This is a genomic window from Streptomyces sp. NPDC049813, from assembly GCF_044465085.1.
Taxonomy (GTDB): Bacteria; Actinomycetota; Actinomycetes; order Streptomycetales; family Streptomycetaceae; genus Streptomyces.
This window is the reverse complement of record NZ_JBITLI010000025.1, coordinates 1-57,671: the sequence shown is the minus strand read 5'-3', so window position 1 is coordinate 57,671 and position 57,671 is coordinate 1. Positions and strand designations below refer to the sequence as shown.

The following is a 57,671-nucleotide window of genomic DNA, read 5'->3' as shown; positions in this document are numbered from 1 at the left end:
CTCCGCGAAGTTCGACCTCACGCTGCAACTGGCCGAGGAGCACGGCCCGGACGGCGGCGCGGACGGGCTGACGGGCGCGCTCGAGTACGCGGCCGACGTCTTCGACGAGGAGACGGCGCAGACCTTGGCCGGGCGGTTCGCGCAGGTGCTGGCGACCGTCGCCGCGGACGCGTCCGTGCGGGTGGAGGCGGTCGACGTGCTGCTGCCGGGCGAGCGCGCCGAACTGGCCGCGTGGAACGACAGCGGCTCCACGGACCAGGCCCGCTCCCTGCCCGAGCTGTTCGGGCGCTGGGTGACCGGCACGCCCGACGCGACGGCCCTGATCAGCGGGGCACGGCACTGGTCGTTCGCCGAGCTGGACCGGCGGGCGGGCCGGCTGGCCGGCCGGCTCGCGGACCGGGGGGTGCGCACCGGCGACGTGGTGGGTCTGCGGCTCGCCCGGTCGGTGGAGCTGGTGGTGGCGGTGCTCGCGGTGTCGCGCCTCGGTGCGGCGTGGCTGCCGATCGACCCGGCCTATCCCGAGCAGCGGGTGCGGCACATGGTGGAGCAGGCGGCGCCGTGCCTGGTTCTCGACGCCGAGCTGGTGGCGCAGGCAGAGGCGGAGGCGGAGGCGCAGGCAGAGGCAGAGGCGGAGGCGCAGGTATCCGCCACGCGGCCGCTCCCCGCCGTCGTCCCGCTGCCGGAGCAGTTGGCGTACGTGATCTTCACGTCGGGTTCGACGGGGGTGCCGAAGGGCGTCGCGGTCACGCACGCCGGCGTGGGAGCCCTGGCTGCCTCCATGACGCGCCGTTTCCACCTGACGCCGGACAGCCGGGTGCTGCAGCTCGCGTCACCCAGCTTCGACGCCTCGGTGATGGAGCTGCTGATGGCGTGGGGGGCGGGCGCCGCGCTGGTCGTCGCTCCGGCGGGGGTGCTGGTCGGCGAGGAGCTGGCGCAGGTGCTGACCGCGGGCCGGGTCACCCATGCCCTGGTGCCGCCGGCGGTGCTGGCCACCGTGCCGCAGCTGCCCACGGACGTCCTGTCGGTGCCGGTGGTGGGCGCGGAGGCGTGTCCGCCGGAGCTGGTGGCGAAGTGGGCGCCGGGACGGCGCATGGTGAACGCCTACGGCCCGACCGAGATCACCATCGCGGCCACCCTGAGCGACCCGCTCGCGGTGACGGGGCAGGCGCCGCCGATCGGGCGGCCCGTCCTGGACGGCGCGGTCCACGTCCTGGACGCCCGACTGCGCCCCGTCCCGCCCGGCGTGACAGGAGAGGTGTACGTGGCGGGCTCCGGCCTCGCCCGCGGCTACCTGGGCCGGCCCGCACTGACCGCGTCCCGCTTCGTGCCGGACCCCAGCGCGACCGGACAGCGGCTGTACCGCACGGGCGACCTCGCCCGCTGGGGCCGCGACGGCCAACTGGTGTACGCGGGCCGGGCCGACGACCAGGTCAAGGTGCGCGGCTTCCGGATCGAGCCGGGTGAGATCGAGGCCGCGCTGGCGGCCCACCCGCAGGTCGGCGGGAGCGTGGTCACCGTCCGCGCGTCCGCCACCGGCAATCAGCGGCTCGTCGGCTACGTCGTTCCCGCCGACTCCGAGGCGGCCCCCGAACCGTCGGTGCTCCGCGCGTACGTGGCGGAGCGGCTGCCGGAGTACATGGTCCCGGCCGCCGTCATGGTCCTGGACGCCTTCCCGCTGAACACCAGCGGCAAGCTCGACCGCAAGGCCCTGCCGGAACCCGACTTCGGCGCCGGCGTCCCGACCCGGGCGCGCACCACCGCCGAAGAGGCGCTGTGCGCGGTCTTCGCCGAGGTGCTGGGCCTGGAGTCGGTGGGCGTGGACGAGTCGTTCTTCGACCTCGGCGGCGACTCGATCGTGGCGATCCAGCTCGTGGCGCGGGCGCGTGCCGCGGGCGTGACGTTCTCGGCGCGGGACGTGTTCCGCTGGCGCACCGTCGAAGCCCTCGCGGCGATGACACAGGCCACCGCGGTGAAGGAGCCCGCCGCTGTCACGGACGAACCCGTCGGCGACGTCCCCGCGACACCGGTCGTCGCCCTGTTCGCCGAACGGAACGGCGTACTGGACGGCTTCTACCAGTCGATGGGTGTGGCGGTGCCTGTGGGTGCCGGGTTGGTGGAGGTGGAGGCCGCGGTTCAGGCGGTTCTGGCGCGTCACGATGTGCTGCGGATGCGGGCGGAGCTGACAGCTGAGGGGGGCTGGGTACTGGACGTCCCGGAGGTGTCCGAGGCGCCGGCTCGCGCGGTGGTGTGCCGGGTCGATGCCCGGGGTCTGTCGCGAGAGGCGTTCGACGAGCTGGTTGTGGTGGAGCGTCGTGGTGCGCAGGGGCGGTTGTCGCCTGGTGCGGGTGTGATGGTGCAGGGCGTGTGGTTCGACCGCGGCGCGGAGGCCGAGGGTGTGTTGTTGCTGGTGGCGCACCATCTGGTGGTGGACGGGGTGTCGTGGCGGATCATCGTCCCGGACGTTCAGGCGGCACTGTCCGAGCCGTCGGTGGAGTTGGCGGGGGTGGCGACGTCGTTCCGTCGGTGGGCGCGGCTGCTGGTGGACGAGGCGCAGGCGCGGGTCACTGAGCTGGAGTTCTGGCGTGGCGTGCGCAGTACCCCGGATCCGTTGCTGGGTGCGCGTCCGCTGGATGCGGTGGTGGATGTGGCGTCCTCGGCCGGCCAGCTGGAGCTGCGCCTTCCTACTGCGGTGTCGCGGCGTCTGCTGGGTGCGGTGCCGACCGCCTTCCACGGTGAGATCAACGATGTGCTGCTGGCTGCTCTGGCGCGGGCGGTGCGGCGCTGGCGGGGTAGCGGATCGCATCCCGTTCTAGTGGATGTGGAGGGGCACGGTCGTGAGGAGCTGCCCGGGGTTGATCTTTCGCGGACGGTGGGCTGGTTCACCTCGGTGTATCCGGTGGCGCTGGACGCAGGCCCGGGGGACGCGGCTGCCTCGGTGCGGCAGGTGAAGGAACAGCTGCGCCGGGTCCCGGACAAGGGTCTGGGTTACGGCCTGCTGCGCTACCTGAACGAGCAGACGGCCCCCGAGCTGGCGGGCGCGGAGCCGCAGATCGGCTTCAACTACCTGGGCCGCTTCACCACGGCCACCGAGACAACCGGTCTGGGCCTGCATGGCGGGATGGACCCGCGGATGCCGCTGGCGCACACCGTCGAGGTGAATTCCCTCATCGAAGAAGCCGGTGAGGGTCCGGTGCTGCGGGCGGTGTGGTCCTGGGCCGGCGAGATCCTCTCCCAGGAACGCGTGCAGGAGTTGGCGCAGGCCTGGTTCGAGGAGCTGACCGCGATCGCGGAAGCCGTCGAGCAGGGCGCAGGCGGCTACACGCCGTCCGACTTCCCCCTCGTAGAGATCGACCAGGCGGACATCGACACCCTGCAAGCCGAACTCGCCGCAGACGGCGCCGTACTGGACGACCTCCTCTCCCTCTCCCCGCTCCAGCAGGGTCTGGCCTTCCACGCCGGATACGACGAGCAGGCCACGGACGTCTACACCTCCCAGCTGGCCCTCGACCTGACCGGCCCCCTGGACGTCGAGCGGCTGCGGGCCGCCGCGCAGGCCGTCCTCGACCGGCACGCGAACCTGCGGGCCGCCTTCCGGCAGGCCGCCGACGGCCGGTGGATGCAGGTCGTGACCGGTTCGGTGCCGGGTTCGGTGCCGGCGCCCTTCCGCACCCTGGACGTGTCGTCGTACGACGCACCGGAGGACGAGGCCGCCGCCGTCGCCGACCGGGAGCGCGCCACCCCCTTCGACCTGCGACGCGCACCGCTGCTGCGGTGGGTGCTGGTGCGCCTGGGCGTGGACCGGCACCGGCTGGTCCTGACCAACCACCACATCCTGCTCGACGGCTGGTCCATGCCGATCCTGTTCACCCAGATGTTCGCCCACTACCGGCAGACGGCCGCGCCCGGTCTGTCCGTCACTCCCGGGCCTGAGGTCGCCGCGCCCTACCGCACCTACCTGACCTGGCTCGCGGACGCGGACCGGCCCGCCGCGGAGGCGGCGTGGCGCGAGGCGCTGGCCGGGGTGGAGGAGCCGACGCTGGTGGCGCCCGGCTTCGTGCCGGCGGAGACCCGCGTCCCGGCCCGGCTGCGCGCGCACCTGGACAGCGCTCTCGTCACGGAACTCACCGAGATCGCCCGCTCCTGGGGCGTCACGCTCAACACCCTCGTACAGACCGTGTGGGGCGTCCTCGTCGGGGGGCTGACCGGACGCGAGGACGTGGTCTTCGGTTCCGTCGTCTCGGGCCGCCCCGCCGAACTCCCGGGCGTGGAGCGGATGGTGGGCCTGTTCATCAACACCCTGCCCGTCCGCATCCGTCTGGACGCCGCCGAGACGCTCGCCGGTCTCGTCCAGCGCGTCCAGCAGGAACAGGCGGCCCTGCTCGCCCACCATCACCTGGGCCTCACCGAGATCCAGCAACTCGCGGGCGCGGGCCAGCTGTTCGACACCCTCACCGTCTACGAGAACTACCCCGTCGTGCGGAACTCCGCCGACCGGGACGACAACCGGCACCTGGACGTGCGGATCGTCGAAGGGCTGGACGCCACGCACTATCCGCTGGCCCTCGCCGTGATCCCCGACGGCGACGCGATGCGGCTGCGCCTCGACTACCAGCCCGCCGCCTTCGACCAGGAACAGGCCAGCCGCGTCCTGGACCGCTACCAGCACCTCCTGCGCACCGTCGCCGCCGCGCCCCGCACCAGCCTCGCCCGGCTCGACGCGCTGCTGCCCGGCGAGCGCGAGACGCTGGCCGGCTGGAACGACACCGCCACGGACGTGCCGCTCACCACGGTCCCCGAGCTCTTCGCCGCCCAGCTCGCCCGCACCCCGCACGCCCTCGCCGTGGAGTACGGGGACGTCCGGCTCACCTACTCCGAGCTGGACGCGCGGGCCAACCAGCTCGCCCACCACCTGATCGCCGCGGGCGTGCGCGCCGAGTCGCTGGTCGCCGTGTGGATGGAGCGGTGCGTCGAACTCGTCGTCGCGGAACTGGGCATCGTCAAGGCCGGCGGCGCCTACGTGCCGCTGTTCCCCGACTGGTCCGCCGGACACCGGGAGCGGGTGTGCGCCAAGGCGGGCGTGTCCGTCGTCCTCACCGCCGCCGACGTCGCCGCCACCGCCGGCGGGCCCGTCACGGACCCGGCCGTACCGGTCCACCCCGACCAGCTGGCGTACGTGATGTTCACGTCGGGCTCCACGGGCGAGCCGAAGGGCGTACCGTCCTCGCACCGCGACGCCACCGAACTCGCCCTCGACCAGGGCTTCTCCGACCGCGCGGCGCAGCGGGTCCTGATGCACTCCCCGCACTCCTTCGACTCGTCGACGTACGAGGTGTGGGTGCCGCTGTTCAAGGGCGGCCACCTCGTCATCGCGCCGCCCGGCCGCGTCGACACGAGGGAGCTGGCCGAGCTGATCCGCTCCAGCGGGGTCACCGGCATGTTCCTGACGGCCGGACTGTTCGCCGTGATGGCGCAGGAGCACCCGGAGTGCTTCGCGTCGGTCGTCGAGGTGCGGCCCGGCGGCGACGTCGTGTCGCCCGCCGCGGTCCGCCGGGTGCAGCAGGCCTGCCCCGGCACGCAGGTCGTGGTGATGTACGGGCCCACCGAGGTCACCGTCTTCGCCACCTACAACCGGATCGGGCCGGTCGCCGAGGACGCCACCGAGGTGCCCATCGGCCGGCCGCTCGACAACATGCGCCTGTACGTGCTCGACGCGGGCCTGCGGCTCGTCGCCCCGGGCCTCGTCGGAGAGCTGTACGTCGCCGGATCCGGTGTCGTGCGCGGGTACCTGCACCAGGCGGCCCTGACCGCCGGCTCCTTCGTGGCCAGCCCCTTCGGCACCGGGGAGCGGCTGTACCGCACCGGCGACCTCGTGCGGTGGAACGAGCACGGGCAGATCATGTTCGTCGGCCGCGTCGACGAGCAGGTGAAGGTGCGCGGGTTCCGCGTCGAGCTCGGCGAGATCGGGGCGACGCTGACCGCCCACCCCGATGTCGCACAGGCCATCGTGGTGGCCCGCGAGATCCCCGGGATCGGCAGCGGCAAGCAGCTCGTCGGCTACGCGGCACCGTCGCCCGCCGCCGCGGCGGCGCCGCCCGGCGCGACCGAGCTGCGCCGGTTCCTCGCCGAGCGGCTGCCCGAGTACATGGTCCCCGCCGCGGTCATGGTGCTCGACGCCCTGCCGCTCACGCCCATCGGCAAGGTGGACCGCAAGGCACTGCCGCAGCCGGAGTTCACCGCCGGGGAGTCCAGGGCGCCGGGGACCCCGCAGGAGGAGGTCCTGTGCGGTCTGTTCGCCGAGGTGCTCGGCCTCGACCGGACCGGCATCGACGAGTCGTTCTTCGACCTCGGCGGGCACTCCCTGCTCGCGACCCGGCTCGTCTCGCGGCTGCGTACCGTGCTGAACGCCGAGGTCAGCGTCCGTACCGTGTTCGAGGCGCCCACGGTGGCCGCCCTCGCGGCCCGGCTCGGCGCCGCCGACACGGATCGCCCCGCCCTCGCGGCGCAGGAACGCCCCGAGCGGCTGCCGCTGTCGTACGCGCAGCGCCGCCTGTGGTTCCTGGACCAGTTCGAAGGCCCGAGCGCCACCTACAACATCACGGTCGCGCTCCGGCTGACCGGGCCGCTGGACGTGGCCGCGCTGCGGGCCGCGGTGGCGGACGTGGTGGCCCGGCACGAGAGCCTGCGCACGACCGTGTCGGCGGACGACGCGGGCATCCCCGTCCAGGAGGTCCTGGCGGACGGCCGGTTCACGGTGGAGATGCCGGTGACGCCGGTCGCTCCGGCCGACGTGCCCGCGCAGGTCGCCCAGGCGGCGTCCCACGCCTTCGACCTGGCCGCGGAGATCCCGCTGCGGGCCTCACTGTTCGAGGTCGCCGAGGACGAGCACGTACTGGTGCTCGTGATGCATCACATCGCCGGTGACGGCGAGTCGATGGCGCCGCTCTCGCGTGACCTGGTCACCGCCTACCGGGCCCGCCGCGCCGGCCTTGAGCCGCAGCCGGCCGCCCTGCCGGTGCAGTACGTGGACTACGCGCTGTGGCAGCAGAAGCTGCTCGGCGACGAGGACGACCCGGACAGCCGCCTCTCCACGCAACTCGCCTACTGGACAAACGAGTTGACCGGTATCCCGCAGCCGCTGCAGCTGCCCGCCGACCGGCCGCGGCCGGTCACCGCGAGCCACCGCGGCGACCGGGTGCCCTTCGTCATCGAGCCGGAGCTCTTCACCCAGGTGCGAGAGGTGGCCCGGCGCGAGGGCGCGACGGTCTCGATGGTGCTCCAGGCCGCCCTCGCGGTCCTGCTGGGCCGGCTCGGTGCCGGCGACGACGTCACGATCGGCTCGCCGATCGCCGCGCGCACCGACGAGGCCCTCGCCGGACTCGTCGGGTTCTTCGCCAACACCTGGGTGCTGCGCGCCGACCTCTCCGGCGAGCCCACCTTCCGCGACGTGCTCGCCCGGGTCCGCGAGAAGGCCCTGACCGCCTACGACAACCAGGACGTGCCCTTCGAGCGGCTGGTGGAACTGCTCAACCCCGAGCGCTCCACTGCCTATCACCCGCTGTTCCAGACCATGTTCATCTGGCAGAACGTCAGCCGGCCCGACTTCGACCTCGACGGTCTGCGCGTGGGCTACGAGCCGGTGGCCGTCGACTCCGCCAAGTTCGACCTGACCTTCGGCATGGGCGAGACAAGCGGCCCGGACGGGCGCCGCGTCGAGGGCACCGTCGAGTTCGCCGTCGACCTCTTCGACCGTGCCACGGCCGAAGCGCTCACCACCTGGTTCGAGCGGACGGTCCGCAAGGTGGTGACCCACCCGCTCACCCCGATCGCGGACATCAGCCTGCTCACGGCGGCCGAACGCCGCCGGCTCACCGCGGTCCCCGCCGGGCACCCGGTCACCGACACCGTCGTCGCCCGCTTCGAACGGCAGGCCGCGGCCACCCCCGACGCGCCCGCGGTGTCGTACGGCACCACCACGCTGACCTACCGGCAGCTCGACGAGCGGGCGAACCAGCTGGCCCGGCTCCTGGTGGAGCAGGGCGCGGGCGCCGAACGGTTCGTGGCGCTGAGCGTGCCGCGCACCCACGAACTGCCCGTCGCGATCCTCGGCATCCTGAAGTCCGGAGCGGCCTACGTGCCGGTCGACCCGGCCTACCCGGCCGACCGCATCGCGTACATGCTCCAGGACGCGCGGCCGGTCGCCACCGTCACCCCCGAGACCATCGCCGCGTCCCGGACCCACCCCACCGACCGCGTGGACACCGTCGTCACGCCCGGGCAGCCGGCGTACGTCATCTACACCTCCGGCTCCACCGGCCGGCCCAAGGGCGTCGTCGTCGGACACGACAACGTGATGCGGCTGATGGACGCGACCAACGACTGGTTCGGCTTCGGCCCCGACGACGTGTGGACGCTGTTCCACTCCTACGCCTTCGACTTCTCCGTCTGGGAACTGTGGGGCGCCCTGCTCTACGGCGGCCGGGTCGTCGTCGTGTCGTACGAGACCAGCCGCGACCCGCACGACTTCCTCGCCCTGCTCGCCGACGAGCGGGTCACCGTGCTCAGCCAGACCCCCTCGGCGTTCTACCAGCTCATGTCCGCCGACGAACAGGCGCCGCACCTCGGTGACCGGCTCGCCCTGCGGCACGTGGTGTTCGGCGGTGAGGCCCTCGACCCGGGGCGCCTCGCCTCCTGGTACGCGCGGCACGCCGACGACGCGCCGGTCCTGGTCAACATGTACGGCACCACCGAGACCACGGTGCACATCACCTACGTGGCGTTCGACGCGGCCAGTGCCGCCTCGGCCCCCGGCTCCGTCGTCGGCGTCCCCATCCCCGACCTCGCGGTCCACGTCCTCGACGAGCGGCTGCGGCCGCAGCCGCCCGGCGTCCCGGGCGACCTGTACGTGGCGGGCGCCGGACTCTCCCGCGGCTACCTCGGCAGGCCCGCCCTGACCGGCAGCCGCTTCGTCGCCGACCCGCACGGCGCCCCCGGCACCCGCATGTACCGCACCGGCGACGTCGGGCGGCGGCTCGCCGACGGGCGCCTGGAACACCTCGGCCGCAGCGACGACCAGGTGCAGCTGCGGGGCTTTCGCATCGAGCCCGGCGAGATCGAGACCGCGCTGCTCGCCGACCCGGCGGTCGCGCAGGCCGCCGTCGTCGTGCGCGACGGGCACGGCGGCGGACAGCAGCTGATCGGATACGTCGTCGCCGCGGACGGCGCCCTCGACCTGGACGCCCTGCGGACCTCGCTCGGCGGCCGCCTCCCGGCGTACATGGTGCCGTCCGCGTTCATGGTCATGGACCGGCTGCCGCTCACCGCGAACGGCAAGCTCGACCGGGCCGCGCTGCCCGAACCCGAGCTCAGCTCGGGCCGCACGTTCCGCGCCCCGCGCACCGCGCCCGAGGAACTGCTGTGCTCCGTCTACGCGGACGTGCTCGGCCTGGACCGCGTCGGCGTCGACGACGACTTCTTCGCCGTCGGCGGCGACAGCATCCGCTCCATCCAGGTCGTCGCCCGGGCCCGCGCGGCAGGCCTGGAGATCAGCCCCCGCGAGGTGTTCGAGCAGCGCACCGTCGCCGCCCTGGCCGCGCTCGCCGCGGGCCGCGAGGGCACGGCCGCGGCGCCGGCCCTCGCCGAGCTGGAGGGCGGCGGCGTGGGCCGCTCCCCCCTGCCGCCCATCGGCCGCCACCTGCTCGCGCTCGGCGGCGGCTACGGGCGGTTCCAGCAGTCGATGGTCCTCACCCTGCCCGACGGCGTGGACGCGGCGTCCCTCACCGCGACCGTGCAGGCCGTGCTCGACACGCACGACGTGCTGCGCGCCCGCCTCGTCACCGACGGCGCCGGCGCCCTGGAGACCGGTGCGCCGGGCACCGTGGCGGCCGCGTCCGTGCTGCGCCGCGTCGCCTGCGACGGCGCCTGGCACAGCGACGGCTGGCGGCACCTGCTCACCCGCGAACTCGACGCGGCCGCCGGCCGCCTCGACCCGGCCGCGGGCACCATGGCGCAACTCGTGTGGTTCGCCCCCCGCGACGGCGGCGCGGGACGGCTCCTGGTCGTCCTGCACCACCTCGTCGTCGACGGCGTGTCCTGGCGGATCCTGCTGCCCGACCTGGCCGCCGCCTGGGAGCAGGTCCGTGCGGGCCGCACCCCGGCGCTCCCGGCGGTCGGCACCTCGGCCCGCCGCTGGGCGCACGCCCTGGCGGCCCAGGCGAACCGGCCCGAGCGGGTAGCCGAACTGCCTTACTGGCAAGGGGTGCTGGCCGGACCCGACCCGCTGCTCGGGGCCCGGCCCGTGGACCCCGCGCGCGACACGATGGACACACTCGCGCGGGTGCACGTCGCCGTCCCCGCCGAGGTCACCCGGACGCTGCTGACCGCGCTGCCCGCCGCGTTCCACGGCGGTGTCGACGACGGCCTGCTCACCGCTCTGGCCCTCGCGCTCGTCCAGTGGCGCGCGCGGCGCGGCGTCAGCGAGACCTCCGCGCTGATCCGCCTCGAAGGCCACGGCCGCGAGGAGGAGTGGGTGCCGGGCGCCGACCTCTCCCGTACGGTCGGCTGGTTCACCAGCATGTACCCGGTCCGCCTCGACGTCGCGGGCTGCGACCTCACCGAGGCGATGGCCGGCGGAGCCGCCGCGGGCCACGCGATCAAGGCCGTGAAGGAACAGTTGCGGTCCGTCCCCGGCAAGGGCATGGGCTTCGGCCTGCTGCGCCACCTCAACCAGGAGACCGCGGCGCGGCTGGCCGGCGTGGAACCGCAGATCGGCTTCAACTACCTGGGCCGCTTCTCCGCCGCCGACCTGCCCGAGGAGCTGCGCGGGCTCGGCTGGGCCCAGGCCCCCGAAGGCGGCGCGCTCGCCGCCCTGGACGCCGACATGCCGGCGTCCTGCGCCCTCGACGTCAACGCGGTCGTCACCGACGGCGCGGACGGTCCCCGGCTCGGCGCCGTGTTCGCCTTCCCCGCCGCCCTCCTGGACACCGCCGACGTCGACGAACTGGCCGTCCTGTGGCAGGAGGCGCTCACCGCGCTCGCCCGCCACGTCCGCACCGACCCGACGGCCGGCGGGCTCACCCCCTCCGACCTGCCCCTGGTCGACGTGGCCCAGGCGGAGCTCGACGACTGGCAGCGCCGCTACGGCGCCCTGGCCGACGTCTGGCCGCTGACGCCGCTCCAGTCCGGGCTGCTCTTCCACGCCAAGCTCGCCGCCACCGGATTCGACGACTACACCATGCAGTTCGCCTTCCGGCTCAGCGGCCCCGTCGACGCGGCCCGGCTGCGCGCGGCCGGCCAGGCCCTCCTGGACCGCCACCCCAATCTGCGCGTCGCCTGCGTCGACACCACCGACGGACAGGTCCAACTCGTCCCCGAGAACGTCGTGTTGCCGTGGCGCGAGACCGACCTGCGCGGCCTGCCCGACGAGGCCGCACGCGTGCAGGCGTACGAGGAGCTGCTCGCCCGGGACCTGCGCACCCCGTTCGACCCGGCGCGGCCGCCCCTGCTGCGGATGGCCCTGGTCAGGACCGGCGCGACGGAGAGCGAACTCGTCCTCACCGCGCACCACGTGCTGTTCGACGGCTGGTCGCTGCCGGTCCTCGTCCAGGACCTGCTGCGCCTGTACGCCGCCCACGCCGAACCGGAGCCCCTGCCCAGGGCCCGCGGCTTCCGGACCTTCCTGACCTGGCTGAACGAGCAGGACCAGGAACGCTCCGCGCAAGCCTGGGCGCACGAGCTCGACGGGGTGCGCGAGCCGACCCTGCTGGCCGCCGCCCTGCCCAGGGACGCCGGCACGGACGGGACCGGGCAGGGCGGTGTCGGCCAGGTGGAGGTGGCGCTGGCACCCGCCGACGCCGAGGCGCTGACCCGCCGCGCCGCCGAACTCGGCGTCACCCTCAACACCCTGGTCCAGGGCGCCTGGGGGCTGCTGCTCGGCGCGCTCACCGACCGCCAGGACGTCGTCTTCGGCGCGACGGTCTCCGGCCGCCCGCCCGCCCTGGACGGCATCGACACCATGGTCGGCCTGTTCATCAACACCCTCCCCGTGCGGCTGCGGCACACCCAGGGCGAGACCCTCGCCGAGGTCCTGACCGCGCTGCAGGAACGCCAGGCGGCGCTGCTCGACCACCATCACCACGGGCTCACCGAGATCCACCGGTACACCGGGCTGAGCGTCCTGTTCGACACGATGATCGCCTTCGAGTCGTTCCCGGTGGACCAGGCCGGCCTCAGCCGGGCCAACCACGACACGGAGATGACGATCACCGGGACCCGGCCCTACGCCGGTACGCACTACCCGCTGACCGTCATCGCCGCCGCCGACCCCCTGCTGCGGCTGACCCTGCACCACCAGCGCGACACCCTCGGCGAGAACGTGGTGCGCACCCTCGCCGGCCGGTTCGCCCGGATCCTGCGGCAGATCGCCGCCGACCCCCGGCAGCGGGTGGCACAACTGGACCTGCTCACCCCGGACGAGCGGCGGCGGACGCTGTCCGCCGTGCACCGGCCCGCCGGGAGCGACGCCGAGACGACCGTGACCGCGGCCGTCGCGCGGCAGGCGGCCCGCACCCCCGACGCGGACGCGCTGATCTGCGGCGAGGACCGCCTCACCTACGCCGAACTCGACACCCGGGCCGATCGCGTGGCCGCGGACCTCGGCCGCCGCGGCGTCGGACCGGAGACGGTCGTCGCCGTCGCGCTGCCCAGGACCCCGGAGCTGGTGGTGGCCCTGCTGGCGGTCCTGAAGGCGGGCGCCGCCTATCTGCCCGTCGACCCGGCCTACCCCAGCGGCCGGCTGGCCCACGTCCTCGACCACGCAAAACCCCGGTTCCTGATCACCGACCCGGCCACCGGCCCGACGCTGCCCGACACCCCGGTCGAGCGGATCCACCTCGCCGACCTGGGCGGCGCCACCGGCGCGCGGCAGGCACCGACGGCGCCCCTGCCCGGCCACGCCGCGTACGTGATGTACACCTCCGGCTCGACCGGCAGGCCCAAGGGCGTCACCATCACCCACGGCAACATCACCCACGGCATCGCGCACCTGGCCGAGACCATCGGCGCGGCGCCGGGCCGGCGCATGCTGGCCGGCACCTCGGTCAACTTCGACGTCTCGGTCTTCGAGATCTTCACCGCCCTGTGCACGGGCGGCACCCTCGACCTGGTCCGCGACGCCCTGGTCCTCGGCGAGCGGTCCGTCCGGCCCGTCGACGTCATCAGCACCGTCCCCTCGGTCCTGACCGAACTCCTCGAACAGGGCGCGGACCGGATCCCGGCCGACACCCTCGTCCTCGCGGGGGAGGCGTTCCCCGGCGACCTCGTGCGCCGCATCCGTGCAGCGCGGCCCGGTGCGCGGATCGTCAACGGCTACGGCCAGAGCGAGACGTTCTACGCGACCGCCTTCGCCCTGGAGCCGCGGACCCCGTGGACGGCGACCGGCGGCGTCCCCCTCGGCACCCCGCTGCGCGGCGTGCGCACCTACGTGCTCGGCTCCGGCCTGGCACCCGTCCCCCCGGGGACCGTCGGCGAGCTGTACGTCGCCGGCGCGTGCATGGGCCGCGGCTACCACCGGCAGAGCGCACTGACCGCCGGCCGGTTCGTCGCCGACCCGTACGGGGCGCCCGGAGCCCGGATGTACCGCACCGGCGACCTGGCACGCTGGCGGCCCGACGGGCAACTGGAGTACGCCGGCCGCACCGACCACCAGGTCAAGGTGCGCGGCTTCCGCGTCGAACCCGCCGAGATCGAGGCCGTGCTGAGCACCGCCCCCGACGTCGGCCGCGCCACGGTCGCCACGGCCACCGCGCCGGACGGCGGCACCCGGCTGGTCGGCTACGTGACGCCGGGCCCGGGCGGCGGCGCACCGGCCGCCGACAAACTGCGGTCCTACGTCGCCGACCAACTGCCGGACTACATGGTGCCGAGCGCCGTCGTCGTCCTCGACCGGTTCCCGCTCACCCCCAACGGAAAGCTGGACCGCGCGGCCCTGCCCGCGCCCCAGTTCGCGACCACCGCAGCCCGCCCTCCGCGCACCGCGCAGGAGGAGACGCTGTGTGAACTGTTCGCCGAAGTCCTCGGTCTGGACCGGGTCGGCATCGACGACTCCTTCTTCGACCTCGGCGGCCACTCCCTGCTGGCCACCCGGCTCGCCCGCAAGATCCTTCTCCGGCTCGACGTCGAGATCCCGATCCGGTCCCTCTTCGAATTCCCCACGGTCGCCGATCTGTCAGCGCACTGGCAGAGCATGAACAGGTCGAGCAGGCCTCGGCTGCGCCGCATGACTCAAGGAGCAGATGCCAAGTGATTCCCCTGTCCTTCGCGCAGCGCCGCCTCTGGTTCCTCGACCAGATGGAAGGCCCCAGCAGCACCTACAACATCTCGATGGCCCTGCGCCTGGCCGGAGACCTCGACACCGAGGCCCTGCACGCGGCCCTGCTCGACGTGGTGGGCCGCCACGACAGCCTGCGCACCCTCTTCAGAACCGACCCGTCGGCGACGCCGTACCAGCACGTACTGCCCATGGCGGAGGCCGCGTTCGACTTCACCGTGACCCCCGTCGCCCCCGGCGACGCACTGGAGGAGGCCGCACGCTTCACCGACCGCGCCTTCGACCTGGCAGCGGCCATCCCGATCCGCGCGACCCTGCTGCGCAGCGCCCCGCGCGACCACCTCCTCGTCGTCGTCGTGCACCACATCGCCGCCGACGGCGAATCGATGGCACCCCTGGTCAAGGACCTCGTCACGGCGTACACGGCCCGCAGCGCGGGCCACGCCCCGCACTGGGACGAGCTTCCGGTGCAGTACGGCGACTACACGCTGTGGCAGCAGGAACTCCTGGGCTCCGAGGACGATCCGCACAGCCGTCTCTCCACGCAGCTGCGCTACTGGCAGAGCGAGTTGACGGGCATCCCGCAGCCGCTCGCGCTCCCGCTCGACCGGCCCCGCGGCACCGCGACGCGGCACGAGGGCGACCGGATCGCGTTCACCGTCGAACCCGACCTCGTCACCCGGCTCGGCGCCCTCGCCCGGGCCCGGCGCGCGACGCTCTCCATGGTCGTCCAGGCGGCCGTCGCCGTGCTCCTGGGCCGGCTCGGCGGCGGCGACGACATCGCCCTCGGGTCCCCGATCGCCGGCCGTACCGACGAAGCGCTGGCCGACCTCGTCGGATACTTCGCCAACACCTGGGTGCTGCGCACCGACCTGTCCGGCGACCCCACGTTCGACGAACTCGTCGACCGCGTCCGCGACAAGGCGCTGGCCGCCTACGACCACCAGGACATCCCCTTCGAACGGCTGGTGGAACTGCTCAACCCCGAGCGCTCCACCGCCTACCACCCCGTCTTCCAGACCATGTTCGTCTGGCAGAACGTGGCCCGGCCCGACTTCACGCTCCCCGGACTCGACGTGACCCCCCAGCCGGTGGGCACCCAGAGCGCCAAGTTCGACCTGACGTTCACCATGGGGGAGGCCCCCACCCCCACCGGCACCGCCGTGCACGGCAGCATCGAGTACGCGGCCGGTCTCTTCGAGCGGGCCACGGTGCGCTCCCTCGCCGACCGGCTGCTGCTCCTGCTGCGCCGGCTCGCGCAGAACCCCGGCGCCGCCCTCTCCACCGCCGACGTCCTCACCCCCGACGAGCGCGAACGCACCCTCGTCCGGTGGAACGACACCGCGGCCCCCGCCCCCGCCGACGACCTCCCCGAACTCTTCGCACGCCAGGCGGCCCGCACCCCCGACGCGCTCGCCGTCACCGACGACACGACCCCGCTGACCTACCGCGAACTCCACACCCGGGCCAACCGCCTGGCGCACTGGCTCGTCGAACGCGGCGCACAGCCCGACAGCGTCATCGCCGTGGCGCTGCCGCGCGGCACCGACATGGTCGTCGCCCTCCTCGCCGTACTGAAGGCGGGCGCCGCCTACCTGCCGATCGACCTGGACTTCCCCGCCTCGCGCAACGAGACCGTCCTGCGCGACGCGGACCCGCTGCTCGTGCTCGACGCCGCCGCCCTCGCCGCGGACCTCGACGCCTACCCGGCGACGGCGCCCACGGCGCGCTGCGGCCCGCACCACGCGGCCTACACCATCTACACGTCCGGCTCCACCGGGAAGCCGAAGGGCGTCGTCGTCCCGCGCGGCGCCCTCGGCAACTTCCTGGCCTCGATGCAGGCGACGTTCGCCCTGCGCCCGGCCGACCGGCTGCTCACCGTCACCACGATCGCCTTCGACATCGCCGCGCTCGAACTGTTCCTGCCGCTCCTGCACGGCGCGGCCGTCGTCATCGCCGACCGCGACACGGTGCTGCGGCCCGCCGCCGTCCGCGACCTCGTCGCACGGCACGCGGTGACGGTGGCCCAGGCCACCCCCTCGTTCTGGCAGATGCTCCTCACCCACGCCCCCGAGGCCCTGGACTCCCTGCGCGTCCTGGTCGGCGGCGAGGCCCTCCCCGCCGACCTGGCCCGCACCCTCACCGAGCGGGCCGCCGGCGTCACCAACCTGTACGGGCCGACCGAGACGACCATCTGGTCCACCCTCGCCGACGTCGCGGAGCACCCCGACGCCCCGCCCATCGGCCGCCCGATCGCCAACACCCAGGTCTACGTCCTGGACGCCACGCTGCGCCCGGTGGCGACCGGCGTCCTCGGCGACCTGTACATCGCCGGTGACGGCGTCGCCCGCGGCTACCTGCACCGGCACGGCCTGACCGCCGAGCGGTTCGTCGCCAGCCCCTTCGCCCCCGGCCGCCGCATGTACCGCACCGGCGACCTCGCCCGCTGGCGCGCGGACGGACAGCTGGAGTACGCCGGCCGCACCGACAACCAGGTCAAGATCCGCGGCTTTCGCATCGAACTGGGCGAGATCGAGGCGGCCCTCACCGCGCACCCCGGCGTCGCCCAGGCCGTCGTCGTCGCCCGCCCCGACCACACGGGCGGCAGCCGCCTCGCCGCGTACGTCACCGCGCAGGCCGGCGCCGACGCCCCAGGTCCGGCCGCGCTGCGGGCCTTCGTGGGCGAGCGGGTACCCGAGTACATGGTGCCCGCGACCGTCGTCGCGCTCGACGCGATGCCGCTGACCCCCAACAACAAGATCGACCGCAAGGCCCTGCCCGAGCCCGAGTTCACCGCGGGCGCCTACCGTGCGCCGCGCACCCAGGCCGAGGAAGTCCTGTGCGCGCTCTTCGCGGACACCCTCGGCCTGGAGCGGGTCGGCGCCGACGACTCCTTCTTCGACCTGGGCGGCCATTCCCTGCTGGCCACCCGTCTCGTGGCACGCATCCGCGCCGCCCTCGGCACCGACCCCGGCGTCCGCGCCGTCTTCGACACCCCCACCCCGGCCGGCCTCGCCACCCGCCTGCACACGGGCGCCGCACCGCGCCCGGCGCTCGCCCCCGCGCCGCGCACCGGGACGCTGCCGCTCTCCCATGCCCAGCAGCGGCTCTGGTTCCTCGACCAGTTCGACGGAGCGAGCGCCGCGTACAACATGCCGGTGGCGCTGCGGCTTTCGGGCCTGCTGGACGTGGCGGCGCTGCGCGCGGCGCTCGGCGACGTGACGGCCCGGCACGAGACGCTGCGCACCGTCATCGACGTGGTGGAGGGCGAGCCGGTCCAGCGGATCCTGCCCGCCACCGCCATCGAGCTGACGTGTGAGACGGCGACCGCGAAGACGCTGGCCGACGTGCTCGCCGCCGCCGCGCGGGAACCGTTCGACCTGGCCGGCGAAGCCCCGCTGCGGGCACGCCTGTTCGCGACCGGACCCGACGAGTGGGTCCTGCTGCTGGTCGCCCACCACATCGCCGCGGACGGCTGGTCGATGGCCCCGCTCCTGGCGGATCTGTCGCAGGCCTACGAGGCGCGCCGCGCCGGCGCCGCCCCGGCCTGGGCCGCGCTGCCGGTGCAGTACGCGGACTACGCCGTGTGGCAGCGCCGCCTGCTGGGCGAGGAGGACGACCCGGGCAGCCTCATCGCGCGGCAACTCGCCTACTGGCGCGAGGCGCTCGACGGGGTCCCCACGGAGATCGCGCTGCCCTACGACCGGCCACGGCCCCTGACTGCCTCGCACGCGGGGCGCACCGTGCCGTTCGCGGTGGACGCGCAGGTGCACGCGCGCCTGACACGTCTGGCGCGTGAGCACGGGGTGTCGCTGTTCATGGTGTTGCACGCGGCGCTGGCGGTGACGCTGTCGCGGGTGGGTGCGGGTGAGGACATACCGGTGGGTGCGGCGCTGGCGGGTCGTTCGGATGAGGGTCTGGACGAGCTGGTCGGGTTCTTCGTGAACACGGTGGTGCTGCGGACGGATCTGTCGGGTGATCCGACGTTCGTGGAGCTGTTGGAGCGGGTGCGGGAGGTGCATCTGGGTGCGCATGCGCATGGGGATGTGCCGTTCGACCGGTTGGTGGACGCGTTGGGTGTGGAGCGTTCGGCGGCACGTCAGCCGTTGTTCCAGGTGATGCTCGTCCTGCAGAACAACGCGCGCGGACGCCTCGACCTGCCCGGCCTGACCGCGACCGTCGAGCCGATCGGCCTGACCTCCGCGAAGTTCGACCTGACCCTGCAACTGGCCGAGGAGGCCGCCGCCCAGGGAGCCCCCCAGGGCATCTCGGGCGTCCTGGAGTACGCGGCCGACCTGTTCGACGAGGCGTCGGTCACGACCCTGGCCGACCGGTTCGCGCAGGTGCTCCATGCGGTGGCCGCGGACCCGGCGGCCCCGGTCGGCGGCGCCGACGTGTGGCTGCCGGGTGAGCGCGCGCGGCTGACCGACTGGAGCGCGGGCCCGGCCGCCGGGCCGTCGGCCTCCCTGCCGGAGCTGTTCGGGCGCTGGGTGGCGCGGACCCCGCACGCCGTGGCTCTGGAGTGCGGCGAGGTCCGGCTGTCGTTCGCGGAGCTGGACGCGCGGGCGGGCCGCCTGGGCAGCTGGCTGGCGGGCCAGGGGGTGCGGGCCGGGGACCTGGTGGGTCTGCGGCTCGCCCGGTCGGTGGAGCTGGTGGTGGCGGTCCTCGCGGTGTCGCGCCTCGGTGCGGCGTGGCTGCCGATCGACCCGGCCCATCCCGAGCAGCGGGTGCGGCACATGGTGGAGCAGGCGGCGCCGACTCTGGTCCTGGACGCCGGGCTCGTGGCGCGGGCCGAGGCGCAGGCGGCGGACGCGGGCCCGGTCCCCGCCGTCGCCTGCGAGCCCGAGCAGCTGGCGTACGTGATCTTCACGTCGGGTTCCACCGGCGCGCCGAAGGGCGTCGCGGTCACGCACGCGGGAGTGGGCGCGCTGGCGGCGTCGATGACGCGGCGCTTCGCGCTCACCCCCGACAGCCGGGTGCTGCAGCTTGCCTCGCCGAGTTTCGACGCGTCGGTGATGGAGCTGCTGATGGCGTGGGGAGCGGGAGCGGCACTGGTGGTCGCCCCGGCCGGGGTGCTGGTGGGTGAGGAGCTGGCCCAGGTCCTGACGGCAGGGCGGGTCAGCCACGCGCTGGTGCCGCCCGCGGTGCTGGCGACGGTGCCCGAACTGCCGCGCGAGGTCCTGTCCGTGCCCGTGGTGGGCGCGGAGGCGTGCCCGCCGGAGCTGGTGGCGCGGTGGGCGCCGGGACGACGGATGGTGAACGCGTACGGTCCGACGGAGGTGACGATCGCGGCGACGCTGAGCGACCCGCTGACGGTGACGGGACAGGCGCCGCCGATCGGCCGGCCGGTCCTGGACGGCACGGTGCGGGTCCTGGACGCGCGCCTGCACCCGGTACCCCCCGGCAGCGTCGGCGAACTGTACGTCGCAGGACCCGGTCTGGCCCGCGGCTACGTCCACGCGCCGGCCCTGACCGCCACCCGCTTCGTCGCCGACCCCGGCGGCACCGGCCGGCGCCTGTACCGCACCGGCGACCTGGTGCGCTGGAACGCCCGGGGCGAACTGGACTACGTCGGCCGCGCCGACGACCAGGTCAAGGTGCGCGGCTTCCGCATCGAACCCGGCGAGATCGAGGCGGCCCTCACCGCCCACCCGGAGGTCCTGCGGGCCCTCGTCGTCGCCCGCGAGACACCCGCCGCGAGCACACAGCTCGTCGGCTACGTCGTCCCCGCGGACCCCGCGAGCGCCCCGGACCCCCGGGCCGTGCGGGACTTCGCGGCCGAGCGGCTGCCCGAGTACATGGTCCCGGCCGCCGTCGTGGCCTTGGACGCGTTCCCGCTGAACACCAGCGGCAAGGTGGACCGCAAGGCGCTGCCGGAACCGGAGTTCACCGCGCACGGCGCCTTCCGCGAGCCGCAGACCGTGCTGGAGGAGAACCTGCGCGCGGCCTTCGCCGACGTGCTGGGCCTGGCGGCCGACACGATCGGCGTCGACGCCTCCTTCTTCGACCTGGGCGGCCACTCGCTGCTCGCCACCAAGCTCGTCGCGAGGATCCGTACCGGTTTCGGCGCCGAGCTCGGCGTGCGCACCGTGTTCGAGGCGCCGTCGGTGGCCGCCCTCGCGGCCCGGCTCGTCGTCGCGGACCGGGCCCGCCCGGCGCTTGTGGCGCAGGAACGCCCCGAGCGGCTGCCGCTGTCGTACGCGCAGCGACGCCTGTGGTTCCTGGACCAGTTCGAAGGGCCGAGCGCCACCTACAACATCCCGGTCGTCCTGCGGCTGACCGGGTCGCTGGACGTGGCCGCGCTGCGGGCCGCGGTGGCGGACGTGGTGGCCCGGCACGAGAGCCTGCGCACGACCGTGGCGACGGACGAGGCGGGCATCCCCTTCCAGCGGGTGAGGGCGCAGGAGGAGGCCGCGCCGCGGATGCCGGTGGTGTCCGTCGCGCCGGACGAGGTGGCCGCGCGGGTCGCCGAAGCGGCGGCGCACGCCTTCGACCTGGCCGCGGAGATCCCGCTGCGGGTCTCGCTGTTCGAGGTCGCCGAGGACGAGCACGTGCTGGTGCTCGTGGTGCACCACATCGCCGGTGACGGCGAGTCGATGGCGCCCCTCTCACGCGACCTGGTCGCCGCCTACCGGGACCGGCTGACCGGCCGGGCACCGCGGTGGGAGCCCCTCCCCGTGCAGTACGTGGACTACGCCCTGTGGCAGGAGAAGCTGCTCGGCGAGGAGAGCGACCCGCACAGCCGCCTGTCCGCTCAGCTCGCCCACTGGACCACCGAGCTGGCGGGCGTGCCGCAGCCGCTGCAACTGCCCACCGACCGCCCGCGGCCCCCCGTGGCCAGCCACCGCGGCGACCGGGTCCCCTTCACCATCGAGCCCGACCTCTTCGCGCACGTGCGGGAACTCGCGGTCCGCGAGGGCGCGACCGTCTCCATGGTGCTCCAGTCGGCGCTCGCCGTCCTGCTCAGCCGGCTCGGCGCCGGCGACGACGTCACGATCGGCTCGCCGATCGCCGGACGCACCGACGAGGCCCTCACCGGACTCGTCGGGTTCTTCGCCAACACCTGGGTGCTGCGCGCCGACCTCTCCGGCGGCCCCTCGTTCACCGACGTCCTCGCCCGGGTGCGGGAGAAGGCCCTGACGGCCTACGACAACCAGGACGTGTCCTTCGAGCGGCTGGTGGAACTGCTCAACCCCGAACGCTCCACCGCCTACCACCCGCTGTTCCAGGTGATGCTCGCCTGGCAGAACGTCAGCCGTCCCGACTTCGAACTCGAAGGGCTGCGCCTCGGCTACGAGCCGGTCGCCGCCGACTCCGCCAAGTTCGACCTGTTCTTCGGCCTGACCGAGTACGACACCGGCGCCGGGCGCGGCGTCCACGGCAGCCTCGAATACGCGGCGGACCTCTTCGACCGCGGCACGGCCGCCACCCTCGCCGGGCGTTTCGTGCGGGTGCTCCGGCAGGTGACCGCCGCCCCCGACCGCCGCGTGGACGGCGTCGACCTGCTCTCGAAGGCCGAACGCGACCAGGTCGTGACCGGCTGGAACGACACCCGCGCGCCGCTGCCGGCCCAGACGATCCCCGGCCTGTTCGAGGCGCAGGCGGCCCGCACCCCGGACGCCGTCGCCGTGCTCAGCGACGGCGTGGCCTGGACCTACCGGGAACTGGACGAGCGGGCCAACCGGCTCGCACGGGAACTGGTCGCGGCGGGCCAGGGACCGGAATCGATCGTCGGCCTCGCCCTGCCCCGCGACGCCGACCTCGTCGTCGGCATGCTGGGCATCCTCAAGTCGGGCGCCGCCTACCTGCCGATCGACCCGCGCTACCCCAGCTCCCGCCTGGACTTCGTCCTGGCCGACGCCCGCCCCGACGTGATCGTCACGGACACCGCGACCGTCGGCGTCCTGCCGGACACCGACGCCACCTGCCTCCACCTCGACCGGCTCGACCTGTCGCGCGGGGACGGACGCGCCCTCGACACCACGCAACGGCCCGCTTCCTGGGGGCCGGACAGTCTCGCGTACGTGATGTACACGTCCGGCTCGACGGGGAACCCGAAGGGCGTCGCCATCCACCACGCCAACCTCGTCAACGGCGTGCTCCGCCTCGCCGACGTGGTCGACGTCCGGGCGGGCTCGCGCATGCTGGGCGCCACCTCCGTCAACTTCGACGTGTCGGCCTTCGAGGTGTTCACCGCGCTCAGCCGCGGCGCGAGCGTCGAGATCGTCCGGGACGTCCTGGAACTGGCCGAACGCGGCGGCTGGCAGGGCGGCTCGCTGCAGGCCGTGCCCTCCGTCTTCTCCGAGATCCTCGACACGGTGACGGGGAAGATGGACGTGGACACGGTGGTCCTGGGCGGCGACAGCCTGCCCGCCACCCTCCTGGACAAGGTGCGCGCCGCGATCCCCCGGGCGCGCCTCGTCCAGGCGTACGGCCAGACCGAGGACTTCTACGCCACCACCTTCGAGATCCCCGAGGACTGGAGCGGCACCGGCAACGTGCCCATCGGCGCGCCGCTCGGCAACATGCGCACCTACGTCCTCGGCCCGGGCCTCGTACCGGTCCCGGTCGGGGTCACCGGCGAGTTGTACGTCGCCGGAGCGGTGGGCCGCGGCTACCACAACCGGCCCGGGATCACCGCGGAACGCTTCGTCGCCGACCCCTTCGGGCCGGCGGGGGAGCGCATGTACCGCACCGGAGACCTGGTGCGGTGGAGCGCGGACGGACAGCTGGAGTACCTGGGCCGCGGCGACACCCAGATGAAGCTCCGCGGCTTCCGCATCGAGCCCGGCGAGGTCGAGGCCGCGCTCGTCGCGCACCCCGGGGTGCGCCAGGCCGTGGTCCAGCTGCGGCGGGCCGCCGAGGGCGGCGAACAACTCGTCGGCTATGTCGTGCCGTTCGCCGAGGGGCCCGCGGCGGCCCCGGACACCGAGGAGCTGCGCAGGTTCGTCTCGGGCCGGCTCCCGGAGTTCATGGTCCCGTCCGCCTTCGTGGTCCTCGACCGGTTCCCGCTCGACCCCAACGGCAAGATCGACCGGCGCGCGCTGCCCGCCCCCGCCCCGCGCGGCACGGACTTCCGGCTCCCCGCGACCCCGCGTGAACAGGCGCTGTGCGAGGTCTTCGGCGAGGTGCTCGGCGCCGCCCGGATCGGTGTCGACGACGACTTCTTCACCGTCGGCGGCGACAGCATCCGCTCCATCCAGGTCGTCGCCCGGGCCCGCGCCCGGGGCATCGAGGTCAGCCCCCGCGACGTGTTCGAACACCGGACGGTGGCCCGGCTCGCCGAAGTGGCGCGCGACCTGGGAGCACAGGAGGAGACCGCCGTCCTGGCGGAGCTGGAGGGCGGCGGCACCGGCTGGTCCCCGCTGCCCCCCGCCGGCCGGTACCTGCTCGAACTCGGCGGCGGCTACCACCGGTTCCAGCAGTCGATGGTGCTGACACTGCCGCAGGAGGTGACGGCCGCCGGACTCGCCGCCACCGTCCAGGCGGTCCTCGACACCCACGACATGCTGCGCGCCCGCCTGGTCACCGGCGCGGCCGCCGAGGACGGCGAACCCGGCCTCGTCGTCGACGCCCCGGGCTCGGCCGTGGCGGCCGACCTGATCCACCGGGTGCCGTGCACCGGACAGTGGACGTCACAGCAGTGGCGCACCCAGCTGGCCGCGGAGCTGGACGCGGCCACGGGCCGGCTCGACCCGGCGGCCGGCCGGATGGCACAGCTCGTCCGGTTCGACCCCCGAGGCGGCGGCCCGGGCCGCCTCCTCGTGGTCCTGCACCACCTGGTCGTCGACGGGGTGTCGTGGCGCATCCTGCTGCCCGACCTGGCCGCCGCCTGGGAGCAGGTGCACGCGGGCAGCACGCCCGTCCTCGCACCGGTGGCGACCTCCGCACGACGCTGGACGCACGCCCTGGCCGAGGAGGCGGTCCGCCCCGGCCGCACGGCCGAACTCCCGCTGTGGCGCGCCATGCTGGAGGGCCCCGACCCGCTGCTCGGCGAGCGGCGGATCGATCCGGCCGTCGACACCATGGCCACCGTGGAACGGATCCAGGTCTCCGTCCCCGCCGACATCACCGACACGCTCCTGACCGCGCTGCCCGCCGCCTTCCGCGCAGGCGCGAACGACGGCCTGCTCACGGCGCTCGCCCTGGCTCTCGCGACCTGGCGCGCCCGCCGCGGCGTCAGCGAGGCGTCGACGCTGATCCGGATGGAGGGACACGGTCGCGAGGAGGACGTCGTGCCCGGCGCGGACCTGTCGCGCACCGTGGGCTGGTTCACCAGCATGTTCCCGATGCGCCTGGACGTGACCGGCTGCGACCTCGCCGAGGCGCTGGCGGGAGGGGACGCCGCCGGCCGCGCGGTCAAGGCCGTCAAGGAGCAACTGCGGGCGGTCCCCGACAAGGGCATGGGCTTCGGCCTGCTGCGCCACCTCAACCCGCGGACCGCACGCGAACTGTCCGCCTTCCCCGAAGGCCAGATCGGGTTCAACTACCTCGGCCGCTTCTCCGCGGCCGACATGCCCGAGGAGCTGCGCGGGCTCGGCTGGATCCAGGCACCCGAGGGCGGCGTGATCGCCGACCTCGACGCCGACATGCCCGCGATGTCGGTCCTGGACGTCACCGCCGTCGCGTCCGACACCGACGAGGGCCCCCTGCTGGGCGCCGTCTTCAGCTTCCCCGCCACGATCCTGGCGGCCGCCGACGTCCGGGAACTGGCCGACCTGTGGGTCGAGGCGCTGACCGCGCTCGCCCACCACGTGCGCAGCGACCCCCGGGCAGGCGGCCTCACCCCGTCCGACCTGCCGCTGGTGGAGGTCGGGCAACCGGAGCTCGACGTGTGGCAGAAGGGGTACCCGGGCCTGTCCGACGTCTGGCCGCTGACGCCGCTGCAGTCCGGACTCCTCTTCCACGCGCAGCTCGCCGACACGGCCTTCGACGCGTACAACATGCAGCTGGCCTTCGAGCTCACCGGCCCCGTCGACCCCGGCCGGCTGCGCGCGGCCGGGCAGGCACTCCTGGACCGCCACCCCAACCTGAGGGCCGCCTTCGTCCCCGACACCGGCGGCGGACACGTCCAGCTCGTCGTCGACGGCGTCGAACTGCCGTGGCGGGAAGCCGACCTGCGCGCCGTCGCGGACCGCTCCGCGCGCGAGGCCGCCTACGACGACCTCCTCGCCGGCGACCTGCGCACCAACTTCGACCCGGCCCGGCCGCCGCTGCTGCGCATGACCCTGGTGCGGACCGGGGACACCGTCTGCCACCTCGTCCTGACCGCCCACCACACGCTGTTCGACGGCTGGTCGCTGCCCGTCCTGCTGCAGGACCTGCTGCGGCTGTACGCCGGGCACGGCGACGCGACCGGGCTGCCGCAGACCCGCGGCTTCCGGGACTTCCTGGTCTGGCTCGCCGCACAGGAGCCGACCGCCGCCGCCCAGGCCTGGGCCCGTGAACTGGCCGGGGTCGAGGAGCCCACCCTGCTCGCCGCGGACCGCGAGGAACGCGACGAGGACGGCATCGGCATCCTCGACGTCCCCCTGTCGGCGCAGGACGCCCGGACGCTGGCCCGCCGGGCGGCCGAACTCGGCGTCACCGTCAACACGCTGGTGCAGGGCGGCTGGGCGCTGCTCCTCGCCGGCCTGACCGGCCGCGACGACGTGGTCTTCGGCGCCACCGTCTCGGGACGGCCGGCCACCCTGCCCGGAGCCGACTCCATGGTCGGCCTGTTCATCAACACCCTGCCGGTGCGCGTCACCTGCACACCCGGGCAGAGCCTCGCCGAGCTGTTCACCGAGCTGCAGCGCCGCCAGGCCGCACTCCTGGACCACCACCACTACGCACTGAGCGCCCTGCACCGCGACACCGGTCTCAACGTCCTGTTCGACACCATGATCGCGTTCGAGTCGTACCCGGTGGACCAGGCGGGCCTCGGCGCCGCGGGGACGGCCAGCGAACTGGCGGTCACCGGCATCCGCCCGTTCTCCGGCACCCACTACCCGCTCACGGTCATCGCGGTGACCGAGCCCCACCTGCGCCTGACCCTCCACTACCAGCAGGGCCTCTTCGAGGAGTCCGCGGCCGAGGACATCGCCGAACGCTTCGCGCGGATCCTCGCGCAGACGGCCGCCGAGCCCGGCACGCGCACCGGCCGCCTGGAACTCCTCGCACCCGCCGAGCGGCACGTGGTGCTCGACCGGTGGAACTCCACCGGCACCGAACCGGCCCTGACCACGATCCCGGCCGCCTTCGCCCGACAGGTGGCCGAGCGCCCGGACGCCGTCGCCCTGGTCCACCAGGACACGGCCCTGACCTACCGGGAACTCGACACGATGGCGGACCGGGTGGCCGGCGCCCTCGTGCGCAGGGGCGTGCGACCCGAGACGATCGTGGCGGTCGCCCTGCCCCGCACACCGCACCTGGTGGCCGCGCTGCTCGGCGTGCTCAAGGCGGGCGGCGCGTACCTGCCCATCGACCCGGCCTACCCCAGCGACAGACTGGCCCACGTCCTGTCCCAGGCCCGGCCCCGGTGGGTCCTGACCGACGCCGCGACCGAGACGGTGCTCCCGCACAGCGACGTCCCGCGCATCCACCTCGACACCGTCCTCGACGAGGACACCGAGCCCACACCGGCGGCCGCCGCGGTGCCGCGCCCGGACAACACCGCGTACGTGATGTACACCTCCGGCTCGACCGGCACCCCGAAGGGTGTCGCGATCACCCACGGCAACGTGACCAACGGCGTCGCGCAACTCGCCGCGGCGCTGGCGGTCGGGCCCGGACAGCGCATGCTGGCCGGGACCTCCGTCAACTTCGACGTCTCCGTGTTCGAGATGTTCACGGCGCTGACCACCGGCGCCGCCATCGAGCTGGTACGTGACGCCCTGGTCCTCGCCGAGGGCGCGGGCCGCGGCGCCGACGTCGTCAGCACCGTTCCCTCCGTCTTCGCGGAACTCCTGGAACAGCGGACCGACATCGACGCCCGCACGCTCGTCTTCGCCGGCGAGGCGCTCCCGGACACCCTCGTGCGCCGGATCGCGCAGCGGCTGCCGAACGCCCGGATCGTCAACGCCTACGGGCAGAGCGAGTCGTTCTACGCGACGCTGTGGTCCGGGGCCGGGGCGAGCACCGGCACCGGACCGGGCGCCCCCATCGGAGCCCCGCTCGGCGGCGTGCGGACCTACGTCCTCAACGCGGGCCTCGCACCCGTCCCGGTGGGCGTCGTCGGCGAGCTGTACGTGGCAGGGGCGTGCCTGGGCCGCGGCTACCACGGCCGGGGCGCGCTCACCGCCGAGCGGTTCGTCGCGGACCCCCACGGGGCGCCGGGCACCCGCATGTACCGCACCGGCGACCTGGCCCGCTGGACCGCCGACGGACAGCTGGAGTACGCCGGACGCAGCGACCACCAGGTCAAGATCCGCGGCTTCCGCATCGAGCCCGGAGAGGTCGAGGCCGCCCTGACGGCCTGCGCCGCGGTCTCCCAGGCCGTCGTCGTCGCCCGCGACGGCCACGGCACCGGACGGCACCTGGTCGCCTACGTCACCGCGCACGGCCCGCGCGAGGAGGTGACCGCGGAGCTGCTGCGCGAGGAACTGACCGGCCGGCTGCCCGACTACATGGTGCCGAGCGCGTTCGTCGTCCTGGACCGCCTGCCGCTCGCCCCCAACGGCAAGCTCGACCGCGCGGCGCTGCCGGAGCCGGCCCTGGCCACCGCCGTCCACCGGGCCCCGCGCACCCCCCAGGAGAGCGTGCTGTGCGGCCTGTTCGCCGAGACGCTCGGCGTCGAGCGGGTGGGCCTCGACGACTCCTTCTTCGACCTCGGCGGAGACTCGCTGCTGGTCACGAGGGTCACCAACCGGATCCTGATGCTGCTCGGGGTGCGGCTGCCGCTGCGCGCGGTCTTCGAGACCCCGACCGTCGCCGGCCTGGCGCGACGGCTCGACTCCGGCGTCGACGCCGGGCAGTCCGTCGACCCGTACGCGGTGGTGCTGCCGCTCAGGACCGGCGGCGCGCAGCCGCCGGTGTGGTGGTTCCACCCGGGCGGCGGCCTGAGCTGGTGCTACATGGGCTTCGCCCCGCACCTGCCGGCCGACCGGCCGAGCTACGGCATCCAGGCCCGGGGCCTGGACGGAGCCACCCCGCTGCCCGGGTCCGTCGAGGAGATGGTCGCGGACTACACGGACCAGCTGCTCGCCGTGCAGCCCCAGGGCCCCTTTAACCTGGCCGGCTGGTCGTTCGGCGGCACCCTGGCCCACGCGGTCGCCGGCGAACTGCAGCGGCGCGGACACGAGGTGGGCCTGCTGGCCCTGCTGGACTGCGCGCCGAGCACGTTCTTCGCGGCCAGCAAGGACGCCCCTGAGGCCGAGGTCCGCAGCATGTTCGAGGCGTACGTCGCGATGGCCGACCACGAGGCGCTCGTGGACCGCATGACCGGGATCCAGATCGAGCACCTCGCGCTGATGCGCCGGTTCACCTCGCCCGTCTTCCGCGGCGAGGCGCTGTTCTTCAGCGCCACGGTGGACTCGCCCGAGGCCATCGCCGAGCACTGGAAGCCGTACGTCCTCGGCGGGATCCAGGAGTACGAGATCGAGTGCAGCCACCACGCGATGCACCTGCCGGAACCGGCCGCGAGGATCGCCGCGGTCATCGGGGAGGCGCTCCAGGGACACTGACCGTCCGCACGGGCGAAGGCCCTCACCCCCACGAGCGGGGGTGAGGGCCTTCGCCCGTGCGGTGCGCGGCTCACGTCCCCGGGGCGTGCGGTACTTCCCAGACCACGGCGACGACGCAGTCCGGCACGGCCTGCGCCTCGACGTAGCGCACCACGTACTCCACCGAGCCGTCCCGGGGCCGCACGCACCGGCCGCGGGCGACCGCCCCCTGCTGGGCGGCGAGCCGGGCCGACTTGCGGGCCGGGCGCGCAGGCTCCGTCCCGCGCACGGCGAGCGCCAGACCGACCGGGAACGGGCACACGGCGTACAGGACGCGATCCGCGTGCCGGACGGTGGCGAAGTACCTTTCCGCCCCCGCCGGGGACGTCGCGGCCGCGGCGTGGAGCCGGCCGCAGTGCGCGCACGGCCCGTCGTCGACGACGAGGTCGGCGGGCCGGGCGCCGAGCGCCCGCGCGAGGAGCGAGAGCAGGCCCGCACGGGGCACGGCCGCCGCCGCCCGCGATCCGCCGGGCAGCACAAGTGAGCGCAGTGTGACGGGAACTGAGTCCTCGTCACACTGCGCTGTGGCGGCGTCGAGCGGTGGGGCGGGCAGCGGGGGGCGCAGCGCCCCCCAGCCGCCGTCGGGATGGGTCGCCGGCCGGCTGTGCGGCCACGGATCCGCAGGGGTCATGGGCTGCCGCTCCGCCTCCCGCCCTCGCCCCGGGCCCGGTCAGGGCCGGGCGTCGCCGATCTGTTCCATCAGAGCGTAGAACGCCTGCATGTCGGAGTCGAAGCGGGGCGAGGCCATGAAGTCACCGGTGTCATTGATGCTGTTCAGACCGCCGATGTAGCCGGTGCCGGTGTCGTAGTCGTAGTCCAGGAGCCACGGCCCGCCGCTGGAACCCGGCGTCATGTTCGGGCACTCCACCTGCCACATGTTCAGCGGCGGCACGGTGGGCTCCACCAGGTCCTGGCAGAACTCCTGATGATTGCCGTCGAAGGGCGGGCCGGAGTAACCGATGAGCGACACCTGCTCGCCGGCGCGCATGTCGGAGGCCATCTGGTAGCCGCCGGCCGCCTCCAGCGCGGTCTCACCGCTCGCGTTGTCGTTCACCACGAGCATGCCGTAGTCGTGCTCGTAGTCGGCCTTGGTGCCGATGTCCCACTGGGAGGAGGTGGCGATGTTCCATGCGGTGAAACCGCCATAGGGCGCGCTGCCGTCGTGGAAGCCCGGGTAGAAGACCTGGTTCTTGGTCCAGTCGCCGCCGGGTCCGTCGTGCAGACAGTGCGCCGCCGTCAGCACCAGCACCTCGGAGTCGCTGTCGACGACGGTGCCGGTACAGGCGTCGGCCTTGCCGTTGGCGTGCTCGAAGACGAGCTTGCCGACCGCGGTGGAGTGCGGCCCCTCCACCGCCGCCCCCTGCTGCCGGGGCAGCGAACGGGCCTCCGCTCCCGCCTCGTTGGCCAGCGCCTCGGAGATGCGCTCGGGGGTCCAGTGGGCGAGCAGGGCCTCCTGCCGGCCCGCCGCGGACAGGGTGGCGGCGCCGGGCACGTCCACGATCGCACGGTGGTCGCTCGCCGCGCCGGTGACGGCGTCGGCCGGGCCGGAGGCGCCGAGGACGGTGACGGCGGCGAGGCACATCGCGAGCAGCCCGGCTCGCAGGTGCCGCAGCCGGGACCTGGGACCGCTCCGTGCGGCAGATGGGGCAGGGGACATGACGAAGAACTCCGTTCGGTGAATGCCGGGGGACATCAGCCGGCCCGCACGAGAGGCGCGGTGAACTCGCGTTCGCGTTCGAGCTCGGCCGGGGTGGTGGCGATGCGGTTCGTGGTGCGCCGCAGGACGGGTGGTGCCATGACCGAGGTCACGACGGCCACCAGCACGATCACGGTGTACGAGGCGGTGTTCAGGACGCCGAGGCGCAGCCCCACCGAGGCCAGCACGATCTCCACCAGGCCGCGCGCGTTGAGCCCGGCGCCGATGGCGAGGGACTCGGTGTGGCTCAGCCGCCCGGCCCGGGCCCCCAGGTAGCCGCCGGCGAACTTGGCTCCGATGGCCACGGCGAGCGTCAGCACCGCGGCGAGCAGCACGGAGGGGCGGGCCAGGGTCGTCAGATCCACCTGGAGCCCGGCCGCGGCGAGGAAGAGCGGCGCCAGTGTCGCCATGACGAAGGACCGCACGGAGTCCAGGGACCGGCGGCTCGACGCGCCGAGGGAGCTCACCACGATGCCGCACAGGAACGCGCCGAGGATCGGCTCCATGCCCAGCGCGTGGGTGCCCGCGGCGGCCAGCAGGATCATGACGACGATGGCGGACAGGCCGAGCCCGGGCTGCGCGTCCTGCAGCGGCGGCAGCACCCGGGCGGCCAGCGGGCGCAGGACCCAGACGGTGGCGGCGAGGACGATGAGGAGGTAGCCGACCGACTCGACGATCACCCCCGTGCGCAGGCCGTGCGTCGCCATCGCGGAGACGACCGACAGCAGCAGCCAGCCGACGATGTCGCTGACCGCCGCCGAGCCGACGATCATCTGGCCCACGTTGCGGTGCAGCAGACCCATGTCGAGCAGCGTCTTGGCGATCACCGGCAGGGCGCTCACCGCCACGGCCACCCCGATGAACAGGGCGAAGGTCATGTCACCGCCCGCGCCGCCGGACAGCGAGGCCGGCAGCAGCAGGCCCAGCGCGAAACCGAGGGCCAGCGGCAGCAGGACGCTCCCGACGCTGACCAGGCCGATGGTGTGGCGCTTGCGGCGCAGCAGCCCCAGGTCGATGTGGGCACCGGTGATGGCCACCAGCAACAGGACCCCCAGCTGGGAGACCGCGTTCAGCAGATGCATCTGTTCCGCGTCGCGGGGCAGCAGCCACCCGGACAGTCCCGGGGCCACGGCGCCGAACAGGGAGGGGCCCAGGAGCACACCGCTGGCCAGCTCGCCCACCACCGGCGGCATGTGCAGGCGCACGGCCACCCTGCCCAGCAGGGTGGCGACCGCGATGAGCAGGCTCAGCTGCAACAGGAAAACCAGCATCTGATGGTCGGACAGGCCGGGTACGGGCCCGGCGGCAAGTGTCACGGTGTCTGAACTCCAAGGTGTCGGCCGGCCGGTGCGGACCCGCCGGCTCAGCGCCCCGACAGGACGGACAGCAGGACACCGGCGACAGCGGTGGGATTGCTCTGGGACAGCAGGTGGCCGCCGGGCAGCAGCTCGAACGAGCAACGCCCCGTCGTGTGCCGGGCCCACCCGGCCAGTCCGGACAGGGCGCGGTCGTCCTCACCGGCCACCACCGTCAGATCCCCCGCCACCGCCGTCGCGGCGACAGCGGCGACGAGGGAGCGCGACAGCAGCAGATCGGCCCGGATCACCGGGAAGACCTGCGCGAGCAGCGCCGGGTCGCCGAGGACCTCGTCGGGCAGCACACCACCCATGGCGGCCAGGGTCGCCGCCGCCGCCGACGGCGTCGCGACGTCCTGTGCGGTCACGGCGCGCTGCCGGGCAGGCGGCACGTTCGAAGCGGCGACCAGAGAGGTCCCCGGCCCGTCGCCCAGAGCAGCCACCAGGCCGAGGGCGACGTAGGCGCCGAGGCTCTCGCCGTAGACGACGTCGACCCGGCCGCCGAGTTGCGCCAGCGCGTCCGCCACGACCGCGGGGGCGCTCGTCACGAAGTCCTGCGCGTGCCGGCGCCCGTGCCCGGGAAGTTCCAGGGCCCTGACGCCGACGTCGTCCGGCAGGGCGCGCCGCAGCCTGCGGAAGTAGCCGGCGCCGCAGCACGACGGCGGAACGAGCGCGATCACGGGTCTGTCCGGTTCGGCCCCCATCGAGCCCGCACCACCAGTCCTTGCTCGGCGAGAGGCCGTCAGCGTGCCGCGACGGTACGGATCGGGGCCCCGCGGAGGGTCTCGGTGACGATCTTGTTGTGACCGTGGCCGTCGGCTCCGCGGGCGAGCACGGCACCCCACTTGTCCAGCGAGATGCTGCCGCCGTACTCCTCGATCCGGTCCGTGTCCGGGTACACCCGCACCTTGGTGGGCACGTAGCGGGTGGCGAAACCCATGCGGTAGTCCTTGCCCGTGCTGATGTTGGGCAGGGAGGCGTGCATGAGCGTCGACCAGAAGATGACGCACTGGCCGCGCTCCATGACCAGCGAGTAGGCGTCCTCCTCGTTGGGCTTCCAGCCGGGGTCGACCTGCAGCTGGCGGTAGTCGTAGCCGAAGAAGCCGCGCGGGACGCCGTCCTTGACCTCCGCGTTGATACGCCCCTCGTCGAACTCCATCTGCTTGGTCTCGTCGTAGTTCATCTTGTTCTGGGTGCCCGGGATGATCTGCAGGCAGCCGTTCTCGCGGGTGGAGTCGGTGAACGCGGTCCACACCGTGATGGTGCCGGCGCCGAAGTCCTCCGGCGACTCACCGGGCCACAGCAGCTGGGGCTTGCCGCTGGCGTTGGCGAACGTGTCCGCCTGGTGCCAGTCGGTGCCCTCGTCGCCGGGGTACTTGGGGAAGAACTCCGAGCGCCAGCAGAGCAGATCGGGGCCGAGGATCGACGCCACGCGGTCCACGATCTTCTGGTTGCAGACGTGCTCCGCCAGCAGGTCGATGTCCAGGTGCCGGTCGTAGTTGAAGATGTTCGGCGCGCCGACGCTCGCGTCGACCTCCGGATACGCGGCGTGGCTGCGGTCCAGGGTCTCCCGGTGGACCTGCTTCCACAGCTGGTCCATCTCCTCGGGGGTGTAGACGGTGATCGGCCCGATATAGCCGTTCTTGTGGAAGAACGCGAGCTCGTCCTCGGACAGAGACAGGGTGCTCTGCTCGATGCTGGTTGCCATGCTGTGCCTTCCTTGCTTCGACTATGCGTGTGACTGGACCGGTTGCGCCTTGGCCACGGCGGTGGACAGGGGCTCGTCGTAGGCGACCTTCATGTCCAGGTTCACCGCGAACGAATCAGCGAGGAATTTGTTGAGCCGGGCGAACGCGAGCGAATGACCGCCGACATCGAGGAAGTTGTCCGATGCGGAGATATCGGCGTCCTCGAGCTCCGTGCGGAGCCAATCGACCGTGGCGCGTTCCAGTTCGGCCACGGAGAGCGGCCGGGCTGCGTCGTCATTCGTGGAAGACGGCATGGGACCATCCTTCTGCGATTTCTGGTGGGTACCGCCTATTGCCTGGCGAAGAACCGAGCCGAACATACCCGCCTCACAACGGATTTGGGCAACGGTGTCCTGTCGCCGGGACACCGGACGGCCGGAGCAGGCTGCGGCCTACCCCTTGCCGTCGCTCCCTCCTATAGTTCGGTGCAGCACCCAACCCCCCTTTCACGAGAAGGGTCGGGGTATTCCGATTGTTTCCGAGGCGGCGGCCGAAAAATCTGGCGCGCAGGGTGCTGCGATGAAGTGGGAACCGCCCGCTCCGGCAAGCGATCCGAGACGGAGCACCGGGCAATCGGAATACCCCGGAATGCTGGAGCCTTCCGCTCCCCGGAGTATCAGATCTTTTCTACGAGTGTGGATGTTGCGAGGGAGATTCATATGACCGAGGTACTCCCAGAGGCGATCTGGCTGCCCAGCGAACGCGCCAGTGGCTGCCCCTACGACCCTCCCGTACAGCTGGCCGAGATACGCGAGAAGACGCCCCTGAGCCGCATCCACTACTCGGGCGACGTGGACGGCTGGCTGGTGACCAGCCACGCCCTCACCCGGCAGGTCCTCGCCGACCCCCGCTTCAGCAGCGGCAGCAACCACCACCGCGCGCCCATCCCCGGCGCCCCCGCGATGGAGAACCCGCCGCCGGCGCCGCCCGGCTTCCTCGCCCTCATGGACCCCCCGGACCACACCCGCTACCGGCGTCAGCTCACCGGCCAGTTCACCGTGCGCCGGATGCGGCAGCTGACCGACCGCATCGAGGAGATCACCACCGAGTGCCTCGACGCCATGGAGCAGCAGGAGGGCACGGTCGAGCTGGTCGACGCCTTCACCCGCCGCATCCCCGGTGTCGTCATCGCCGAACTGCTCGGCATCAGCTACGACGACCGGCAGGCGTTCACCGACCTCGTCGACCACATGCACGCGCTGGGCCGCGAGAAGGCGTCCGTCGAGGAGCAGACCAAGGCGTTCCTGGCGGTCCGCGGGTTCATGAGCGAGCTGATGCTCGCCAAGCGCGAGAACCCCACCGACGACCTGTTCAGCGGACTCGCCACCAGCGACTTCAACGACGACGAGATCATCAACCTCGGCCTCACCCTGCTCGGCGCGGGCCTGGACACGGTCGCCGGCACCCTCGCCCTCGGCGTCTTCGCGCTGCTCAACAACCCCGAGCAGTACGCCCTGCTCGGCAAGGCCGAGGACGACGAGGCGGTCGCCCGCGCCGTCGAGGAACTGCTCCGCTACACCACGGTGCTCCCGTTCCTGCAGCGCACCGCGCTGGAGGACGTGGAGATCGACGGTCACGTCATCAAGGCGGGGGAGATGGTCACCCTGTCCACCGCCGCCGCCAACCGCGACGCCGACAAGTTCGGCGCGCCCGACGACCTCGACCTCACCCGCTCCGCGCGCGGCCACGTCTCGTTCGGCCACGGCATCCACCAGTGCGTCGCGCAGCAGCTGGCCCGCGTCGAGCTGCACGTGGCCTTCCCCGCCCTGGCCCGTCGCTTCCCGACGCTGCGCCTGGCCGTCGCGCCCGAGGACGTCTCGGTGCGCGACGAGGTCGCCTTCTACGGACTGTGGAGCCTGCCGGTCACCTGGGACCGGGGATGACGGTCCACCGCCCACCCCGGCAGACCGCACGGGAGCACCCCATCCCCCGGTAGTTCCCCGCGGTCCCAAGAGCGGCCCCGCAGATCGTCCCTCAGCGATCTGCGGGGCCGCTCGCATGCCCGGAGCCGGGCGGCCCGCCCGGAACCGGGCACGCGAGCGGCTGCACTCCGTGGCGGCCCGCCCGCCCCCGGCCCAGGGCGCCAACCCCCGCCGTCACCGCAGCCGTTCAGGACCCCCCGGGGTCCCTACCGGCCCCCGGCTCGGAGCACACGAAAGCCACCGCTGCCCTGACGACGCAGCGGTGGCTCTCCTACGGCGGTGCCTGCGGTGACGGCGTCAGCGTCCGCGCGCATGGAACGCGGCACGGGCCCAGACGAAGCCGATCACCGTGATGCCGGCGAGCCAGCCGATCGCGATGGCGGCGCTGTTGCCGATGGGGCTGCCCAGCATCAGGCCGCGCAGCGTGTCGATGACCGGCGTGAAGGGCTGGTACTCGGCGAACCAGCGCACCCCGGCCGGCATCGACTCCGTCGGCACGAAGGCACTGCTGACCAGCGGCAGGATCTGCAGGGGCATGGCAGCGGTGTTGGCGCTGCCGGGGTTCTTCGCGGCCGAGCCGAACGCGATCATCAGCCAGGTCAGCGCGAAGCTGAGCAGCGCGAGCACGCCGACGGCGGCGGCCCACTCGCCCGGCGTGGCCGTGGGACGGAATCCCATGGCGAGGGCGACCGCGAGCACCAGCGTCACGGTGGCCATGGTCCGCAGGAACCCGCCCAGCACATGTCCGGTCAGCACCGCGCCGCGGGAGATGGCCATCGTCCGGAAGCGTTTGATGACGCCCTCGGTCAGGTCGACGCTGACCGTCACCGCCGTGCTGCCGCCGCCGTAGCAGACCGTCAGCAGGACCATCGAGGGCGCGATGTAGTTGAGGTACTCGGTGCGGCCGCCGCTCGCGCCGCCGACCCCGGCGCCCAGGGCCCCGCCGAAGATGTAGACGAACATCAGCAGCAGCACGACCGGTGTCACCAGGCTGGAGATCAGCATGGCGGGGAACCGGATGCCGTGCCGCAGGCTGCGGCGCAGCATCGTCATCGAGTCGCTCACGGAGTAGCTGAGGGTGCTCATCGGACGGTCTCCTTCTGGCGGCGCGGGGCGGTGGTCAGGGCGAGGAACACATCGTCGAGATCGGGGGTGTGGACCGTCAGTTCGGCCACCTCGACCCCGGTCACGTCCAGGCGCTCGAGCAGCGTGCGCAGTGCCCCGACACTGCCGTCGCCCGGGACCTGCAGCGCGAGCGCGGTGCCGTCCGGGCGGGCCCCGTCGAGCGCGCCCAGGGCCCGCTCCAGGTGGCGCGGCTCGGCGAACTCCAGACGCACGTAGCTGCCCGGGATGCGCCGCTTGAGTTCGGCGGCCGTCCCCTGCGCCACCAGCCGCCCCTGGTCGAGCACCGCGATGAGGTCCGCCAGCTGATCGGCCTCCTCCAGGTACTGCGTCGTCAAGAAGATGGTGACGCCCTCCGAGACCAGGTTCCTGATGACGTCCCACATGGCGTGCCGGCTGCGCGGGTCGAGCCCCGTCGTCGGCTCGTCCAGGAAGATGACGGCCGGCCGTCGCACCAGGGTCATGGCCAGGTCGAGCCGGCGCCGCATGCCACCCGAGTAGGCGAGGGCGCGCTGGGACCCCACGTCGGCGAGGTCGAACTGCTCGAGAAGCTCATCGGCCCTGCGCCTCGCCTCCCGGCGGCCCAGGTGGTGCAGGTCGGCCATCATGATGAGGTTCTCCCTGCCCGTGAGCAGGTTGTCCACCGAGGAGAACTGGCCGGTGACACTGATGGCGCCGCGCACCGCGTCCGGCTCGCGCACGACGTCCCGGCCGGCCACCCGGATCTCACCGGAGTCCGCGTTGATGAGCGTGGTCAGGATCTCCACCGTGGTGGTCTTGCCCGCCCCGTTGGGGCCGAGCAGCGAGAAGATCGACCCCGCGGCCACCTCCAGATCGATGCCGTCGAGAACTACCTTGTCGCCGTACGACTTGCTCAGGCCCGTGACGGTGATGGCCGATGGGGGAGTTGTCACGCCCCCTCCTTCCTGACTTCTTGCTCGGTGGGTGATGGTCAGGCGCGGTGGATCTTGATCTCGCCCATGACGGTGCGCGTACGCAGCCGTACGGTGGCGCCCGGCTCCGTCGGGGCGGCGCTGTCCTGGAGCGCGTTGTAGATGCCGCCGAGGAGGCTGCGCGCGTCCAGGTGCGCCGCGACGCCCTCGGGGATGCCCACGCCGATCGAGCCCCGGGTGGTCTCCAGGACGATCTCCCCGCCCGCGACCTGACCGAGGTAGATGTCGCCGTTGGTGTTCTTCGCCTCCACATCGGCGAACACCCGGCCGACGGAGACCTCGCCGTTCGTCGCCGTGACGCGCAGATCACCGGTGACGTCACCGAGCGCCGTGGTGCCGCTGAGGTTCTTGATGCGGGCGGCGCCGCCGATGACGTCGACCTTCAGGTTGCCCTGCGTCGTGGTGATCTCCGCCGCGCCGGTGACCCGGCCCACGTAGACATCGCCGAGGGCGGCCTCGATGCGCAGTGAGGCGGCTTCCTCAAGGCGCACGTTCCCACACGCGGACTTGAAGTGGCAGTCACCGAGGCGGCCTTGGGCGGCGAGGTATCCGAGAGCGGCCTCTCCCGACAGGTCGGAACCCGACGGCAGCTCGATGGTGACGACGATGGTCGAGTCCTTCTCGTCCTCGGCCGGGCGGCTGCGGGTGAACAGGCCGCGCCGCGGCTTCGGCGTCCTGATCGCCAGCTTGCCGCCCCGGTACTGGACCGTCGTCTGCTCGGCGGCCCGCGCGCTCGCCTCGCTCTCGCTTCCCGGGCGGACCGTCACGACGGTGTCGGCGCGGTCGCTGCTGGTGATGTCGATCTCGGCGGCGACGAGGTCGAGGTCGACGGAGACGGGAGAGGGGGTTTCGAAAGTAGGCATGACAAGGCCCTTCTGCGTGGGGGTGGGTGAGGAAGCGGTCGGGGGGTGCGGGGCGGTGCTCTGGTGCGGGCTCAGCGGATCCAGCCCTGGTGGCGCTGGTCGACCCGCAGGCCGCGGCCCCCGCCGCCGCGGCGGGCGGACTGCACGGCGGCAGCCGCCGCCCGCACCAGCCAGGCGTTGGCCGAGACGCCCTCCTCACCCGCTGCTTCGTCGACGTGCTGCTTGAGCCGCTCCGGCATCCGGACCGTGATGCGGGAGAGCGGGCCCTCGTCGGTGGCCAGGGGAGCGCTGTCGCTGTCGTGCGGCGCCGGGGCCTGCTGCGCCGCCGACTCCGCCGTCACCTTCAAGCGCGGGTTGCTGCCCTGCAGGCGGACATCGACGGATCCGGCGGGCAGCTCCGCGCTGATCTCCTCTGCGGCTTGCGAGACCACCTCCAAGAGAGTGAGCCGGATCGCCGACTCCAGGGGGATCGCGAAGCGCTCGAGGAAGGCCTCGGCCTCCTTGCCGCCGGCGGTGCCGGCCGCGGCGAGCGCTCTGCTGAGGTTCGTGACGTGCGGTGCGAGGTCCATGACGTCACCGTAGCGTCACCGATGACGTCACCGCAAGCAAAGTGACGTCACTGTCCGGTCGCGGTGACGTCACGAGCGACGCCACCCGTGTCCTGGCGGCAGGACACGTACGCCACGGGCCTCTTTACGGCAAAGCATTTCCGGATATTCAATTCACCCGTCGCCGCACCACCGCTCAGGGGCTTGGATCAACTGTCTTCCGAGACCCTTGGCAATAGAGTCTTCCGCGTGTCGGGGCATCACTGATTCGTTGGTTCCCGGGTTTCTGGCCGAGGGTGGACATTCATGGACGTGCGCGAACGGGAAAACGCTGTCAAGGAGCTTCAGCGACGTCAAGGGGTCGTGATCGAGCAGGCCGAACAATCTGCGCACAAGCAGCATGTCAAAGGGAAACTCAGTGCGCGGCGCCGGGTGGAACTACTCTTGGATCCGGGCTCCTTCGTCGAGCTGGACGCGCTGAGCGGATCGGCCGACGGCGCCGATGCCGGCCGCGGCGAACACTACGGCGACGGGGTCGTGACCGGATACGGCACGATCGACCGGCGCCCCGTCTGCGTCTTCAGCCAGGACGCCACGTTCATGGGCGGTTCCCTGGGCGAGGTGCACGCGCGCCGCATCCTCAAGATCATGGACCTGGCCCTCAAGACCGGCCGGCCGATCATCGGGATCAACGACGGCGCGGGCGCCAGAATCCAGGAAGGTGTGGTGTCGCAGGCGCTGTACGCCGAGATATTCCACCGGAATGTGAAAGCGTCCGGAGTCATCCCGCAGATATCCCTCATCATGGGATACTGTGCCGGCGGAGCCGCCTATTCCCCCGCGCTCACCGACTTCGTGGTCATGGTCGATCGAGCGTCGCACATGTTCATCACCGGCCCGGAAGTCGTCAAGGCGGTGACCGGTGAAGAAATCGGAGTGGAGGAACTGGGGGGCGCCCGCACTCATGCTTCCGTGTCCGGCAACGCCCACTATCTGGCGGCCGACGAGCAGGACGCCATCGACTATGTCAAGGACCTGCTCTCGTTCCTGCCCGACAACAACGCCACCTTCCCTCCCGAATACCCCACCGACGCGCTGACCGACATCGCGGTCGACTCGGACGCCGACCGCCGCCCCGAGCTCGACCGCATCGTCCCGACGTCACCGACGCAGCCGTACGACATGCGTGACGTCATCGAACAGGTCGTCGATGACATCGGACTCGTCGAGGTCCAGGAGGCCTACGCTCCGAACATCGTCGTCGGCTTCAGCCGGATCGAGGGCGCCTCGGTCGGCATCGTCGCCAGCCAGCCGCTGCACCTCGCCGGCTGCCTGGACATCAACGCCTCGGAGAAGGCCGCCCGCTTCGTCCGCACCTGCAACTCCTTCAACGTCCCGGTGCTCACCTTCGTCGACGTCCCCGGGTTCCTGCCCGGCACCGAACAGGAGTGGACCGGCATCATCCGCCGGGGCGCCAAACTCATCTACGCCTACGCCGAAGCCACCGTCCCCCTGGTCACGGTCATCACCCGCAAGGCCTACGGCGCCGGCTACGACGTACTGGGCTCCAAGCACCTGGGCGCGGACGTCAACCTGGCCTGGCCGGCCGCCGAGATCGCGGTCATGGGCGCGGAGGGCGCCACCAACATCGTCCACCGCAAGAAGCTCGCCGCCGTACAGGCCGCCGGCGGCGACGTCGACGCGGTACGCGAGGAACTGCGCCGCGACTACGAGGACCGGCTGTGCAACCCCTACGTCGCCGCCGACCGCGGCTACATCGACGCCGTCATCCAGCCCTCGTCCACCCGCAGCCACGTGGCACGGGCCCTGCGCATGCTGCGCAGCAAGCGCGACCTGACCCGCACGGAGCGAGGAAACATGCCCCTGTGAACCGGCCGGGGCCGGATCTCCGCGGCTTCCCGCACGCCTCTCCCACCAGACCGACCGCCCAGACCTGACGAGGGATCAGTATGAAAGAGATAGTCAGCGCCGTGCTGTCCGACAGCGCGCAGGAGAAGGACTTCGCTGCGCTCGCCGTACCGGACTCCTACCGTGGCGCGGTCGTGCTGAAGCAGGAGACGACCATGTTCGCCGGCATGGCGACGTCCGAGAAGGACCCGAGCAAATCGGTCCACATCCAGGACGTGCCGACCCCCGAACCCGGACCCGGCGAGGCACTGGTCGCGGTCATGGCCAGCGCCATCAACTACAACACCGTGTGGAGCGCGCTGTTCGAACCGCTCCCCACGTTCAAGTTCCTGGAACGGTACGCCCGTTCGGTCCCCGGAGCGCACCGTCACGACCAGCCCTTCCACGTCCTCGGCTCCGACCTGTCCGGCGTGGTCCTGCGCACCGGCCCCGGCGTCAGCAACTGGAAGCCGGGGGACCGGGTGGTCGCGCACTGCCTGTCGGTGGAGCTGGAGTCCCCCGACGGCCACGGCGACACGATGCTGGACCCGGCGCAGCGCATCTGGGGCTTCGAGACGAACTACGGCGGCCTCGCGGAGCTGGCCCTCGTCAAGACGAACCAGCTGATGCCCAAGCCGGCCCACCTGACATGGGAGGAGGCCGCCGCGTCGGGCCTGGTCAACTCCACCGCCTACCGCCAGCTCGTCTCCCGCAACGGAGCCGCGATGAAGCAGGGCGACGTCGTCCTGATCTGGGGCGCCGGCGGCGGTCTGGGCTCCTACGCCACCCAACTGGCCCTGAACGGCGGGGCGGTCCCCGTGTGTGTCGTGTCCAGCCAGGAGAAGGCCGACCTGGCCAGGGCCATGGGCGCCGAACTGGTCATCAACCGGGCCGAGGAGGGTTACAGCTTCTGGAAGGACGAGCGGACCCAGGATCCCGCCGAGTGGCGGCGCTTCGGCGCCAGGATCAGGGAACTCACCGGCGGCGAGGACCCCGACATCGTCCTGGAACACCCAGGAAGAGAGACGTTCGGCGCCAGCGTCTACGTGGCGCGTCGCGGCGGGACGGTGGTCACCTGCGCGTCCACGTCCGGGTACCAGCACGAGTTCGACAACCGCTATCTCTGGATGAACCTCAAGCGTATTGTGGGAACGCACTTCGCGAATTACCGAGAGGCCTGGGAAGCGAACCGCCTCATCGCACGCGGCATGGTGCACCCCACGCTCTCCACCGTATTCCCCCTGCAGGAGACCGGAGAGGCCGCGCGCTCCGTGCACCGCAATGAACACAGCGGAAAAGTAGGCGTGCTGTGTCTGGCACCCGAAGACGGACACGGAATACAGGACGAAGAACTCAGGGAACGACACCTGAAATCGATAAACCTCTTCCGTGGGCCGCTGTCCCGTTGACGGGACGGCACGACCAGCAATCATCACCGAAGGGAAGACCGAATGTTTGTCCCGCCGCAGTACCGTGAGCCGGACGGCTCATGGATGGTGGACCTGATGCGCCGCAATCCGCTGGCCCTGTGCGTCACGAACGGCGGCGCTGGCGAAGGACCGTTCGCGACGCATCTGCCGGTGATCCGCGACCCCGGGATGACCGGGGAGTGGAGCGAGGACCTGACGGGCGGCCTCCTCCTGGGGCACATGAACCTGCAGAACCCGCACTGGGCCGCGCTCCGCGACGGACAGCCCGTCCTCCTGGTGTTCGCCGGCCCCCACGCCTACGTCTCCCCGACGATCTACGAGAAGACGCCCGCCGCGCCGACGTGGGACTTCACCGCGGTCCACGTACACGGCACGGTGGAGAAGATCACGTCCGCGGAAGACACCCTCGAGGTCGTCAAGGCGACGGTGCGATCCTTCGAGCAAGACCTCGGCACCGGCTGGGACATGACGGAATCCGAGGAGTACTTCCACAAGCTCCTCCCCGGTGTCGGAGCGTTCCGCATCACGGTGACCGGCGCCGAGGGAATGTTCAAACTCAGCCAGGAACAGCAGCCGCACGTCCGTGACCGCGTCCACGACGCCTTCGCCGGCCACCCGTGCGGACGGCACCGCGAGACGGCCCAGCTCATGGCGCAGCTGCCGCACACCGTGCACACGTGACCCACGCCGACCACGACGAAGCCGTCCCCCCGCGGGTGCGCGGGGGGACGGCCGGGGGAAGAAGCGGATCACGCACTCAACGCCGGGACGGATTCGCCGTGCTCGAGGATCTGGCCCGCAGCGCTGTCGAGCGTGGACAGGACCCACTTGTCGAAGTCGACCCCTGAGTGGTCGGCGGCCTGACGCCACCAGTCGATACGGCCACCGGGAAGCGCCAGCTGCCGCGCGCTGTCGGTCCGGGCCGCCTTCAGCAGCGCACCGTCGTCGACGGCTTTGATGGCGTTGCGCAGCTGCTTCGTCGTCCAGCCCTTGCGCTCCGCGTCATCGAGCCACGTGTCCTGCTTCTCGAAGGGCAGCGAGGCCACCTCGGCATGGTGCTGGAACGTCAAGGCCGCCCGGCGCCGTGGCATGTCGAAGCGGCGGGTCACCCAGGCGTAATTGCGCAGGGTCTGGTACTTCAGGCCCGCGGCGCGAATGCCGATCTGGTAGCGATCGGCGTAGTGGTCCTTCCCGTAGACCAGCCAGTCGCCCAGCCACCACGAGGACGAGTCGAGCACGCCGGCGAGCTGGCTGCCCGCACGCTGCCACGCGTCGAAGGACAGATCGGGCGACATCTGCAGCCCCACCCGCGTCGTGAGGACGTCACCGCGGCGCCCGTCAGGACCGGGCCGCCTCCTCGGCTGAACCGGCGCCTCGGGAAGACCTGTCCCAGCGCCCGCCGGAGAAGAAGAACTGCTCACTGAATTCATGGCTTTCCTCCGCGCAAGAAAATAGATCGCCGGGACGATCAGGAGACGAGGGTGGGGGAAAGGAGGCCGCGACCGATCCTCGAGCTGCCCGCGACCCGCTTTGTAGTGTGCGCAATGAGTGGAACCCGAACGGCGATTCGGTGGCAAGGGCGGCACCGGGATGGTCCGCGACTTACCCAGGTCGACTACACACCGTAACGCGCGGTCACCAACAGTTTGGACGCGCACTCCGTAAAGGCAGTCCGAAGTGCTCCGAGAAATCCTCAGCCCTGAGGTACGCGAATATCACACGTCGATACCACGCACCGATATCGACCTCTTCCCTGAGGAGGAATCGGTGATCAGTAGAGCAGGAGCGAAAAGGCGGACGGAATTCGCCACGGTGCGTGCGTGCGCGCGGGACGCACTGGCGGAACTGGGGTATGGTCCGGCCCCCTTGATTCCTGGTGTCGCCGGGGCGCCGATCTGGCCGGACGGAATCGCCGGCAGTATGACGCACTGCGCAGGCTATTACGCGGCCGCGGTGGCCGACAGCGCCCGGGTACTCGCCCTCGGGATCGACGCCGAACCGCACGAGCCCCTCCCCGGCGGCGTACTGGAGACGGTCGCCCGCACCGAAGAACGCGCCATGCTCGATCGCCTTGCTCCGCGCACCGGCACCGCCCTGGACACGGTCCTCTTCAGCGCGAAGGAGAGCATCTACAAAGCGTGGTTCCCCGTCCGGCAGACATGGCTGGACTTTCACGAGGCATCCGTGACGCTCTCACTGAACGGCACTTTCGAGGCCCGCGTCCTGGCGCCCGCCGCCCGCTCCAGCCGGACGTGGACCAGCATCTCGGGGCGCTGGACGCAGGCGAACGGCGTCATCGCGACATCGGTCGTCCTGCGTGGGTCAGGGTAGACGGCCGTGTTCGCACACCAGCTGGGCGACATCGCGGAGTTTGGTGTTCTCCCGCTGGGAGCGGCGGCGCAGGAGGTCGAAGGCCTGCTCCGCGCTGAGGTGGTAGGCGGCGCGCAGGATGCCCATGGCTTCGCCGATGGTGTGGCGGGTGGCGACGGCCTGGTCCATCTGGGTCTGGGCGCGGGCGCCGGAGAGGGCGACGGCGGCGTGGGAGGCCAGCAGCCAGCCGGCGGTCTCGCTGTCGTGGGTGAACGCGGCGGGGCGGCGAGCGTACAGGTTGAGCGCGCCGAGCTGTTCTTTGTCGGTGTAGAGCAGGAAGCCCATCATGCTGCCGATGCCCAGTTCGCGGGCCTGGGGTGCGTAGCGGGGCCAGCGCCGGTCCTGGGCGGTGAGGTCGGCGATCCGGTAGACCTGGGTGGTGTCGCGGTCGCGGGCGGCGTCGAAGCAGGGGCCTTCCTGCAGCTGTTCCTGCAGGTGGTGGCTGTCCAGGACGAGCTGGTCGGTGGGGGCGATGGTCTGCACCCGGGTGCCGTGCAGGTGCAGGATGCCGGCCGCATCGCACCCTTCGACCAGCTCGGTCGCGGACTGCGTGACCCGTTCGAGGGTGTCCGCCTCCGAGGACTGGGCCAGCAGGTCACGAGCCATCGTCGCCATCTGCTGGGCGAACAACTGCCAGTCCATGTCCGTCACCTCCCATCCACGTCATCGGTGCAGAACCTGCACCCTCAGCGTCCATCTGCCCCGCCGCCGAGCCTCGGAACGCCCCCGTCGGCCCGCTCCCCGGGCCCCGCCGGGCTCCGGTGACCGTCGACAGCTCCCCGCCGACCTCGACGAGGCACGCGTTCCGAGCCGCTGTGGCGTACAAGATTCCGCCATCCTTCGCGTGCGCTGACGCTGTCGATACGCGCGGTATGACGCGTTCTGCGGTGAAAGAACATGGCCATGGCACCGATATTTGTTCCGGAATGTGCTGTTCCTCCCGACGGTCACCTGGGGGCATCCGTGGAACTCCACCGTCCGCGCCGGGCGGATCCGCGCGAGTCGTTTTGCGCCCCAACCGTAAGAACTCACTCGTCGAACATCTGTACCCGGCTTAGGGTCACGACGGACCACTGCGGTCCAACTGGACTACACCGAAAGGGAGTTCATGAGACTCAAGCACCTGGCGACCACCGGCGCGGTCGCTCTGGCGACCACCGCGGGCTGCCTCGTCCTCGCTTCGCCGGCCAACGCGGCCGTCTCCTGCAGCGTCGACTACGCCTGCCTGCACTACAACTCCAACAACGCGGGCGCCCTGTACAAGCAGTACTACGCGATCCCGGACTACGCCGGCCTCAAGTTCTCCGCCAGCACCAGCACCAACGGCGGAAACGGCGCCGGACAGGCGGTCAAGAACAACGCCGCGTCCGTCGACAACTGGGACTTCGACCTCGGAATCCGCATCTACTACAACTCGAACTACAACGCCAGCTTCGCCTCGCAGGCCATCGCCAAGGGCGGCTTCGCGAACCTGAACTCCACGATGAAGAACAACAACGCGTCCGGCGACTGGTTCTGAGCAAGCCCATCCGCACAGCCGCGTGACAAGAACCGTGCCCCGAAGCGTCCTTGAGGACGTGGACGAGATTCTCCGCACGGTGCACGGGCACTCCGCTCGCCGGAATCGGGCGGAGTGCCCTTCTTCATGCTCAGGCCGCAGACGCCCTCTCATCAGCAAGGAAGTGCCGCTCGTGAAGCAGCTCAGCTCCCGCTCCCTCCAGGGCACAGCCGTGGTGACCGTACTGGCCGCCGCGCTCGCCACCGGCTGTTCCGGTTCGTCGCCGCAGAAGACCGTGGCGTCCGACGGCGCCCCCGAGGTCTCGTCCACCCCCAGGATCACCACCCGGGTGCAGACGCCGGTGCCGGTCGAGGCCTACCTCCTCACCGACGAGCAGTCGGCCGCGCTCGGCAAGGCCGAGAACACCTTGCGCGAACGCTGCATGCGGCGGTTCGGCATCCAGTTCCACGAGCCCACGACGGAGCTGAAAGGCCCGAAGTACGTCCTGTCGCAGTACCGCTACGGAAAACTCGACCCCGCCGTCACCGCCCAGTACGGGTTCCAGGTGCCCGGCCAGCACACCGCCTCCGACCTGGCCAAGGCGAAGAACGCGGGGACCGCCTCCCGGTCGAACCTGTCGCAGGCCCAGCTCGGTGTCCTCCGGGGCACCACCGACCCCTCGGTCAAGTCCGGTCCCGGCGGCCAGGACTACAACGGCCAGAAGGTCCCCGCGGGCGGCTGCTACGGCGAGGCGAAGAAGAAGCTCGGCAACTACCAGGACGCCCCCGTCGCCGTCGACGTCAACATCGACAGCTTCCAGAAGTCGACCGAGGACAAGCGGGTCAGGGCGGCCTTCGGCAAGTGGTCCGGCTGCATGAAGAAGGAAGGCTTCGACTACCCGACGCCGATCAAGGCCGACGGCGACCCGAAGTGGGCGGGCACGACCGTGAGCGCCGAGGAGAAGAAGGTGGCGACGGCCAGCGCCACCTGCATGGAGAAGTACAACGTGGCGGGGATCTGGAACGCCGTCGACGTCGCCTACCAGAAGCAGGCCATCGAGAAGAACGCGCAACAGCTGGACGCCGTCAAGAAGGACATCGAACACGACGTCAAGCTGGCCGCACAGGTCACGGGTGAGTGACATGACGACGACCGGTGACATACCGGCGGCCGCGGACGACACCGCGTCCGTACTGGCCAGGCGGCGGCGCTGGGTGGCCCTCGTCGCCGCGGCGGCGGTGCTGCTCGCCGGGGCCGGCGTCGGCGCCTCCCTGCTGATCAAGTCCCCGGCGCAGGCCGCCGCCGACGCACGCGCCCCCTCTCCGGACATCCTCACCTCACCCGTCGAGAACCGGGTCCTGAAGGACTCGGTGATCCTGCGGGGCACGGTCACCGCCGGACAGTCCGTCGACGTGACGCCGGCCGGCGCCGGCGCAGCGGACGGCGGCCGCCCCGTCGTCACCAAACTGCCGATGCGCCAGGGGCAGACCGTCTCCGCCGGCCAGGTCGTGATGGAGGTCTCCGGGCGCCCGGTGTTCGCGCTCAAGGGCTCCGTACCGGTCTACCGCGACCTCAAGCCGGGCACCGAGGGCGACGACGTCAAGCAGCTCCAGCAAGCGCTGAGCGCACTCGGACACCGCACCGGGAACGACCGCGCGGGACACTTCGGAGCGGGCACCAAGAGCGCCCTCAGCGCCTACTACGCCTCCATCGGCTACGACCCGCTGCCCGCGTCCGCCGACGAGGCCGACCAGATATCGGCGGCGCAGAGCGCGGTGACGGCAGCGGAACGCGCCCACGAGGACGCGCTGGACGCCCTGCACCAAGCGACGGCCACCACGGGGTCCCCGACCGCCCCGGCGCCCACGGCCGCACCGGACCCCTCGGCTTCCGCGACCCTCTCGGCGGCCGACCAGGCCGACGGCAAGACGGTCCCCGGCGCCGCCGGCGCGGGCGGCGGCGACCGCACGTCCGGGGGCGCGGACACCCGGTCACTGCGCAAGAGCGTCAGCCGCGCCGCGGAGGACCTCGCCACGGCCCGCGAGGCCCTCACCAAGGTCAAGCAGAAGGCCGGGCCGATGCTGCCCTCCGGCGAAGTGGTGTTCATCCGCAGCTTCCCCGCCCGCATCACCCAGGTCTCCGCGGTGGTGGGCTCCGCCGCCGACGGTGCGGCGATGAAGATATCGGCCGGTCGACTGGTGGTCGACGGCTATCTGCAGGAACAGCAGAAAGGCCTGATCAGATCCGGGCAGAAAGTGCAGATCGACATCGAGTCGGCCGGCCTCACCGTGCCCGCCACGGTCACGTCGGTGGCCGACACCCAGAACAACGGCCAACAGGCGGCCGGGCAGAGCGGCACCGACGGCTCCACCGCGGGCGAGACCGCGGGCGACGGCACGGGCGACAGCGCCGCCTCCGCCCCGCAGGGCTACCTGATGGTGGTCCACCCCAACCGGCCGCTGCCGCCGAACTCCGCCGGCGAGGACGTACGACTGACCATCGAGGCGGCCTCCACATCGGGCGCCGCACTGGTCGTCCCGGTCACCGCCCTGTCCTCGGGAGCCGACGGAAAGAGCGTCGTCACCGTCCTGGAGGACGGCGACGGACAACACAGCGGCAGGCAGCGCAGGGTCGCGGTGCGGCCCGGCACCTCCGGTGACGGCTTCGTGGCCGTGCAACCCGAAGCGGGCGCCTCCCTCAAGGAGGGCGACCTGGTGGTCACCGGCGTCAAGAACGGCGCGGGGAGCGGCTCGTGACGCTGATCCAGCAGGACGCCGAACCGCGAACCCCCGGCGCACCGCCCGCGGTCATCGAGTTCCGGCAGGCGGGCCTCACCTATCCGGGACCGCCACCGGTACCGGCGTTCAGACCGTGCGACCTGACGATCCACCGCGGCGAGTTCGTGTCCGTCGTCGGCCCCTCCGGGTCCGGCAAGTCGACGTTCCTGAACATCGCCGGGCTCCTCGACGCACCGACCCACGGCACCTACCTGCTGGACGGCATCGACACCGGCGCCCTGCGGGACACGGACCGCACCGCACTGCGCGGACGCCGTATCGGATTCGTCTTCCAGTCCTTCCACCTGCTGCCGCACCGCTCGTCACAGGAGAACGTCGTCCTGGGCATGACGTACAACGGCGTCCCCCGCGCGGAGCGCTCCGCGCGGGCACGCGACGCGCTGGTACGGGTCGGGCTCGGCCACCGGCTCAACGCGCTGCCCACCCGGCTGTCCGGCGGGGAACGCCAGCGCGTCGCCATCGCCCGCGCCGTGGCGAGCCGCCCCTCGCTGCTGCTGTGCGACGAGCCGACCGGCAACCTCGACACCCGCAACGCCGAAGCGGTGCTGGAACTCCTCGACGAACTGCACGCCGACGGCATGACGGTGGTCGTCATCACCCACGACCCGCTGGTCGCGGGCCGCGGCGCCCGCACCGTCGCGATCCGCGACGGCGTGCTGCACGAGGACCGGGAGAACACCGCGTGAGCGCCACCGAACGGCCGGAGCGGGCCGTCGAACCGTCCTCCTTCAGCGTGCGTGACCTGCTCGCCGAATCACTGGCCGGACTGCTCCAGCGACCGGCCCGCTCCGCCCTGACCGCGCTCGGCACCGTCCTCGGCGTCGGCACCTTCGTCGCGATCCTCGGCCTGACCGCCACCACCTCCTCGCAGATCGATGCCCGCTTCTCCGTACTCACCGCCACCGAGGTCACGGTCGAGGACGTGGCACGCGAGCAGGACCCGTACGCGCCGATGGCCTTCCCCCGCAACGCCGACCAGCGGATCGAGAAACTCGCCGGAGTGGAGCACGCCGGAGTGTTCTGGTCCGTGCGCACCGGCCCCGACATGCGGGTACGTGCCTCCCTGGGCGGCGGTTCGGCCGACGGGACCGGCGAGGACGCCACGCTGGTGGCGGCCTCCCCCGGAGTCCTCCGAGCCGCCGTACCGCACCTGTCCCAGGGCAGGATCTTCGACGGCTACCACGAGAAGCACGCCGACGACGTGGCCGTCATCGGCTCCGGCCTGGCCGGGCGACTCGGCGTCACCACCCTGGAGACACACCCGGCGATCTTCATCGGCGAACAGCCGTTCACCGTCATCGGCATCATCGACGACGTCCGGCGCAAGGCCGATCTGCTCTCGTCGGTCGTCATCCCCCGCTCCACCGCGCTCGGGCTCTACGGCGAGCCGCAGGACACCCCGGCGAAGATGCTCATCTCCACCCGCATCGGCGCCGCCCAGCAGATCGCCACCGAGGCACCGACCGCCCTGCGCCCGGACCACCCCGGCTACCTCAAGTCCGTGCCACCACCGGACCCCAAGACGCTGCGCACCCACGTCACCGACGACCTCAGCCAGCTCTTCCTGCTGCTCGCCTCGATCTGCCTCGTCATCGGCGCCGTCGGCATCGCGAACACCACACTGGTCGCCGTCCTCGAACGCACCGCGGAGATCGGCCTGCGCCGGGCACTGGGTGCTCGCGGCCGCCACATCACCGTGCAGTTCCTCGCCGAGTCCGCCGCCCTGGGCGCACTCGGCGGCCTCATCGGGACCAGCCTCGGCACCGTGACCGTGGTGGCCGTCGCCGTGGCCCGCGACTGGACGCCGGTGGTGCACCCGTCGACCGTCGCGGCCGCCCCGGTGATCGGCCTGGTCACCGGCCTGGTGGCCGGTCTCTATCCGGCGCTGCGGGCATCGCGCATCCAGCCGGCGGAAGCACTGCGACGCTGACACCCGTCATTCCTCTCCGGACACCGTGACAGGATCCGCACCCCGCGGCGTCCTTAAGGATGTGGAAGAACTCCGATCGGCTGAAGGGCTGGGGCACAGTGGCGTCTTCGGAGGACCTCGGGCAGTTCGAGGAGTTCGCCCGTGCCTGCAGCCCGCGCCTGTTCCGTACCGCCCTGCTGCTCTGCGGGGACTGGCACCTCGCCGAAGACCTGGTACAGACGGCCCTGGGCAAGGCGTACGCCTCCTGGCACCGGGTGCGCGGGGCGGACCACCCGGAAGCGTACGTACGGACCGTGCTGATGCGCAGCTTCATCTCGCACACCCGGCTGCGCCGCTCCACCGAGCGCCCGGTCTCAGCCGTACCCGAAGGCACGGCCATGGACGCGGACGCCGCGCTGCGGGTCACGCTCCTCGCCGCGCTCGCACAGCTCCCGGTGCGGGAGAGAGCCGTGGTCATCCTGCGGTACTGGGAGGACAGGAGCGTGGCCGAGACCGCCCGTGAACTTGGCCTCAGCCAGGGATCCGTCCGCAACCGCAGCGCGGTCGGCCTGTCCCGGCTGCGCAAGCTCATCGGTGGCGAGCACGCCTCCTACTCTCCGCACTGATCATGGCAGTCCGACCGAACCACCCTGCCCGCCACCGAGAAGGACGGTGCTCCGATGCCGCTGCACGAACACGATGACCCAGCCGCAGACCTCTTCGGACCCGAGCTGTCGCGCACCATGGACTCCACCCTCAGCGACCTTCCGGTGCGGACCGAGACCCTGGTGCGCGGCGCCGTGACCCGGGGCCGCCGCACCCGGCGCCGCCGGCGAGCGGTCGCCTGGAGCACCGCGGGCACCGCGCTGTGCGCACTCACCGCCTTCGCCGTCGCCACCGCCCTGCCGAACAGCCACACCGGCGACACCACCGCGACCAGCGTCAGGATCCCCGACTTCGCGGCCGCCGGGGCCCAGGCCTCCCCGCCCCCGGGCAAGGAGGCCCTGACCGGCGCCGCGACCGTGGACATCCTGCGGGACCTGCTCCCCGGCGGACCGGGCCCACAGCCCACCGTCCGCTGGCAGAACACCGACCCGCGCTTCACCTCCGTCCAGACCGCGGGAAGCATCACCACCCGCGACAAGACCGTCATCGACGTCCGGGTCCTGGGCGACTTCGTCTTCAGCCCCGCACAGGCCGAGGCCGCTCCCGACACCCCTCCCAGCACGGACGAGAGCGGCGGCACCGCCGCACCCGACAAGGAGGCCCGCAAGAAGGACGCCGCCCGCCGCAACCACGACTCGGGCATCGCCAAACAGCGCCACGACACCACCAGGAGTCAGCTGCAGCACCGCTACACCTGCGACGTCCAAAGCACCACACCCCTCACCGACTGCCACCTGAGCACCCTCCAAGGCGGCGCCACACTCCTCGCGTACACCACCACCACCGACGGCGTCCGCACCCGCACCGCCGACCTGCTGCGCCCCGACGGCACCAGAATCCTCGTCACCGCCACCGGGACATCGCTCACCGAAGCCCAGTTGCGTACCATCGCGGCCAGCCCGCGCTGGCAGCAGTGGGTCGACCCGGCAGTGAACGCCAAAGCCGTCGGCAAGAATCCGTAGCTCCACCGACGGCTCCACCGACCCCGTGGCCCCGCCCTATTCCGGAGGGCGGGGCCACGGCCTCGGCCGCTTCCCCGGGCACGGCAAGGCGTTGCACGACCCCCTGACCGGATCCTGACCAGCTGTCAGTGCCAGCCGTCATGCTGCTGATCACCGCCCGAAACACTCCGGCTGAGACCACCGGGCGGGAAAGGACGAGCGACGGAAAGGGATCACGCGGTGCCAGTGCAGGCGACCGAGGAGCAAGCGGCAGCACGGGACAGCTTCGCCGACGGTAACGATCTCGCCCTGGTGGCGGGCGCGGGAACCGGCAAGACATCCACGCTGGTGCTGATGGGCGGCGCGACCCGCCGCCGCGGCATGTACATCGCCTTCAACCGGCCCATCGCCCAAGAGGCGAGAGCCCGCTTCGACGACAACGTGCACTGCAGCACCTCACACGGACTGGCCTACCGGGCACTGGGCGGCCACTTCAAGGCCCGCCTGGACGCCCCCCGGCACATGCCGTTGTGGCGCACGGCCCAACTGCTCGGCATCGACCGCGACCTCGCCATCGGCGGCCGCCGGCTCAAACCGACGACACTGGCCCACCACGTGATGGAGATGGTCAGACACTTCTGCTACTCCACCGACCAGCAGGTCGCGGCACGCCACCTCGGCACCGTCAACGGCCTCGACGACCGGGGCCGGCAGTACCTCGCCGGGGTCCTGCTGCCCAGGGCCCGCCGGGCCTGGGACGACCTCTGCTCACCCACCGGCACCCTGCCCTTCAAGCACGACCACTACCTCAAGATGTGGGCCCTCACCCGGCCACGGCTGCACGCCGACTACATCCTGCTCGACGAGGCACAGGACACCAACCCCGTCCTGGAGGAGGTCTTCCTCGCCCAGGACGCGCAGCGCGTCTGCGTCGGCGACCCCTCCCAGCAGATCTACGAGTGGCGGCACGCCAAGGACATCATGAACGGCTTCCCCGGCCGGCGGATGGAACTCACCCAGTCCTTCCGCTTCGGCCCGGCCATCGCGGCGGTCGCCAACCACTGGCTGCGCGCGGCCGCCTCGACGATGCAACTCACCGGTCACGCCCGCGAACCGTCCAGACTCGCGGAGGTGGAGGTCCCCGACGCCGTGCTCTGCCGGGGCAACGCCGACGCCCTCGCCGAAGTCCTGCGCTTCCTCGACCACGACGTGCCCGTCGCCCTGGTCGGCGGCGGCCGGCCACTGCTGACCATCGCGAAAGCCGCCGTCGACCTGCAAGCCGGCCGCCGCACCTCCCACCACGACCTCGCGCTGTTCTCCTCCTGGGCCGAAGTACAGGAATACGCCGAACAGGACTCCGCCGCCGCAGACCTCAAAGCCATCGTCGAACTCGTCGACACCTACGGACCCCAGCAGATCATCAGCACCGTGAAGCGCATGACCGACGAAGCCCAGGCCCGCGTCGTCGTCTCCACCGTCCACAAAGCCAAGGGACGCGAATGGAACCGTGTGCGCATCGGTACCGGCTTCACCCCCCTCGACGACACCCCACGCGTCGTCCACCCTTCCACCGCACGCCTCATCTACGTCGCGGTCACCCGGGCACGCCACCTCCTGGACACCACAGGCATCAAACGCCTCCAGGCCCACTCCACGCCGGCCACCGCCGACACCACGCCCGACGGCATCTCCCTGGCCCAACTGCCCCTCACAGGACAGCTGAAGTACCCCCGCTCACCTATGTCCACCTTCATGGCACGCCACCTCCCTCACCCCGAGCGCCTCATCGCCTCCTACCTCCGCCACACCCGCGACCTCCCGCACCCCGTCCAGCCCCTGAACGAACGCCGGCCCGACTACGCCGCCCTCGGCCACACGATCGACTACCGACTCCGCCTGCACCTCGGATCAGGGCCCGGCCCCGCCGCCACCGCCGGCGTCGACCTGATCGGCAGCACGCACCCCCTCGACGGAGCACCGCCCCCCGCCGTACGCGCCCATCTCCACACCATCGGAACCAGCATCCTGCACCGCCTCCACGCCCACCTGACAGACCCCGACCGCCGGCTCGACGACGACGCACTGACCCGCTTCTGCTTCCTCACCTGCTTCTTCGAAGCCGTCTACCGAACCGGCGCCTTCCCCCGCAAACGCAACCCTCTCGCCCACGTCGACGAACACACCACCATCACCGACCTCATCGACGCCGTCCCCACCTACGTCATCGACGACATCGACGAACAGATGCAACTCGCCCAAAAACCCTTCACCCCCTTGCGGAACCTGCCCGCGGACCAACGCATCTGCGGACCCGTCTTCGCCGGCAGCACCGACGTGAAGGCCGACGCGGACTTCATCGCCGGCAACATCCTCATCGACTGCAAGGCCATCACACGCCCCCACCGCCTCGGCCGCGAAGAAGTGCAACAGCTCGCGGGCTACCTCCTCCTCGACTACGACAACCGCTACGACATCCGCGAGGTCGCCTTCTACCTCTCCCGCCAAGGAGCCCTCATCCGCTGGACCATCCCCGAATTCCTCACCACCCTCGGAGCCCGCACCCCACTACCGGCGCTGCGCACGGCACTGCGCGAACACACCCGAGAGGCCACCCCCGCGCGGTAGAGCGCGAAGAACCACAGCCAACTCACGCACGGACCGACAGCAAGGCACATATCCTCCAGAGCGACGACCGACTTCAGGGACGGGCGATGGACAACGAGATCCAGTTGATCAGCGACGGTGACGGACTGGCGGTGTTCGGAGATCCGACGGACGTCGACCGTTTCCTCACCTCGCAAGGCCTGTCGGCAAAGGATCAGAAGCCACAGAAGCTCAAACCGGTCCTCGGCACGGGGGCCGCCTCCGCGCAGGCCGGCTCGGAGATCGCCGCCAACTACGGGCACTGGGTGAAGCTGACTCCGAAGTCGGCGGAGCTCGTCAAGAAATACGGGCTCAGGGAAAGCGCCGGCACAGGCCTCAGCACAGGTGTGGTGAAAGGACAGAAGGGCCAGATCAAGGGCTTCGTCGAGTTCGCGAAATCACCCGGCACCGTCATGACCAACCCAGCGGCTCTCGCCGGCGTTGCGGGGCTCATGGCGCAGCTCGCGATGCAACAGACGATGGACGAGATCACCGACTACCTCGCCAGGATCGAGGAGAAGGTCGACGACGTGCTGCGCGCTCAGAAGGACGCGGTACTGGCGGACATGATCGGCATTGACCTGGTGGTCGAGGAGGCGATGACCGTCCGGGAGCAGGTGGGCCGGGTCTCGGAGATCACGTGGTCGAAGGTGCAGAACACGTCGTTGACGATCGCGCGGACGCAGGCGTACGCGCTGCGGCAACTGGACGCGCTGGCGGAGAAGGTGGAACGCGAGACCAAAATCGGCGACCTAGCCGCAGCAGCCGAAGAAGCCCGGTCCAAGGCCCAGGAGTGGCTCGCTGTCCTGGCCCGCTGCTTCCAGCTGCAGGACGGGATCGCCGTGCTCGAACTCGACCGGGTGCTGGAGGCCTCCCCGCAGGAATTGGACCGGCACCGCCAAGGACTCCGGGCCGCCCGGCAGAATCGACTGGACCTCATATCCCGGAGTACCGAACGCCTGCTGGCCAGAATGAACACGGCCGCCGGCAGAGCCAATACGAAGGTGCTGCTGCATCCGGCCAAATCTCCGGCCGTGGTCAAGGCGAGCAACCAGCTCATGACCGGCGTCCACGACTTCCACGGCCGGCTCGGCATCGAGTCCGGCAGCCGCTCATCGGAAACGAGACGGTGGACGGACGCCGCCACGGAGGCCGGGAACAAGGCTCTCGAGACAGGAGCGAAGGGCGTCGGCGCTGCGAGAAGTCTCGGCAGCGAGACCCTCGACCGGGCCGGCTCGGTGAAGGACAAGCTCTCCGGTGGTCTCTCCGAGCGGGTACGCCGTCTGCGCGGAGGCGGGGAGGCAGACTCCGACGAAACCGAGTGAGCGCTGCCGTCACTTTCGCAGGACGCCACCCTGCGCTCCCCTACGAGCGCGGTGCTCACGAGCCGAACGAGCCTACGCGCAGGGGCCGCGCCCGCAGTCTCACCAGCCCGGATAGCGGTGCCACCAGTACGGGTCCCACCCCCGGACGTGCTCGCTGCCGCTCGGCGAGTCATCGAACTCAAGGACCAGGTCGCGAGCCAGCTCATCGACCACCCAGGCCATTTCGTGCCGACTCACCAGATCGACCGGCAGCGCCTCGACACCGTGGACCGCGCCGAGGAGCGCACCGACGACGCAGCCCACCGCCGCGCCGTCGAAAGCGCCCGCCGCGAACTCAACGGTTAAAACCACGTGGTCGCATTCACCGGAGCGATGGTCGCTCTATCGGGCCAGGCCCCGTTGGACGGCGAGGGCGATCTTGTCGGGTAAGGGAACGTTGAGGCGGGAGGCAGCAGGATCGAGTTTTAAGCATGTAGTCAACTGCTCCTACCGCGGGCTAATTTAGGTAATCTGATTACGCGTGTCAGTTTTACCGGCCGCTCGACTTCTCCGGCTGCGTTGATGCCGAGGCTGCTCAGCAGCACTGTTATGTGGGTAGCAGCTGCTCAAAATCGTGGCGCTGAGCGGTGACCCACCTGCCTAGACCTTTCCCAGCACTTGACGCGCAGCGTATCCCACAACTGGCAAATGCAACACTAGATGTGATGGGTAGTCAGCTGCGTGAAGAGATATGCAGGAGCAGCCGATCAGGTAGCCAGCAGGAGAAATTCGCGGAGCGAATTTTGTTATGCCGAATTGCGGAGCAATTCGAGCGGCGGACAACGGAGTTGGCTGCACCGGACGGCGGAGTGGCCGCGCCGGACGGCGGAGCCGGCCGGTGGGCAACGCGGAGCGTTGCCGTCTTTCCGCCACGTAGTGGCGGCGCGTCGTGTCTGCGGAGCAGACCGCGCG

Annotated in this window: 29 protein-coding genes (1 of these 29 running past the window's edge); 16 read left to right on the top strand and 13 right to left on the bottom strand. The window is 71.9% G+C overall.

The genetic code is table 11. The features are described 5' to 3' along the window. On the top strand, positions 1-14,299 hold the 3' portion of the coding sequence (locus tag ACIBW6_RS33880) for an amino acid adenylation domain-containing protein (protein WP_399066589.1). 1,121 nt of this gene lie to the left of the window's left edge; the window shows 14,299 of its 15,420 coding nt (coding positions 1,122-15,420); its start codon lies off the left edge, out of view; the stop codon is at positions 14,297-14,299. Further along, positions 14,296-28,986, top strand: coding sequence for an amino acid adenylation domain-containing protein (locus ACIBW6_RS33875; RefSeq protein ID WP_399066588.1), 14,691 nt, complete (start codon positions 14,296-14,298; stop codon positions 28,984-28,986). Before ACIBW6_RS33880 ends, ACIBW6_RS33875 begins: the two co-directional genes overlap by 4 nt. Positions 28,987-29,056: 70 nt before the next feature. Here the strand turns inward: ACIBW6_RS33875 and ACIBW6_RS33870 are convergent, their stop codons facing one another. From ACIBW6_RS33870 to ACIBW6_RS33845, 6 genes are all read right to left on the bottom strand, one after another. Further along, a complete protein-coding gene (locus ACIBW6_RS33870) occupies positions 29,057-29,656 on the bottom strand; it encodes a hypothetical protein (RefSeq protein WP_399066586.1) in 600 nt (199 codons plus the stop codon). A 39-nt stretch (positions 29,657-29,695) separates the two neighbouring features. Continuing rightward, positions 29,696-30,682, bottom strand: coding sequence for a trypsin-like serine peptidase (locus tag ACIBW6_RS33865; RefSeq protein WP_399066584.1), 987 nt, complete (start codon positions 30,680-30,682; stop codon positions 29,696-29,698). A 35-nt stretch (positions 30,683-30,717) separates the two neighbouring features. Then, positions 30,718-32,037 (bottom strand): cation:proton antiporter, encoded by a 1,320-nt coding sequence (locus ACIBW6_RS33860; RefSeq protein ID WP_399066582.1) that lies wholly within the window; start codon positions 32,035-32,037, stop codon positions 30,718-30,720. A 47-nt stretch (positions 32,038-32,084) separates the two neighbouring features. Then, positions 32,085-32,756, bottom strand: coding sequence for a thioesterase II family protein (locus ACIBW6_RS33855; protein ID WP_399066580.1), 672 nt, complete (start codon positions 32,754-32,756; stop codon positions 32,085-32,087). A gap of 62 nt (positions 32,757-32,818) precedes the next feature. Continuing rightward, a complete protein-coding gene (locus tag ACIBW6_RS33850) occupies positions 32,819-33,784 on the bottom strand; it encodes a chlorinating enzyme (RefSeq protein ID WP_399066578.1) in 966 nt (321 codons plus the stop codon). A gap of 21 nt (positions 33,785-33,805) precedes the next feature. Next, positions 33,806-34,078 carry a phosphopantetheine-binding protein gene (locus ACIBW6_RS33845; protein WP_399066576.1) on the bottom strand — a complete coding sequence of 91 codons (273 nt, stop codon included), beginning with the start codon at positions 34,076-34,078 and terminating at the stop codon, positions 33,806-33,808. Between the two features lie 405 nt (positions 34,079-34,483). Here ACIBW6_RS33845 and ACIBW6_RS33840 point away from each other — a divergent pair, with 405 nt between their 5' ends. Continuing rightward, complete coding sequence (locus ACIBW6_RS33840) at positions 34,484-35,707, top strand: cytochrome P450 (RefSeq protein ID WP_399066574.1); 1,224 nt, start codon at positions 34,484-34,486, stop codon at positions 35,705-35,707. 336 nt (positions 35,708-36,043) lie between these two features. On the opposite strand, the gene ACIBW6_RS33835 is transcribed toward ACIBW6_RS33840, so the two are convergent. The 4 genes from ACIBW6_RS33835 to ACIBW6_RS33820 form a co-directional block, all read right to left on the bottom strand. Then, complete coding sequence (locus ACIBW6_RS33835; protein WP_399066572.1) at positions 36,044-36,832, bottom strand: ABC transporter permease; 789 nt, start codon at positions 36,830-36,832, stop codon at positions 36,044-36,046. Beyond that, positions 36,829-37,782, bottom strand: a complete 954-nt coding sequence (locus ACIBW6_RS33830) for an ATP-binding cassette domain-containing protein (RefSeq protein ID WP_399066570.1) — start codon at positions 37,780-37,782, stop codon at positions 36,829-36,831. Before ACIBW6_RS33830 ends, ACIBW6_RS33835 begins: the two co-directional genes overlap by 4 nt. Positions 37,783-37,820: 38 nt before the next feature. Further along, on the bottom strand, positions 37,821-38,684 hold the full coding sequence (locus ACIBW6_RS33825; protein ID WP_399066568.1) for a DUF4097 family beta strand repeat-containing protein: 864 nt from the start codon (positions 38,682-38,684) through the stop codon (positions 37,821-37,823). 71 nt (positions 38,685-38,755) lie between these two features. Next, positions 38,756-39,253, bottom strand: a complete 498-nt coding sequence (locus tag ACIBW6_RS33820; RefSeq protein ID WP_399066566.1) for a hypothetical protein — start codon at positions 39,251-39,253, stop codon at positions 38,756-38,758. A gap of 285 nt (positions 39,254-39,538) precedes the next feature. On the opposite strand from ACIBW6_RS33820, the gene ACIBW6_RS33815 reads away from it, so the two are divergent. The 3 genes from ACIBW6_RS33815 (at position 39,539) to ACIBW6_RS33805 (ending at position 43,251) form a co-directional block, all read left to right on the top strand. Then, on the top strand, positions 39,539-41,122 hold the full coding sequence (locus ACIBW6_RS33815; RefSeq protein ID WP_399066564.1) for an acyl-CoA carboxylase subunit beta: 1,584 nt from the start codon (positions 39,539-39,541) through the stop codon (positions 41,120-41,122). A gap of 80 nt (positions 41,123-41,202) precedes the next feature. Then, a complete protein-coding gene (ccrA, locus tag ACIBW6_RS33810) occupies positions 41,203-42,549 on the top strand; it encodes a crotonyl-CoA carboxylase/reductase (protein WP_399066562.1) in 1,347 nt (448 codons plus the stop codon). A 42-nt stretch (positions 42,550-42,591) separates the two neighbouring features. Next, positions 42,592-43,251 (top strand): FMN-binding negative transcriptional regulator, encoded by a 660-nt coding sequence (locus ACIBW6_RS33805; protein ID WP_399066560.1) that lies wholly within the window; start codon positions 42,592-42,594, stop codon positions 43,249-43,251. A 68-nt stretch (positions 43,252-43,319) separates the two neighbouring features. Here ACIBW6_RS33805 and ACIBW6_RS33800 read toward each other — a convergent pair whose 3' ends face one another. Then, the gene (locus ACIBW6_RS33800) at positions 43,320-44,000 is read right to left on the bottom strand and encodes an LmbU family transcriptional regulator (protein ID WP_399066558.1); all 681 of its coding nucleotides are present in this window, start codon (positions 43,998-44,000) and stop codon (positions 43,320-43,322) included. Positions 44,001-44,247: 247 nt separating this feature from the next. Here ACIBW6_RS33800 and ACIBW6_RS33795 point away from each other — a divergent pair, with 247 nt between their 5' ends. Next, entirely contained in the window at positions 44,248-44,901 is a 654-nt protein-coding gene (locus ACIBW6_RS33795; protein ID WP_399066556.1) for a 4'-phosphopantetheinyl transferase, read from the top strand. Here the strand turns inward: ACIBW6_RS33795 and ACIBW6_RS33790 are convergent. Beyond that, positions 44,893-45,582: a GAF and ANTAR domain-containing protein gene (locus tag ACIBW6_RS33790; protein WP_399066553.1), complete on the bottom strand. Its 690-nt coding sequence runs from the start codon at positions 45,580-45,582 to the stop codon at positions 44,893-44,895. The two genes, ACIBW6_RS33795 and ACIBW6_RS33790, sit on opposite strands and share 9 nt — an antisense overlap. Before the next feature lie 466 nt (positions 45,583-46,048). On the opposite strand from ACIBW6_RS33790, the gene ACIBW6_RS33785 reads away from it, so the two are divergent. The 9 genes from ACIBW6_RS33785 to ACIBW6_RS33745 all read left to right on the top strand — a co-directional run bounded on the left by ACIBW6_RS33785 (position 46,049) and on the right by ACIBW6_RS33745 (position 56,720). Next, complete coding sequence (locus tag ACIBW6_RS33785) at positions 46,049-46,459, top strand: hypothetical protein (RefSeq protein ID WP_399066552.1); 411 nt, start codon at positions 46,049-46,051, stop codon at positions 46,457-46,459. Between the two features lie 172 nt (positions 46,460-46,631). Then, on the top strand, positions 46,632-47,579 hold the full coding sequence (locus tag ACIBW6_RS33780; protein WP_399066551.1) for a hypothetical protein: 948 nt from the start codon (positions 46,632-46,634) through the stop codon (positions 47,577-47,579). Between the two features lies 1 nt (position 47,580). Continuing rightward, positions 47,581-49,194, top strand: coding sequence for a peptidoglycan-binding protein (locus ACIBW6_RS33775; RefSeq protein ID WP_399066549.1), 1,614 nt, complete (start codon positions 47,581-47,583; stop codon positions 49,192-49,194). After that, the gene (locus ACIBW6_RS33770; protein ID WP_399066547.1) at positions 49,191-49,922 is read left to right on the top strand and encodes an ABC transporter ATP-binding protein; all 732 of its coding nucleotides are present in this window, start codon (positions 49,191-49,193) and stop codon (positions 49,920-49,922) included. The genes ACIBW6_RS33775 and ACIBW6_RS33770 overlap by 4 nt, the downstream gene beginning before the upstream one ends. Beyond that, on the top strand, positions 49,919-51,166 hold the full coding sequence (locus tag ACIBW6_RS33765) for an ABC transporter permease (protein WP_399066545.1): 1,248 nt from the start codon (positions 49,919-49,921) through the stop codon (positions 51,164-51,166). Before ACIBW6_RS33770 ends, ACIBW6_RS33765 begins: the two co-directional genes overlap by 4 nt. A 98-nt stretch (positions 51,167-51,264) precedes the next feature. Further along, positions 51,265-51,771 carry a SigE family RNA polymerase sigma factor gene (locus tag ACIBW6_RS33760; RefSeq protein ID WP_399066543.1) on the top strand — a complete coding sequence of 169 codons (507 nt, stop codon included), beginning with the start codon at positions 51,265-51,267 and terminating at the stop codon, positions 51,769-51,771. A 54-nt stretch (positions 51,772-51,825) separates the two neighbouring features. Next, complete coding sequence (locus ACIBW6_RS33755; protein WP_399066541.1) at positions 51,826-52,773, top strand: hypothetical protein; 948 nt, start codon at positions 51,826-51,828, stop codon at positions 52,771-52,773. A 219-nt stretch (positions 52,774-52,992) separates the two neighbouring features. Then, positions 52,993-55,377: a UvrD-helicase domain-containing protein gene (locus ACIBW6_RS33750; protein WP_399066539.1), complete on the top strand. Its 2,385-nt coding sequence runs from the start codon at positions 52,993-52,995 to the stop codon at positions 55,375-55,377. Between the two features lie 86 nt (positions 55,378-55,463). Then, the gene (locus ACIBW6_RS33745) at positions 55,464-56,720 is read left to right on the top strand and encodes a hypothetical protein (protein WP_399066537.1); all 1,257 of its coding nucleotides are present in this window, start codon (positions 55,464-55,466) and stop codon (positions 56,718-56,720) included. Positions 56,721-56,819: 99 nt separating this feature from the next. On the opposite strand, the gene ACIBW6_RS33740 is transcribed toward ACIBW6_RS33745, so the two are convergent. Continuing rightward, positions 56,820-57,071 carry a hypothetical protein gene (locus ACIBW6_RS33740; RefSeq protein ID WP_399066535.1) on the bottom strand — a complete coding sequence of 84 codons (252 nt, stop codon included), beginning with the start codon at positions 57,069-57,071 and terminating at the stop codon, positions 56,820-56,822. Positions 57,072-57,671 lie beyond the last annotated feature (600 nt).

Coding starts and splice junctions, on each gene's coding strand:
- ACIBW6_RS33825 (WP_399066568.1), bottom strand. CDS start 38,684: ATGCCTACTTTCGAAACCCCCTCTCCCGTCTCCGTCGACCTCGACCTC.
- ACIBW6_RS33815 (WP_399066564.1), top strand. CDS start 39,539: ATGGACGTGCGCGAACGGGAAAACGCTGTCAAGGAGCTTCAGCGACGT.
- ccrA (WP_399066562.1), top strand. CDS start 41,203: ATGAAAGAGATAGTCAGCGCCGTGCTGTCCGACAGCGCGCAGGAGAAG.
- ACIBW6_RS33785 (WP_399066552.1), top strand. CDS start 46,049: ATGAGACTCAAGCACCTGGCGACCACCGGCGCGGTCGCTCTGGCGACC.
- ACIBW6_RS33820 (WP_399066566.1), bottom strand. CDS start 39,253: ATGGACCTCGCACCGCACGTCACGAACCTCAGCAGAGCGCTCGCCGCG.
- ACIBW6_RS33775 (WP_399066549.1), top strand. CDS start 47,581: ATGACGACGACCGGTGACATACCGGCGGCCGCGGACGACACCGCGTCC.
- ACIBW6_RS33790 (WP_399066553.1), bottom strand. CDS start 45,582: ATGGACTGGCAGTTGTTCGCCCAGCAGATGGCGACGATGGCTCGTGAC.
- ACIBW6_RS33805 (WP_399066560.1), top strand. CDS start 42,592: ATGTTTGTCCCGCCGCAGTACCGTGAGCCGGACGGCTCATGGATGGTG.
- ACIBW6_RS33755 (WP_399066541.1), top strand. CDS start 51,826: ATGCCGCTGCACGAACACGATGACCCAGCCGCAGACCTCTTCGGACCC.
- ACIBW6_RS33840 (WP_399066574.1), top strand. CDS start 34,484: ATGACCGAGGTACTCCCAGAGGCGATCTGGCTGCCCAGCGAACGCGCC.
- ACIBW6_RS33850 (WP_399066578.1), bottom strand. CDS start 33,784: ATGGCAACCAGCATCGAGCAGAGCACCCTGTCTCTGTCCGAGGACGAG.
- ACIBW6_RS33865 (WP_399066584.1), bottom strand. CDS start 30,682: ATGTCCCCTGCCCCATCTGCCGCACGGAGCGGTCCCAGGTCCCGGCTG.
- ACIBW6_RS33800 (WP_399066558.1), bottom strand. CDS start 44,000: ATGAATTCAGTGAGCAGTTCTTCTTCTCCGGCGGGCGCTGGGACAGGT.
- ACIBW6_RS33845 (WP_399066576.1), bottom strand. CDS start 34,078: ATGCCGTCTTCCACGAATGACGACGCAGCCCGGCCGCTCTCCGTGGCC.
- ACIBW6_RS33835 (WP_399066572.1), bottom strand. CDS start 36,832: ATGAGCACCCTCAGCTACTCCGTGAGCGACTCGATGACGATGCTGCGC.
- ACIBW6_RS33745 (WP_399066537.1), top strand. CDS start 55,464: ATGGACAACGAGATCCAGTTGATCAGCGACGGTGACGGACTGGCGGTG.
- ACIBW6_RS33870 (WP_399066586.1), bottom strand. CDS start 29,656: ATGACCCCTGCGGATCCGTGGCCGCACAGCCGGCCGGCGACCCATCCC.